The 55837-nt window shown below is 72.0% G+C and carries 55 protein-coding genes (2 of these 55 only partly in view); 21 read left to right on the top strand and 34 right to left on the bottom strand.

Going from position 1 to position 55837, the window contains the following annotated elements; translation table 11 throughout:
* Window positions 1–111 carry the 3' end of a hypothetical protein gene (locus ABZ172_RS10085; protein WP_356882143.1) on the top strand. The gene continues 558 nt to the left of window position 1, outside the view, so 111 of the gene's 669 nt are visible here — the last part of the coding sequence; its start codon lies off the left edge, out of view; it ends in the stop codon at window positions 109–111.
* 291 nt (window positions 112–402) lie between these two features.
* On the opposite strand, the gene ABZ172_RS10080 is transcribed toward ABZ172_RS10085, so the two are convergent.
* From ABZ172_RS10080 to ABZ172_RS10065, 4 genes are all read right to left on the bottom strand, one after another.
* On the bottom strand, window positions 403–1719 hold the full coding sequence (locus ABZ172_RS10080) for a hypothetical protein (RefSeq protein ID WP_356882141.1): 1317 nt from the start codon (window positions 1717–1719) through the stop codon (window positions 403–405).
* On the bottom strand, window positions 1709–2275 hold the full coding sequence (locus ABZ172_RS10075; RefSeq protein ID WP_356882139.1) for a DUF6114 domain-containing protein: 567 nt from the start codon (window positions 2273–2275) through the stop codon (window positions 1709–1711). Before ABZ172_RS10075 ends, ABZ172_RS10080 begins: the two co-directional genes overlap by 11 nt.
* A gap of 95 nt (window positions 2276–2370) precedes the next feature.
* The gene (locus ABZ172_RS10070) at window positions 2371–3012 is read right to left on the bottom strand and encodes a DUF6230 family protein (RefSeq protein ID WP_356882137.1); all 642 of its coding nucleotides are present in this window, start codon (window positions 3010–3012) and stop codon (window positions 2371–2373) included.
* A gap of 600 nt (window positions 3013–3612) precedes the next feature.
* On the bottom strand, window positions 3613–4590 hold the full coding sequence (locus ABZ172_RS10065; protein ID WP_356882135.1) for a tetratricopeptide repeat protein: 978 nt from the start codon (window positions 4588–4590) through the stop codon (window positions 3613–3615).
* 316 nt (window positions 4591–4906) lie between these two features.
* On the opposite strand from ABZ172_RS10065, the gene ABZ172_RS10060 reads away from it, so the two are divergent.
* On the top strand, window positions 4907–5548 hold the full coding sequence (locus ABZ172_RS10060; protein WP_356882133.1) for a TetR/AcrR family transcriptional regulator: 642 nt from the start codon (window positions 4907–4909) through the stop codon (window positions 5546–5548).
* 108 nt (window positions 5549–5656) lie between these two features.
* Here ABZ172_RS10060 and ABZ172_RS10055 read toward each other — a convergent pair whose 3' ends face one another.
* From ABZ172_RS10055 to ABZ172_RS10040, 4 genes are all read right to left on the bottom strand, one after another.
* A complete protein-coding gene (locus ABZ172_RS10055) occupies window positions 5657–7357 on the bottom strand; it encodes a methylmalonyl-CoA mutase family protein (RefSeq protein WP_356882131.1) in 1701 nt (566 codons plus the stop codon).
* An 84-nt stretch (window positions 7358–7441) separates the two neighbouring features.
* Window positions 7442–7774 carry a DUF3817 domain-containing protein gene (locus ABZ172_RS10050; protein WP_356882129.1) on the bottom strand — a complete coding sequence of 111 codons (333 nt, stop codon included), beginning with the start codon at window positions 7772–7774 and terminating at the stop codon, window positions 7442–7444.
* An 88-nt stretch (window positions 7775–7862) separates the two neighbouring features.
* Entirely contained in the window at window positions 7863–8372 is a 510-nt protein-coding gene (locus ABZ172_RS10045) for a MarR family transcriptional regulator (protein WP_356882127.1), read from the bottom strand.
* Between the two features lie 32 nt (window positions 8373–8404).
* Window positions 8405–9742, bottom strand: coding sequence for an MFS transporter (locus tag ABZ172_RS10040; RefSeq protein WP_356882125.1), 1338 nt, complete (start codon window positions 9740–9742; stop codon window positions 8405–8407).
* Window positions 9743–9816: 74 nt separating this feature from the next.
* Between ABZ172_RS10040 and ABZ172_RS10035 the strand changes: the two genes are divergently transcribed.
* A complete protein-coding gene (locus ABZ172_RS10035) occupies window positions 9817–10803 on the top strand; it encodes a DUF5937 family protein (protein ID WP_356882123.1) in 987 nt (328 codons plus the stop codon).
* Window positions 10804–10861: 58 nt separating this feature from the next.
* Here the strand turns inward: ABZ172_RS10035 and ABZ172_RS10030 are convergent, their stop codons facing one another.
* From ABZ172_RS10030 to ABZ172_RS10020, 3 genes are all read right to left on the bottom strand, one after another.
* A complete protein-coding gene (locus ABZ172_RS10030) occupies window positions 10862–12205 on the bottom strand; it encodes a glycosyl transferase (protein WP_356882121.1) in 1344 nt (447 codons plus the stop codon).
* Window positions 12206–12412: 207 nt separating this feature from the next.
* Window positions 12413–12706, bottom strand: coding sequence for an MTH1187 family thiamine-binding protein (locus ABZ172_RS10025; protein ID WP_356882119.1), 294 nt, complete (start codon window positions 12704–12706; stop codon window positions 12413–12415).
* Window positions 12703–13053, bottom strand: a complete 351-nt coding sequence (locus tag ABZ172_RS10020) for a DUF3817 domain-containing protein (RefSeq protein WP_356882117.1) — start codon at window positions 13051–13053, stop codon at window positions 12703–12705. Before ABZ172_RS10020 ends, ABZ172_RS10025 begins: the two co-directional genes overlap by 4 nt.
* Window positions 13054–13261: 208 nt before the next feature.
* Here ABZ172_RS10020 and ABZ172_RS10015 point away from each other — a divergent pair, with 208 nt between their 5' ends.
* From ABZ172_RS10015 to ABZ172_RS10000, 4 genes are all read left to right on the top strand, one after another.
* Complete coding sequence (locus ABZ172_RS10015; RefSeq protein ID WP_356882163.1) at window positions 13262–13894, top strand: AIM24 family protein; 633 nt, start codon at window positions 13262–13264, stop codon at window positions 13892–13894.
* Window positions 13894–14544, top strand: a complete 651-nt coding sequence (locus tag ABZ172_RS10010; RefSeq protein WP_356882115.1) for an AIM24 family protein — start codon at window positions 13894–13896, stop codon at window positions 14542–14544. The genes ABZ172_RS10015 and ABZ172_RS10010 overlap by 1 nt, the downstream gene beginning before the upstream one ends.
* Window positions 14541–15314: an AIM24 family protein gene (locus ABZ172_RS10005; protein WP_356882113.1), complete on the top strand. Its 774-nt coding sequence runs from the start codon at window positions 14541–14543 to the stop codon at window positions 15312–15314. The genes ABZ172_RS10010 and ABZ172_RS10005 overlap by 4 nt, the downstream gene beginning before the upstream one ends.
* 114 nt (window positions 15315–15428) lie before the next feature.
* Window positions 15429–15908: a MarR family transcriptional regulator gene (locus tag ABZ172_RS10000; protein ID WP_356882111.1), complete on the top strand. Its 480-nt coding sequence runs from the start codon at window positions 15429–15431 to the stop codon at window positions 15906–15908.
* A 9-nt stretch (window positions 15909–15917) separates the two neighbouring features.
* Here ABZ172_RS10000 and ABZ172_RS09995 read toward each other — a convergent pair whose 3' ends face one another.
* Together ABZ172_RS09995 and ABZ172_RS09990 are read right to left on the bottom strand one after the other, a co-directional pair.
* A complete protein-coding gene (locus ABZ172_RS09995; RefSeq protein WP_356882109.1) occupies window positions 15918–17402 on the bottom strand; it encodes a HAMP domain-containing sensor histidine kinase in 1485 nt (494 codons plus the stop codon).
* The gene (locus ABZ172_RS09990; RefSeq protein WP_356882107.1) at window positions 17399–18058 is read right to left on the bottom strand and encodes a response regulator transcription factor; all 660 of its coding nucleotides are present in this window, start codon (window positions 18056–18058) and stop codon (window positions 17399–17401) included. The genes ABZ172_RS09995 and ABZ172_RS09990 overlap by 4 nt, the downstream gene beginning before the upstream one ends.
* A 118-nt stretch (window positions 18059–18176) precedes the next feature.
* Between ABZ172_RS09990 and ABZ172_RS09985 the strand changes: the two genes are divergently transcribed.
* Window positions 18177–18815: a PepSY domain-containing protein gene (locus ABZ172_RS09985; RefSeq protein WP_356882105.1), complete on the top strand. Its 639-nt coding sequence runs from the start codon at window positions 18177–18179 to the stop codon at window positions 18813–18815.
* Between the two features lie 437 nt (window positions 18816–19252).
* On the opposite strand, the gene meaB is transcribed toward ABZ172_RS09985, so the two are convergent.
* Both meaB and ABZ172_RS09975 read right to left on the bottom strand, forming a co-directional pair.
* Window positions 19253–20215, bottom strand: coding sequence for a methylmalonyl Co-A mutase-associated GTPase MeaB (gene meaB, locus ABZ172_RS09980; protein ID WP_356882103.1), 963 nt, complete (start codon window positions 20213–20215; stop codon window positions 19253–19255).
* A 28-nt stretch (window positions 20216–20243) separates the two neighbouring features.
* Window positions 20244–21446: an acetyl-CoA C-acetyltransferase gene (locus ABZ172_RS09975; RefSeq protein WP_356882101.1), complete on the bottom strand. Its 1203-nt coding sequence runs from the start codon at window positions 21444–21446 to the stop codon at window positions 20244–20246.
* 134 nt (window positions 21447–21580) lie between these two features.
* Between ABZ172_RS09975 and mce the strand changes: the two genes are divergently transcribed.
* From mce to ABZ172_RS09940, 7 genes are all read left to right on the top strand, one after another.
* Window positions 21581–22009: a methylmalonyl-CoA epimerase gene (mce, locus tag ABZ172_RS09970; RefSeq protein ID WP_356882099.1), complete on the top strand. Its 429-nt coding sequence runs from the start codon at window positions 21581–21583 to the stop codon at window positions 22007–22009.
* A gap of 244 nt (window positions 22010–22253) precedes the next feature.
* Complete coding sequence (scy, locus tag ABZ172_RS09965; protein WP_356882097.1) at window positions 22254–26048, top strand: polarized growth protein Scy; 3795 nt, start codon at window positions 22254–22256, stop codon at window positions 26046–26048.
* A 175-nt stretch (window positions 26049–26223) separates the two neighbouring features.
* Window positions 26224–27162 (top strand): cellulose-binding protein, encoded by a 939-nt coding sequence (locus ABZ172_RS09960; RefSeq protein WP_356882095.1) that lies wholly within the window; start codon window positions 26224–26226, stop codon window positions 27160–27162.
* A gap of 95 nt (window positions 27163–27257) precedes the next feature.
* A complete protein-coding gene (locus tag ABZ172_RS09955; protein WP_356882093.1) occupies window positions 27258–28265 on the top strand; it encodes an ATP-binding cassette domain-containing protein in 1008 nt (335 codons plus the stop codon).
* A 5-nt stretch (window positions 28266–28270) separates the two neighbouring features.
* Entirely contained in the window at window positions 28271–29050 is a 780-nt protein-coding gene (locus tag ABZ172_RS09950; protein WP_356882091.1) for an ABC transporter permease subunit, read from the top strand.
* A gap of 137 nt (window positions 29051–29187) precedes the next feature.
* A complete protein-coding gene (locus tag ABZ172_RS09945; protein ID WP_356882089.1) occupies window positions 29188–30312 on the top strand; it encodes an ABC transporter ATP-binding protein in 1125 nt (374 codons plus the stop codon).
* The gene (locus tag ABZ172_RS09940) at window positions 30309–31169 is read left to right on the top strand and encodes an ABC transporter permease subunit (protein ID WP_356882087.1); all 861 of its coding nucleotides are present in this window, start codon (window positions 30309–30311) and stop codon (window positions 31167–31169) included. The genes ABZ172_RS09945 and ABZ172_RS09940 overlap by 4 nt, the downstream gene beginning before the upstream one ends.
* A gap of 16 nt (window positions 31170–31185) precedes the next feature.
* Here the strand turns inward: ABZ172_RS09940 and ABZ172_RS09935 are convergent, their stop codons facing one another.
* Complete coding sequence (locus ABZ172_RS09935; protein WP_356882085.1) at window positions 31186–31515, bottom strand: ATP/GTP-binding protein; 330 nt, start codon at window positions 31513–31515, stop codon at window positions 31186–31188.
* 214 nt (window positions 31516–31729) lie between these two features.
* On the opposite strand from ABZ172_RS09935, the gene ABZ172_RS09930 reads away from it, so the two are divergent.
* Window positions 31730–32761: an LLM class flavin-dependent oxidoreductase gene (locus ABZ172_RS09930; RefSeq protein ID WP_356882083.1), complete on the top strand. Its 1032-nt coding sequence runs from the start codon at window positions 31730–31732 to the stop codon at window positions 32759–32761.
* Window positions 32762–32858: 97 nt separating this feature from the next.
* Here ABZ172_RS09930 and ABZ172_RS09925 read toward each other — a convergent pair whose 3' ends face one another.
* Complete coding sequence (locus tag ABZ172_RS09925) at window positions 32859–33251, bottom strand: SCO5389 family protein (protein ID WP_030916014.1); 393 nt, start codon at window positions 33249–33251, stop codon at window positions 32859–32861.
* Window positions 33252–33508: 257 nt separating this feature from the next.
* On the opposite strand from ABZ172_RS09925, the gene nucS reads away from it, so the two are divergent.
* Window positions 33509–34180 carry an endonuclease NucS gene (gene nucS / locus ABZ172_RS09920; protein ID WP_356882081.1) on the top strand — a complete coding sequence of 224 codons (672 nt, stop codon included), beginning with the start codon at window positions 33509–33511 and terminating at the stop codon, window positions 34178–34180.
* Window positions 34181–34276: 96 nt separating this feature from the next.
* Here nucS and ABZ172_RS09915 read toward each other — a convergent pair whose 3' ends face one another.
* From ABZ172_RS09915 to ABZ172_RS09905, 3 genes are all read right to left on the bottom strand, one after another.
* Entirely contained in the window at window positions 34277–36763 is a 2487-nt protein-coding gene (locus ABZ172_RS09915) for an ATP-binding protein (protein WP_356882079.1), read from the bottom strand.
* 292 nt (window positions 36764–37055) lie between these two features.
* Window positions 37056–37379: an STAS domain-containing protein gene (locus ABZ172_RS09910; RefSeq protein ID WP_147959527.1), complete on the bottom strand. Its 324-nt coding sequence runs from the start codon at window positions 37377–37379 to the stop codon at window positions 37056–37058.
* A gap of 247 nt (window positions 37380–37626) precedes the next feature.
* Window positions 37627–38475, bottom strand: a complete 849-nt coding sequence (locus tag ABZ172_RS09905) for a 3-hydroxyacyl-CoA dehydrogenase family protein (RefSeq protein WP_356882076.1) — start codon at window positions 38473–38475, stop codon at window positions 37627–37629.
* Between the two features lie 392 nt (window positions 38476–38867).
* Between ABZ172_RS09905 and ABZ172_RS09900 the strand changes: the two genes are divergently transcribed.
* Window positions 38868–39440, top strand: a complete 573-nt coding sequence (locus tag ABZ172_RS09900; RefSeq protein WP_356882073.1) for a cob(I)yrinic acid a,c-diamide adenosyltransferase — start codon at window positions 38868–38870, stop codon at window positions 39438–39440.
* Here ABZ172_RS09900 and ABZ172_RS09895 read toward each other — a convergent pair whose 3' ends face one another.
* Complete coding sequence (locus ABZ172_RS09895; RefSeq protein WP_356882071.1) at window positions 39441–39998, bottom strand: hypothetical protein; 558 nt, start codon at window positions 39996–39998, stop codon at window positions 39441–39443.
* A 151-nt stretch (window positions 39999–40149) separates the two neighbouring features.
* On the opposite strand from ABZ172_RS09895, the gene ABZ172_RS09890 reads away from it, so the two are divergent.
* The 3 genes from ABZ172_RS09890 (at window position 40150) to ABZ172_RS09880 (ending at window position 44040) form a co-directional block, all read left to right on the top strand.
* Entirely contained in the window at window positions 40150–41346 is a 1197-nt protein-coding gene (locus ABZ172_RS09890) for a histidine kinase (RefSeq protein ID WP_356882069.1), read from the top strand.
* Window positions 41343–41999, top strand: a complete 657-nt coding sequence (locus ABZ172_RS09885; RefSeq protein WP_356882067.1) for a response regulator transcription factor — start codon at window positions 41343–41345, stop codon at window positions 41997–41999. The genes ABZ172_RS09890 and ABZ172_RS09885 overlap by 4 nt, the downstream gene beginning before the upstream one ends.
* Before the next feature lie 157 nt (window positions 42000–42156).
* Complete coding sequence (locus ABZ172_RS09880; RefSeq protein ID WP_356882065.1) at window positions 42157–44040, top strand: glycoside hydrolase family 18 chitinase; 1884 nt, start codon at window positions 42157–42159, stop codon at window positions 44038–44040.
* A 138-nt stretch (window positions 44041–44178) separates the two neighbouring features.
* On the opposite strand, the gene ABZ172_RS09875 is transcribed toward ABZ172_RS09880, so the two are convergent.
* The 13 genes from ABZ172_RS09875 to ABZ172_RS09815 form a co-directional block, all read right to left on the bottom strand.
* On the bottom strand, window positions 44179–44625 hold the full coding sequence (locus ABZ172_RS09875; protein ID WP_356882063.1) for a DUF2550 domain-containing protein: 447 nt from the start codon (window positions 44623–44625) through the stop codon (window positions 44179–44181).
* Between the two features lie 143 nt (window positions 44626–44768).
* Window positions 44769–45143: a F0F1 ATP synthase subunit epsilon gene (locus tag ABZ172_RS09870; protein ID WP_356882061.1), complete on the bottom strand. Its 375-nt coding sequence runs from the start codon at window positions 45141–45143 to the stop codon at window positions 44769–44771.
* Window positions 45144–45252: 109 nt separating this feature from the next.
* Window positions 45253–46695, bottom strand: a complete 1443-nt coding sequence (gene atpD / locus ABZ172_RS09865; protein ID WP_356882059.1) for a F0F1 ATP synthase subunit beta — start codon at window positions 46693–46695, stop codon at window positions 45253–45255.
* Entirely contained in the window at window positions 46695–47612 is a 918-nt protein-coding gene (locus ABZ172_RS09860; protein ID WP_356882057.1) for a F0F1 ATP synthase subunit gamma, read from the bottom strand. Before ABZ172_RS09860 ends, atpD begins: the two co-directional genes overlap by 1 nt.
* Before the next feature lie 3 nt (window positions 47613–47615).
* On the bottom strand, window positions 47616–49187 hold the full coding sequence (gene atpA, locus ABZ172_RS09855; RefSeq protein ID WP_356882055.1) for a F0F1 ATP synthase subunit alpha: 1572 nt from the start codon (window positions 49185–49187) through the stop codon (window positions 47616–47618).
* Between the two features lie 144 nt (window positions 49188–49331).
* Window positions 49332–50147, bottom strand: coding sequence for a F0F1 ATP synthase subunit delta (locus ABZ172_RS09850; RefSeq protein WP_356882053.1), 816 nt, complete (start codon window positions 50145–50147; stop codon window positions 49332–49334).
* Entirely contained in the window at window positions 50144–50689 is a 546-nt protein-coding gene (locus tag ABZ172_RS09845) for a F0F1 ATP synthase subunit B (protein WP_014154051.1), read from the bottom strand. Before ABZ172_RS09845 ends, ABZ172_RS09850 begins: the two co-directional genes overlap by 4 nt.
* Window positions 50690–50728: 39 nt before the next feature.
* A complete protein-coding gene (gene atpE, locus ABZ172_RS09840) occupies window positions 50729–50971 on the bottom strand; it encodes an ATP synthase F0 subunit C (protein ID WP_073727291.1) in 243 nt (80 codons plus the stop codon).
* Window positions 50972–51046: 75 nt separating this feature from the next.
* Window positions 51047–51862: a F0F1 ATP synthase subunit A gene (atpB, locus tag ABZ172_RS09835; protein ID WP_356882050.1), complete on the bottom strand. Its 816-nt coding sequence runs from the start codon at window positions 51860–51862 to the stop codon at window positions 51047–51049.
* Window positions 51863–52084: 222 nt separating this feature from the next.
* Complete coding sequence (locus ABZ172_RS09830; RefSeq protein WP_356882048.1) at window positions 52085–52522, bottom strand: hypothetical protein; 438 nt, start codon at window positions 52520–52522, stop codon at window positions 52085–52087.
* Window positions 52523–52783: 261 nt separating this feature from the next.
* Window positions 52784–54148, bottom strand: coding sequence for an MraY family glycosyltransferase (locus ABZ172_RS09825; RefSeq protein WP_356882046.1), 1365 nt, complete (start codon window positions 54146–54148; stop codon window positions 52784–52786).
* Between the two features lie 96 nt (window positions 54149–54244).
* Entirely contained in the window at window positions 54245–55522 is a 1278-nt protein-coding gene (locus tag ABZ172_RS09820; protein WP_356882044.1) for a serine hydroxymethyltransferase, read from the bottom strand.
* Window positions 55523–55663: 141 nt separating this feature from the next.
* On the bottom strand, window positions 55664–55837 hold the 3' portion of the coding sequence (locus tag ABZ172_RS09815; protein WP_356882042.1) for a protein-tyrosine-phosphatase. It continues 468 nt past the right edge of the window; the window shows 174 of its 642 coding nt (coding positions 469–642); its start codon lies beyond the right edge, outside the window; its stop codon occupies window positions 55664–55666.

Genomic DNA, 55837 nt, shown 5'->3' with positions numbered 1-55837 from the left:
AAGGCGTACGCCGTCGCGGTCGACACGAGCAGCCGCAAGGAGTTCGTGGCGCTCGGCAGACGCTTCGGGTACCCGGACCTGCTGGTGGAGGAAGGCCTCAACCAGCGATGAGAGGGTCCGGGAGGTGCGGCCTCTGCCTCTCCCGACCTGCCCGGACGTGTGCACGCAGCACCACCGGCACGCCGTGAGCATCGATACGGTGCGTTCCCGTCCGTGTGGGCCTGTCCGCATGAAGCGTGACGGCCGACAGCGCGCCTGCCGGGCTGATCGAGGTGTCCAGCAGCCGCTGACTCGGCCGAGGCCGGTTGCCTCACAGCGGCGCACACGCAAACGACTGCGGGCCGTCCCCCTCGGCGAGGGGGACGGCCCGCAGCGCTGTGCGGCTCCCGGACAGGTACGTGACTAGCTCTTGCCACCGGTGAAGTAGTTCTGCAGGCCGGGGACCTTGAGCGATCCGCCGAACTGGCCGGCCTGCTTCACCGTGGCGTCGGTGAAGAAGGCGAAGGGCACGTTCAGCGGCGGCGGGGTCTCCGGGCTGAAGGTGACGGGGATGATGCCGAAGAGGTTGCCCTTCAGCTCCTCCGTGTACATCGTCACCGTGCCGTTGCGGATGGTGGAGGTGGATCCGCTCTCCGCCTTGACGTGACCGGTGGTGCCGGCCGGGCCCTTCGTCAGCTGGTGCAGGTCCTTGATGTCGATGCTGTCGGCGGTGAACTTGAGCGCCTTCTTGACGCTGCCGCCGTACGTCTTCACCTCGACGATGCCCTTGTAGTCGAGCCCGGTGAGCGTGAGCTTCGAGGTCTCCAGCGTCCACGGGTCGTCCGGGAGGAGCGGGACGCCCTGCTCCAGGTCGGCCGCGGCGAGCGCGTCGGGGTCGGCGGTCGGGCAGGGGAAGCGCTCCTTGGCGCCGTCCGGGACGTCCTCGTCCTTCACGGGGTCGAGGCCCTTGACGTCGTCGTCGAGCTCCTCGACGCCCTCCCCGGCCTTCTCGGCCGCGTCACGGATGGCGTCGGTGGTCTTCCCGACCGCGTCCTTCGCGGTCTTCCCGGCCTTGGCGGCCTCCTCAGCGGCCTTCTCCGCCGGCTCGGCGGCCGTGGCGCTCCCGGAGGGCTCGGGCGCCTTCGTGGTGGCGTCGGCGGACGGCTCGGCCGTCTCCTTCGCACCCGGTCCGCCGAGCAGGTCCTTGAGCGCGTCGCCGAGGCCCAGCGGGTCGAGGGGGTTCTTCGACGCGGTGGGGGCGGGGGTGGCCGGGGTGTCGGCCTCGTCCCCCGAGGTGTCCTCGTCGGTGCCGCCGCCGGGCGCGCTCGGACTCGCCGAGGGCGCGGGCGAGGCGTCCCCGTCGTCCGTGCCGGAGTCGTCCTTCCCGGAGTCGTCCTTGCCCGTGTCGTCCTTGCCCTCGCCGGCCTCGTCGGACGGCGTGGCGCTCGGGGTCGGCTTCTCCTCGGGCTTCTGCGACTCGGAGGGCTCGTCGGAGCGCGTCACACAGGGCCCGGGCGCGAAGGGGATGTCCGTGCTGTCGTCGGCCATCGCCAGCCGGGGGGTGAGTCCCATGCCCACGAAGACGGCCGTCGGCATCGCGGCGAGCGCGAACGCCTTCTTGCCGGCGGGCATGTGCAGCTTCGTCAGGAACGACTTCCGGGGAGCCGCGTGGCGGGGCCCTCTTCGCTCCTCCGGGCCCTGCGGCCCGGCGTCGTCGGTCCGGCTGTCGTCACCCTGCACGGTGCCTCCCCCCGTCGGCGTCCGCCGCCGCCTTGAACAGCATCGGCCTCCGCGGGGCCTCAGCGGTGTCGTGGGATTCCCGGCCCTGCTCCGGAATCTCGTGGATCTCGCTCCGGGACGCCTGCGCCTGCTGGTCCTCGGGCGCCGGGGCGCCCTTCGCGTCGCCGGGGGCCCAGGAGATGGACAGGGCTCCGCCGAGGAGCGACAGCAGGAAGCCGACGATGAAGCCGCCTATGTTGGCGACGGGTATGGAGATCAGCGCGAGCAGGATCGCGGCGACGCCGGCGAACACCCGCACGATGTGGTGGAACCACATCGTGAGGCCCAGCGTGACGAGCAGCACCCCGATGATCAGCGACCCCGCGCCCGCGGTGGTGGACATCGCGATCGTCATGTTGCCGAGGTGCATGTTGGCGTACGGGAAGTACGCGATGGGTAGACCACCCAAAATGGTGAACAGGCCCGCCCAGAACGGCCGGTTACCCCGCCAGGTGCGGAATCCCCGCCGGTAGACGGTGAGGTAGTGCTCGTTCTGCCCTGTGGACTCGGGGCTCATGGAAAACAGCTCCCTGGAACCGGTACTGCTGTGAGAAGAGAAGGGGTGGGCAGCCGGAGATCCCCACGGGACGCTCCGGCCGCCCGGGCGAGCGCTTAGAAGCACTCCTTGACGCCCTTGTGCAGCTTCAGGCTCAGATTGCTCAGCTTGAAGGTGCCGGCGGTGGTCGCCCACGCCGTCTGCTCCACGTTGGACAGCGTCGCCGTCTTGGCGCGCTGCGCGAAGCCGTTCGGGTTGACGGCCTTCTCCGTACCGGACTGGATGCCGGGCTTGCCGACCGAACCGGCCGCGACGCCGATGTCGATCTGCTCGAAGTACGCGTCGGCGTCGAGCTGGGCGACGTCGAGGTAGAGGTTGGTCGCCTCGACGGGCTTCTTCGGGTCGGTGCCCGCGCTCAGCTGCAGGCTGACGCTGCCGAGCCCGAAGGGCAGGTCCGGCGTCACGACCGACTGGCACATGTTGGTGATCGTGGCCTTGCTGAAGCCCGACACGGCCACCGGGTGCGCCGCGTCGTTGCCCTTGAGGTCCTTGCCGACAGCGACGCTGCCGTACTGGACGAAGTCCTCACCGACGAGCTTGTCGGTGGAGACCTTGAAGCTCTGGCCGGAGACGCTGAACGACGCGGCGAGCGCGCCCTGCGCGAGGCCGACGCCGACAGCGGCGGTGGCCACGACACTCGGCACCATGACCAGAGCGAACCGCTTCCATCTGGTACCACCGCGAACCTGCGAACTCATATGTTTCCTCCTTCTCGGACGTACATCTCCGGTACGGGCATCGTGCCCGCCCTGGGAGGGGAGAAGTGCTACGTCCTCGGGAAGGAGAGCGCCCGGACCGGAGGCGCGTACCGCATCCGAGTCACCGGCGATCACCCCCGAGCGACAACCACTGGCCGCGCGTCTGCACGGCCGGTTCGGACAGGCCCTGCCCAGGGGCAGGAACCCCCCTGTCCGCGATCGGCGCCACTGCCGCCGACCACCCGGTGGGGACCCGACAGTCCGCCTGCGCCGACTGGCCGTCGGGCAGGCGTGCATCGGACCGAGCGTGGCCGATCGTGGTGCATTCGCGGCCGTGACACAAGGGGGGTCGTTACTGGCTAGTAACGCGGAGATAACCGGGACACGACAGGGCGCCGCCGTACGGCCACACAGGGTGGCACCCCAAGGGCGAACAAATACCGCGATTACGACCCTGATCCGGACAGACCGTCGGAGGTGATTTACTGCGAGTAACAGTAGGTACTTTTATCAAGTTTTGGTAAAGCGCAGGGGTTCCTTGTCGTCCGTCCGCGAAAACGGCCGCGGCACCCACGAGGGTGCCGCGGCCGTGTTGTCACATCAGAACAAGACGCGCGCCAGGGCGGTACGGGCCGCGGTGACACGGGGGTCGTCGGGGCCGATCACCTCGAAGAGTTCGAGGAGCCGCACCCGGACGGCGTCGCGGTCGTCACCGGTGGTGCGGCGGACCGTCTCGACGAGCCGCCCGAAGGCGTCCTCCACGTGACCGCCCACCAGGTCCAGATCGGCGGCGGCCATCTGCGCCGCCGGTGCGGCCGGGTTCTCCGCCGCCTCCTTGCGGACCTGCTGCGGGTCCGTGCCCGCGACGCGGCCCAGCAGCTCGGCCTGCGCGAGGCCCAGCTTGGCCTCGGTGTTGACCGGGTCGTCGGCCAGGACGCCGCGGTACGCCCGGACCGCGCCGTCGAAGTCGTTGGCGTCCAGGGCCTGCGCGGCGGCTTCGAGCTTCGCGTCGTACGGCCCCGCGGGCACCTCGGCGGGGGCGCCGTCCGCGTCCCCGGTGCCGGCGTCCGGGTCGACGGCGATGCCGGTCAGGCCGAAGCGCTCCTCGCCGACCTGGATCAGCTGGTCCAGCGTCTCCCGGATCTGGCTCTCGGGGGCCGCGCCCTGGAAGAGCGGCAGCGCCTGTCCGGCCACCACCGCGAAGACCGCGGGGATGCCCTGGATCCCGAACTGCTGCATCAGCATCGGGTTGGCGTCGACATCGACCTTGGCCAGCAGGAAGCGGCCGTTGTACTCGACGGCGAGACGCTCCAGGAGCGGGCCGAGCTGCTTGCACGGCTCGCACCACTCGGCCCAGAAGTCGATGACGACGGGCACCTCGGTGGAGCGCTGGAGGACGTCGGTCTCGAAGCCCGCCTCGTCGACGTCGATCACGAGGGCGGAGGGTGCGACGGCACCTCCACCCCCCTGGCGGGCCGACTCCTCGCGGGCCTGCTCGGCCTTCGCCTTGGCGTCGCCGGCCGCCTTCACAGCGGCGAGGTCGACGACACCGCTCATGGACATGTTCCTAGGCTGCATACGTACATCCTCCCCCCTGCGCGCACCGTTCCGGAAAGCGATCCGTGAACCGCTCCCGTCCTCGGCCACGCCGGTGTGCGTGACGCCCGGCCGGAAGCGGTTCCGAGGCCCTGAAAACCCCGCGCTCGGTGCCGGGTCCCCACCCGGCGCCTGTGGCTGTCGATCGGTCGTGGCGCAACGGCGGCGGACCGCCGGTTCTTACGCTACGGGTCGTAGCGTAACTGCCGGGCCCCCCTGCGGGGCAAGAGCGCGCGGTGATCTGTCTCACGGGTCCCGGGGCCGGTCAGCTCTCCTTACCGGCCGGTATGGTCACCGCATGCCGAGCCGCAGTCCCACCGAACCCGCCCGGTCCGGCCGTCCCCGCAGCGCCGAGGCGGACGCCGCGATCCTGGAGGCGACCCGTGCGTCGCTGGTCGACCTCGGCTGGTCGAAGCTGACGATGGGGGACGTGGCGACGCGCGCGGGGGTCGCCAAGACGACCCTCTACCGCCGCTGGGCCGGCAAGAACGAGCTGGTGGTGGACGCGGTGGCGGTCCTCTTCGACGAGCTGGAGCTGCCCGACCTCGGCAGTCTGCCGGCCGACGTGGAGGCCGTGGTCCTGCGGTTCGCGGCCCTGCTGGAGCGGCCGGAGACCAAGACGGCGCTGATGGCGGTGGTCGCGGAGTCGACGCGGGACGAGGCGCTGCGGGACCGCATACGGGACTCGATCGTCGCCCGGCAGAAGCACCTGGTGCTGCAGGGGCGGGAGCGCGCGCAGCGGCGCGGCGAACTGCCCGCCGAGCCGGACGCGGTGCTGGCCGCCGGGACCGCCGACCTGATCTTCGACGTGATCGCGGGCGCCGTGGTGCACCGGACCCTGGTGAGCGCCGAACCCGTCGACCCCGACTGGGCCCGGCGCTTCACGGTGCTGCTGCTCTCCGGGCTGGGCGCCGCGGGAGCGGGCCGGCCGGGGGCCTGAGGCCCCGTCCGGGGCCCGGAAGCCCAGGCCGTCCGGGCGGCGCGGTCGCCCGGACAGCCGGGCCGAGCGAGCCGACCGGACGGCCGGGACCGGCCGGGCCGGAGAGGTTCAGAAGCCGGGCGGCTCGGTGTAGACGCCCCACTCCTCGCGCAGCACCCCGCAGATCTCCCCGAGGGTCGCCTCCGCCCGGACGGCGTCCAGCATCGGCCCGATCATGTTCGAGCCGTCGCGCGCGGCGGCCAGCATGGCGTCCAGCGCCGCACGGACCCTGGCGTCCTCACGGCCCTCCTTGCGCCCGGCGAGCACCCGCACCTGCTCGCGCTCGACCTCGTGGCTGACCCGCAGGATCTCCAGGTCGCCGGTGACGGATCCGTGGTGGACGTTGACGCCGACGACGCGCTTCTCCCCCTTCTCCAGCGACTGCTGGTAGCGGAAGGCGGATTCGGCGGTCTCGCCGGTGAACCAGCCGTCCTCGATGCCGCGCAGGATGCCGGAGGTCATCGGCCCGACCGGGTGCCTGCCGTCGGGGTGCGCCCGGGTGCCGCGCTCCCTGATCTGCTCGAAGATCTTCTCGGCGTCCGCCTCGATGCGGTCGGTGAGCTGCTCGACGTACCACGAACCGCCCAGCGGGTCGGCGACGTTGGCGACGCCGGTCTCCTCCATCAGCACCTGCTGGGTGCGCAGCGCGATCTCGGCCGCCTGCGCGGACGGGAGGGCGAGCGTCTCGTCCAGGGCGTTGGTGTGCAGGGAGTTGGTGCCGCCCAGGACCGCGGACAGGGCCTCCACCGCGGTGCGTACGACGTTGTTGTACGGCTGCTGGGCGGTGAGCGAGACGCCCGCGGTCTGGGTGTGGAAGCGGAGCCACTGGGCCTTGTCGGTCCGGGCGCCGTAGGTCTCCTTCATCCAGCGGGCCCAGATCCGGCGGGCGGCGCGGAACTTGGCGATCTCTTCGAAGAAGTCGAGGTGCGCGTCGAAGAAGAAGGACAGCCCCGGTGCGAAGACGTCGACGTCGAGGCCGCGGGAGAGGCCGAGCTCGACGTACCCGAAGCCGTCGGCGAGGGTGTAGGCGAGTTCCTGTGCGGCCGTCGCCCCGGCCTCGCGGATGTGGTAGCCGGACACCGAGAGCGGCTTGTAGGCGGGGATGTCGCGGGCACAGTGCTCCATCAGGTCGCCGATGAGGCGCAGGTGGGGCTCGGGCTGGAAGAGCCACTCCTTCTGCGCGATGTACTCCTTGAAGATGTCGGTCTGGAGCGTGCCGTTCAGCACGGCGGGGTCGACGCCCTGGCGCTCCGCGGCGACGAGGTACATGCAGAACACCGGGACGGCCGGCCCGCTGATGGTCATCGAGGTGGTGACGTCGCCGAGCGGGATGTCCCGGAAGAGGACCTCCATGTCGGCGGCGGAGTCGATGGCGACGCCGCAGTGGCCGACCTCGCCGAGCGAGCGCGCGTCGTCGGAGTCCCGGCCCATCAGGGTCGGCATGTCGAAGGCGACGCTGAGCCCGCCGCCGCCGTTGGCCAGGATGGACTTGTACCGCTCGTTGGTCTGCTCGGCGTTGCCGAAGCCGGCGAACTGGCGGATCGTCCAGGTGCGGCCGCGGTAGCCGGTCGCGTGCAGTCCCCGGGTGAAGGGGTACTCCCCGGGCCAGCCGATCCGCTCGAACCCCTCGTACGTGTCGCCGGGGCGGGGGCCGTACACCGGCTCCACGGGGTCCCCGGAGAGCGTGGTGAAGTCCGCGTCGCGCTTGCGGGCCTTGTCGTAACGGGCCTGCCAGCGGCGGCGGCCTTCCTCGATCGCATGAGCGTCCATACCGTCGAATTTACTAGGACGTCCTACTACCTGTCGACGGCAAACCGCCCGGCGCTTTCGCGCGGGGCGGCCGGATGGTGCCGGTCAGGCCTTGACGGCCTGGGCGGACCCGTCGGCGATCAGCGGCTCGACCTCCCGGACCACCGTGCGCTCGACGAAGAACGCGGCGGTCGGGATCGTGCCGGAGATCAGCACCCACAGGAGCTTGCCGAACGGCCACTTCGCCTTGGAGCCGAGGTCGAAGGCGAAGATCAGATAGATGATGTAGAGGACACCGTGGACCTGCGAGACGACGAGCGTCAGACCCTCACCGGTGTCGAAGCCGTACTTGAAGATCATGCAGACGCACAGGATCAACAGCATGACGGCGGTGACGTAGGCCATCACCCGGTAGCGGGTCAGCACACTGCGTTTCATGGCATCGAGCGTAACCGGACGCCCGGGACGGCCCTCCGGCGCCCCGGGACCGCGCCACGGCCCCGGGCCCCGCCCGCGCCGGGAGCGCTCAGGCGCCGTCGAAGTCCTGCGCGGCCACCCGCAGCGGCCGGAGCATCGCGAAGATCTCGGCGCACTCCTCCTCGTCGTAGACGCCGAGGCCGAAGTCCATCGCCATCAGGTCCCGGCTGGCCGCCTCGACCACCTCGCGGCCCTTGTCGGTGATGGAGGCCAGGGTGCCGCGGCCGTCGTTGGGGTTGGGGCGCTTGTCGACCAGCCCCGAGCGCACCAGCCGGTCGACGGTGTTGGTCACCGAGGTCGGGTGCACCATCAGCCGCTCGCCGATCTTGGACATCGGCAGCTCGCCCGCCTGCGAGAAGGTCAGCAGGACCAGGGCCTCGTAGCGCGCGAAGGTCAGTCCGTACGGTTTGACCACCGCGTCCACCTCGGCGAGCAGGATCTGCTGCGCACGCATGATCGAGGTGATCGCCCCCATGGAGGGGACCGGGCCCCAGCGCCGGTGCCAGAGTTCCTCGGCGCGGGCGATGGGGTCGAAGGGGAGGCTGAGCGGCTTCGGCACGGCCACGACCCTACCCACTGGTCACGTGGTGGTCAGCTCCGTCTCGCACTTCGGTACCGGACACGTGTTCTCCGCACCTCCACGACCAGCAGGAGCGTGACGACCGTGCCCACGGCGCCCGAACAGGCGATCACCAGGTGCACCGGGAAGAACTCCGCGGCCAGTCCGGCGAGCGCCATGCCGAGCCCCTGGAGGGTCATCAGGCCGGCGGTGAGCAGGGTCATGGCCCGGCCCCGCAGGGCCTCGGGGACCGCCTCCACGAACCACTGGTCGAGTCCGATGATGTACGCGGCGCCCGCCCCGGCCAGCACGAGGGCCCCCGCGGTGAGGACCGCGCCCGGGCGCAGGACGTACAGCACGAGGGGCAGCAGGCCGAGGGCGGCGACCGGCAGGACGATCCGGGAGCGCGTCCGGGGGCCGAGGGCGGCGCCCACGTACAGCTCGGCACCGATGTGGCCGACGGCCATCGCGCACATCAGCAGCCCGAGGGCGGCGGGTCCGGCGCCGATCGCGTCCACGTAGGGCGCGGCCAGCGCCTCCGGGGCCACCACGAAGGAGGCGGGCACCCAGAAGAGCAGCAGGAGGCCCCGGATCTCGCGGTCGCCGAGCAGCGCCCGGGCCCCCGCGAGCGACTCCGCGAGCAGCGCGCCGCCGGCGCCCTTCCCCGTCCGGGCCGGCCGGTCCAGGGTGCCGAGGCGCAGCAGCGCGGCGGAGCAGAGGAACGTCACGACGGTGACCGTGATCGCCCCGCGCGGGGACAGCACGACGAGCAGCATCCCGCCCGCGCCGTAGCCGACGAGCATGGCGCTCTGCGAGACGAGGCGCAGCAGTGAGCGCCCGAGCACGTAGAGGTCGCCCTCGCCGAGGATGTCGGTGAGGGCGGCCGTCCGCGTCCCGGTGAAGACCGGGGCGACCGCCGCCACGGCGCAGCGCAGGGCGAGGAGCACGCCGACGGGGGTGCCGGGGAGCACCATCACGGCGACGCAGCCCGCGCAGACCAGGTCGCAGGTGACGAGGACACGGCGCGCGGGGTACCGGTCGGCGACCCCGGCGAAGAGCGTGCCGCCGACGACGTACGGGAGGAACCCCAGGGCGAACGTGAGGGCCGACAGCAGGGGTGAGCCGGTGAGGTCGTAGACGAGGACGGTCAGCGCCAGCTCGCTGACGACCACGCCGAGCAGGGAGAGCAGGTGCGCGGCGAAGACCGCCCGGAACTCCCGCACGGCGAACACGGCCCGGTAGCCCCCGGGCCCGGGGACCGCCCCCGGCGCGTGAGGCGGACCCTGCGAGGGGGAGGAGGCCGGGAGCGGCGCCTCGGCGGCGTCGCCTTCACGGGGTGTTCCCGCCGGGGTGGTGCTGTCGTTCGGCATGCGGGCAGCCTGGGGCAGGAACGCGGATCCCCGTAGACTTTCGGGCCAGGCCGAATCTTCGAGAGGGGCCGTCGGTGGCGTTCCATCTGCACTTCGACGAGAACGACCTGCTCCGCTGCCGCTTCGCGCTGTCACCGCTCTGGGAGACGCAGGAGGCCGTGCGGACGCTGAACCGCCGGTCGCGGCACGGCTACCACCTCCCGTGGCTCCGTCTGATCGGCGAGGGGGCCGCGGGCCTGGACCTCACACCGCTGTGGCTGCTGATGCCCGAGGGCGGCTTCAACCCGGACTTCATCTGTCCGCCGCCGCTCGGGCCGCTCGCCACCTTCGCCGAGGAGCTGGCCGCCGTGCGGGCGACGGACCCGGCGGCCGCCCGCGCCGACATGGCGCTCGCGCTCGCCGACACCCCCGGCGGACTCCGGTCCCCCGCGGGGCGGCGGATGCTGGCCGACCCGGCGCGGGCCGTCCAGGAGCTGGCGGACCTGCTGGAGCAGGCGTGGCGGGTGATGGTCGAGCCGCACTGGCCCCGGCTTCGCGCCCTGCTGGAGGCGGACGTCGCCTACCACTCGCGGCGGCAGGCGGAGATCGGCTTCGAGGGGCTGCTGGGCGAGATCAGTCCGCAGCTCCGCTGGTCCGGCTCGACGCTGACCGTGGTCGGCACCCGGGGCGACCACAGCCGCGTCCTGGGCGGGCAGGGGCTCGTCCTGATGCCCAGCGTCTTCGTGTGGCCGGAGGTCGTCGGCGGCCACGAGCCGCCCTGGCAGCCCGCCGTGATCTATCCGGCGCGCGGCATCGGGGGCCTGTGGACGGAGCCCGCCGGGCGGACGCCCGACTCGCTGGCCCGGCTACTGGGACGGGCCCGTGCCGACGTGCTCTGCGCCCTCACCGAGCCGGCAGGCACGAGCGCCCTGGCACACCGGCTCGCTCTCGCCCCGTCCTCCGTGTCGGCGCACCTGTCGGTGCTGCGCGCGGCGGGTCTGCTCACCTCGCGGCGCCACGGGCACCAGGTGCTGTACGCGCGCACCCCGCTGGGCATCACACTGTCGGCGCCGGAGGCCTGAGCGGGCCCGCCGGCCCGGTCGGCCGCGTCCGGCGGGGACGGCGGCCCGGGCGCACGGGTCAGTCCCGTCCCGCCGGGGAGCCCGCGGCGGCCGGTGTGCCGCCCGGCTGCGGGGCGGGGGAGGCGGCGCGGGTCCGGCCGGGCGCGGGACGTGCGGCGCGCCCGCGCAGCAGGGCGGTGGACCGCGGCACGAGCGGGGCGAGGGCGGCCAGCAGGGCGAGGACCGCCCAGATCCGCTGGTGCGCGTGGGTGAGGGCCGCCAGGCAGCCGACGGCGCCGAGGAAGCACATCGCGCCGGTCACCGGGCCCCGGGCGAGCGTCAGCGTGTAGCCGACGAGCCGTCCGGGCGGCACCCGGAACAGCGCCTTGCCGTACTGCCGCAGCAGCGTCCCGTACGCGCGCCGCGACCGGCGGGCGGCGGGGTCCGTCCAGGGGGCCGAGGCCTCTTCGTCGCCCCGGGCGTCCGCGGCGCGTACGGAGCGCCAGTAGCGACCGGTCCGCGGGTTGCGCAGCCGGTGGATCTCGAAGCCGGTGGCCGTGGCGCCGGTGACGGAGTCCCGGAAGCCGCCGGCCTGACGCAGGGCGGCCACCCGTAGGACCGGGTCGCCGTCGTCGAGCAGGGGTGCCCCGTGGCGGTTGCCGGCCCGCTGGACCAGCGGGCCGGACAGCGGCCCCGGCGCCCCGGGGGCCCCGTCCGCGCAGCTCCGCGGGCCCACCACGAAGGCGACGTCCGGGTCACGGAACCAGCCGGTCCTGCGCTCCAGGGCGTCCGGCCCGGGACGCCGGCCGGCCGCGGCGCACGCGACGAGGTCGTAGGCGTCGCCGTGCTTGGCGAGCCAGGCGTTGACGTTCCCGCGCTCGGTCCCCGCCCGGTGCGGCCCGGTCCCGCGGTTCCACTCGGGCACCCCGCGGCGGGTGAAGTGGTGCACGCCGAGCTCCGCGCAGAGCATCCGCGCCTCGGGGTCGTCGCCCTCGTCGAGCAGCCAGACGTCCAGCGGTCCGGGGTGCCGCACCCGCACGGCGGCCGCCAGGGTGGCCCGCACCGCGGGGAGGGCGTCCCGGCCCGGCACGTACGCGACGAGGAGGGCGAGCCCGGTGCCGGGCTCCGGCGCCACCGGGACCGGGTCCCTGGCCACCGCCAGGGCGTACGCCACGGCGACGGCGTGGGCCAGCACGAACAGCTCGACCAGGCCGACGGCGACCAGGGCCGGCGAGTCGGCGAGCACCAGCCATCTGCACCCGCCCCCCTCACGGACCCAGTGCGTCGGCCACAGCACGTGGAGCAGCAGCGCCCCGGCGACCGCGGGGAGGACCGCCGCAAGGAGCACGGCGGCCGTCCGGTACCGCGCGGTGCGCGCCGGGCGGCGGTACCGCAGCCGGTGCCCCCGCGTGGACGGCTCCACGAGCGGGGCCGCGGTACAGCTGTCGCGATCGTGACCCTCCGACGGCATCACGCCTCCCATGGTCGGATGTGCCGGTGTCCCCACCCAAAGGGCAGGCGCGGCGCCCTGTCGACCCGGCAGGTCCGGCCGAGGGGGTTTCTTCGCCCGAACGGAAAGAGCCCCCGGATCCGGGGGCTCTTCGGGCGGGCGGCGGGTGCGGACGGGGCGTCAGCCCGCGAGGTGCCGTTCCACCGTCTCGACCTTGGAGGTCAGGCCGTCGGTGACACCCGGCCGGATGTCGGCCTTGAGCACCAGGGAGACGCGGCCCGCGCGGGCCTCGACGGCGGCGACGGCACGCTTGACCACGTCCATGACCTCGTCCCACTCCCCCTCGATCGAGGTGAACATGGCGTCCGTGCGGTTGGGCAGCCCGGACTCGCGGACGACGCGGACGGCGTCGGCGACGTACGCGCCGACGTCCTCGCCGGCACCCAGCGGGCTGACGGAGAAGGCGACGATCATGCGTTCACCGTGCCCTCGGCGCGGGCGCGGGCGGCGATGACGCCGTCGGCCTCGTACTTCTTGAGCAGCTTCTCGCCGTAGAGGCCGCCGAAGGGCACGACCGCGAGCAGGAAGAACAGGGCGACACGCTTGAGCGGCCACTTCGCCTTGACCCACACGTCCAGCAGGAACACCACGTAGATCGTGAAGAGGATGCCGTGCAGCGCTCCGAGGGGCGGCATCAGGAAGTCGATGTCCGAGACCCGCATGAGCAGCGAGCCGAAGATGAGCAGCGCCGGGAAGGACAGCGCCTCGGGAAGCGAGATGAGGCGCAGCCGGTGCAGGGCGGAAGCGGTCTTGATGTCCACGAGGGCACCTTCGGTGGGAGGGGCGTGTCGGCTTGTGAACGCAGGCACAAGCACAGCCATTGTGGCATCGGTCCCGGCCCGCGGGAGCGGGGGGTCCGGGTCCGGCCGCCGCGGCGCGTACCGGCGCACATCGGGGTGGTCCGGACGCGGGAGGGGCCGCCGGGCCCTGTCCGCCGGACCGTCCGGCGGCTAACGTCGCACCGTGGCGATGTTCCGACTCCAAGGCAGCAAGACGCTCGCCGTCGACCTCACGGGCGACGCCGTCAAGGCGAAGAACGGCTCGATGGTCGCGTACGACGGCAGGATGGCGTTCAAGAAGATGACGGGCGGCGGTGAGGGTCTGCGCGGCATGGTGACCCGCCGGCTGACCGGCGAGCAGATGGACGTGATGGAGGTGAAGGGGCAGGGCACCTGCTATTTCGCCGACCGGGCGAGCGAGATCAACCTCGTCTCGCTGCACGGTGACACCCTGTACGTCGAGGCGAGCAATCTGCTGGTCACGGACGCCGGCCTGCGCACCGGCACCTCGTTCACCGGCCTGCGCGGCGGGGCGAGCGGCAACGGCCTGTTCACCACGACCGTCGAGGGGACGGGGCAGGCGGCGATCATGTCGGACGGCTCCGCCGTGGTGCTGCGGGTGACGCCCCAGTACCCGCTGCACGTCGACCCGGGTGCCTACATCGCCCATCAGGGCAGGCTCCAGCAGCACCTCCAGTCCGGGGTGAACTTCCGGACGCTCATGGGCGAGGGCTCCGGGGAGTCCTTCCAGATCCGCTTCGAGGGCGACGGGCTGGTCTATGTGCAGCCCAGCGAGCGCAACACCGTCGGGGGCGATGTCTGATGCCGTTCCGTGAGATCAACTCGAAGATGGTCGAGGCCGAGGTGGGGCCCGGCCGGACGGTGTACAGCCAGCGCGGCGCGATGCTCGCGTACCGCGGCGACGTGTCGTTCACCCCGGACGTCCGGGGCGGGCGGGGCGGCCTGGGGTCGATGATCGGCCGGCGGGTGGCCGACGAGGCGACCCCCCTGATGACGGTCGAAGGCAGCGGCACGGTGATGTTCGGCCACGGGGGCCACCACGTCCAGGTGATCGACCTGGCGGGCGACACCCTCTACGTGGAGGCGGACCGGCTGCTCGCGTTCGACGGGACGCTCCGACAGGGCACCATGTTCATGGGCTCGCAGGGCGGGGTGATGGGCATGGTCCGCGGCCAGGTGACCGGGCAGGGGCTGTTCACGACGACGCTGGAGGGCCACGGCTCGGTGGCCGTGATGGCGCACGGCGGGGTCGTCGAGCTGCCGATCGCCCCCGGGAGGCCGGTGCACGTGGACCCGCAGGCGTACGTCGCCCACCACGGGAACGTGACCAACAAGCTGTCGACCGCGCTCGGCTGGCGCGACATGGTGGGGCGCGGTTCCGGCGAGGCGTTCCAGCTGGAGCTCAGCGGCGACGGAGCGGTGTACGTCCAGGCGTCGGAGGAGAAGCTGTGAGCACGCCGGTGGTATTCGATCCGACGACGCTGCCGTCGGACGACAACGTCAACGCGTACACCTTCTGTGTGGAGCTCACCGGGAGCCGGTGGTTCCTGCAGAAGGGCAAGATGATCGCCTACTACGGGCAGATCGCCTTCGACGGGATCGGGCACGGCCGCTTCGAGCGGCTGGTCCGCACGAGCTTCCACTCCCCGCTGCACGCGAGCGACTGGGTGGTCGCCGAGGGCAGCGGCAAGATGCTGCTCGCCGACCGGGCCTTCGACGTGAACTCCTTCGACCTGGAGGACGGCAACCTGACGATCCGGTCCGGCAATCTGCTGGCGTACCAGCCCACCCTGGCGCTCAAGCAGTCGATCGTGCCGGGCTTCCTGACCCTGATCGGCACGGGGAAGTTCGTCGCCGCGTCCAACGGCCCGGTGGTCTTCATGGAGCCGCCGCTGCGGGTGGACCCGCAGGCCCTGGTGGGCTGGGCGGACTGCCCCTCACCGTGCCACCACTACGACCACGGCTACCTGACCGGCGTGCTGGGCGGGCTGCGCTCGCTGACCGGGCTCGGCGGCGCCTCCGGCGAGGAGCACCAGTTCGAGTTCGTCGGCGCCGGGACCGTGCTGCTCCAGTCGACCGAGGTGCTGATGGCCGAACAGGCGACCGGCCGCGTTCCGCACGAGCCGGGTGTGCCGGGCGGTGGTCCGGGGGCCGGTCAACACGGCGCCTCACCCCGCACGCCCGGCCAGCTGGGGGACCTCCAGCGTCGCTTCGGTCGGTGAGCGGTACTCTGCGGAGCGTGATGTCCAGGGGGGGCACGTAGGAGGGCTCACGCGTGCCGGGATTCACACGACCATGATTCGTCCGGCTTTCAACATCTTAGGTAGAATCCGTATATGGAGAAGACCGAGACGGCCACGCGCTGGCTGACCGACACGGAGCAGTGCGCCTGGCGCACCCACCTCGACGTCAGCAGGCTGCTGACGCATCAGCTGGAGAGGGACCTCCAGCCGTTCGGCCTGACCATGAACGACTACGAGATCCTGGTCAACCTGTCCGAGTCGGACGAACAGCGGATGCGGATGAGCGATCTCGCCGCCGCCACCCTGCAGTCCAAGAGCAGGCTGTCGCACCAGGTCACCCGGATGGAGAGCGCCGGCCTGGTGCGGCGTGAGCACTGCGAGTCGGACCGGCGCGGACTCTTCGCCGTCCTCACGGAGCTCGGCGGGGAGACGATGCGGAAGGTCGCACCGCACCATGTGGATTCGGTGCGCAGGCACTTCATGGACCTGCTCTCCCCCGACGCGCTCTCCGAGCTGCACGCGGCGCTGACCCCCATCGCGGAGCACCTGCGCGGCCGGCGCGGCAAGCCGTAGCCCGTCCGTTCACCCGCCGTCGTCCGCCGGCGCCCGTCCCGTTCCGGACGGGCCCGGCAGACGCAGGGTGAACCGCGCGCCGCCGCCCGGCGCCGCGCCCACCGTGAGGATGCCTCCGTGCCGGGCGGCCACGTCACGGGCGATGGCCAGGCCGAGCCCGGCCCCGCCGTCGTCGCGGCTGCGGGCGTCGTCCAGCCGGACGAAGCGCTCGAAGATCCGGTCCCGCTCCGCCTCGGGCACGCCCGCGCCGTCGTCGGTGACCTCGATGAGCACCTCGCCCCGGGCGGCCCGTACCGAGACGGCCACCGCGGCCTCCGCGTGACGCTCGGCGTTGTCCAGCAGATTGCCCACGACCCGGGCCAACTGCCCGCGCGATCCGGTCACTTCCAGCCGTCCCTGGTCCGCCACGGACACTTCGGGCGGGATCCGGTCGGCCGCACGCCGGGAGACCTCCGCACGGACCAGCGCGCCCAGGTCGACGACCGCGCGCCCCGGCCGCTCCCCCGCGTCCAGCCGGGCGAGCAGCAGCAGGTCCGCGGCCAGGGCCTGGAGCCGTACGGTGTCGGCGACCGCCCCGGGCACGTCCAGCAGCTCCGGGTGGGCCGCCCCGACCTCAAGCTGGGTGCGGAGCGAGGCGATCGGACTGCGCAGCTCGTGCGAGGCGTCGGCGACGAAGCGCCGCTGCCGGTCGACCGAGGCCTCCAGCACGGTCAGGGTCGCGTTGGTCGTGCGGGCCAGCCGCGCGACCTCGTCCCGGGAGTCCGGCTCGGGGACCCGGCGGGCCAGGTCCTCGGACGCGGTGATCGCGGCCAGCTCCCGGCGGATGCCCTCGACCGGCCGCAGGGCGCGCCGGGTGACCAGCCAGGTCACCCCGGCGACGACGAGCAGCATGACGGGCAGCCCGGTCAGCATGGAGTTGCGCACCGTGTCGACGGCCTCCTGCTCGGCCGCGAGCGGGGCACCCGCGTGGACGGTCAGGGTGACGTCCCGGTCCGTGGTCAACTCGACCGCGGCGAAACGGTAGTCGGCCGTCTCCCCGTCCACGGTGGCGGTGCCGTTGGAGAAGTCCGGCTGGTCCGAGGACAGCTCCCCGCGAGCCGGGACGCTCCCGTCGTCGTCCCCGTCGCCGTCGTCGCCGTGGTCGCCGCCGTGGTCGTCGCCCGGCTCCGCGACGGGCGCGGACGGTGCCGGGTCGACCTGTGCCGTGCGGGTCCCCGAGATCGCCTCCAGGTCCGTGGAGACGGCCACCACCCGCCCCTCCTCGTCGGTCACCTGGACGGGGTGGACCTCCTCGTCGCCCAGCTCCAGCTCCGGGTACGCCGTCCCCAGGGCCAGCTGCCCGGCCACCTCGCGCGCGGCCACCTCGGCCTCCAGACCGGCCCGGTCCGTCAGATTGCCCCGCAGCACCAGGAGGACCGCCAGCCCGGCGACCGTGAGGGCGACGGCCACGACCAGGGTCGCGCCCAGCGCGGCCCTGGCGCGTACGGACCTCACGGTGTCTCCAGCCGGTAGCCCGCGCCCCGTACCGTGCGGATCGACGCGGCGCCGAGCTTGCGGCGCAGGGTGCTGATGTAGACCTCGACGATGTTCGGGTCGCCGTCGTACGCGAAGTCCCAGACGTGCTCCAGGATCTCCGCCTTGCTGACCACCTCGCCGGCCCGCACCACGAGCTGCTCCAGCACGGCGAACTCCTTGGCCGTGAGCACGACTTCGTCCTGACCCCGGTGGACCCGGCGGGCGGCGGTGTCCATCCGCAGCCCTCCGGCGGTCAGCACGGGCGAGGCGGAGCCGCCGCGACGGCGCAGCAGCGCCCTGATCCGGGCGACGAGCACGACGTACGAGAACGGCTTGGTCAGGTAGTCGTCGGCGCCCGTGTCGAGGCCCTCCGCCTCGTCGTACTCCCCGTCCTTCGCGGTCAGCATGAGGATCGGCGTCTCGTGCCCGGCCGCGCGCAGGGCGGCGCAGATCCGGTAGCCGTTCATCCCGGGCAGCATGATGTCGAGGACCACGAGGTCGTGGACGCCCTGGCCGGCCAGGTGCAGGCCCTCCAGGCCGTCGTGCACGACGTCGACGGCGAAGCCCTCGGCGGTGAGTCCCCGGGCGAGGGACGTGGCGAGACGCTTCTCGTCCTCCACGATCAACAGGCGCATGGGGAAAGCTTCGCAAACCCGGCCTGAAGACGGCTTCAGGTGGCTTCAGGCTGGGTTCAGCCTCCCCCGGCCAGGGTGGTTCCCGTCGCAGCACACCACCCATCGGGGAGGAACCACCATGAAGCGCAACATCGCCGTCGCCACCCTCACCGCGGCCGTACTCGTCGGCGGCGGACTCGTCACGACCGCCGCCTTCGCCGACTCCGACGACGCCGCGAAGGGCGCGAAGGACGACCGGACGGCGTCCGCGGACCGCTCCGCCGGGGACGGCGCAGCCGCCGGGAAGCCGGCGACGGCCGGCCGGGCCGGTCTCGACGAGGCCGTCGCCGCCGCGCTGAAGGCCGCCCCGGGCACCGTCACCGAGGCCGAGCGGGACGACGAGGACGGCCGTGCCGTCTGGGAGCTCGACGTGTACGGCTCCGACCGGGTCCGGCACGAGGTGACGGTGGACGCGGCGGACGGGAAGGTGCTGTCCGACCGCAAGGACGACACCACCGACGAGGGCGACGACCACGAGGGGCGCGCGGCCCGCTCCGCCGCGGTCTCCCTGGACGCGGCCGTCCGGGCGGCCCTCGACGCACGGCCGGGCACGGTGACGTCCGTGGACCTGGACGACGACCACGAGGACGACGGCCGCGCCGGGCGGACGCCGCACTGGGAGGTCGAGGTGACGGGCGGGAACGGCGAACGGCACGAGCTGCACGTGGACGCGCGGACCGGCAAGGTCACCGCGGACCGCGCCGAGTCCGACGACTGACCGTCAGCCGGCCGGGCCGGCTCGGGCCGAGCTGTCCGGTCGGCCTGCACGGCTCGGGCCGAGCCGCGGCCGAGCTGTCCGGACGGGCCGTCCGATCGGTCCTGCCGGTCGGTCCTGCCGGTCGGTCCTGCCGGTCGGTCCTGCCGTCCCGTCCAGCCTGTCGGTCCGGCCCGCCCGGTGGGTCAGGCCGGTCGGTCCTGCCGGTGGGTCGGGCCGGACCCGGCCGTCCCCACCGGTGGGCCTGTCCGCCCGCCGCCCGTCCGGACAGGCGGCGGGCAGTGACGGCGTCGCGGGATCTCCCCGCGCCGCCGGAAGCCACGCGCAGGGCGGCACGAGGAACGGGGCGGCACCGAAGAGACGGGAGCGGGCGGCACGGGGAGCGGGCGCAGGTCGTCCGCGGACCCGGGCGGGCCCCCGGACGGCCGCCCCGGGGGCCGTCAGTTTCCGCCGGTGAGCCCCGCGACCAGCTCGTCCGCCGCCGCGTACGGGTCGAGCACCCCGGCCACGATCCGTTCCGCGAGCGCCTCCAGCCGGCGGTCGCCGTGCAGATCGGCGATCCGCTCGCGGAGGGCGGTGACGGCGATCGTCTCGACCTCGCGGGCCGCACGGGCGGTGCGCCGTCCGGCCAGGACGCCGTGCTCCTCCATCCACGCCCGGTGCTTCTCCAGGGCCTCGACCACCTCGTCGAGGCCCTCGCCGCGGGCGGCGACGGTCTTCACGATCGGCGGCCGCCAGTCGCCGGGCGCACGGGTCTCCCCCAGGCCCAGCATGTGGTTGAGCTCGCGGGCGGTGGCGTCCGCCCCGTCCCGGTCGGCCTTGTTGACGACGTACACGTCGCCGATCTCCAGGATCCCGGCCTTGGCCGCCTGGATCCCGTCGCCCATGCCGGGCGCGAGGAGGACGACGGAGGTGTCGGCCTGGGAGGCGATCTCCACCTCCGACTGGCCGACCCCCACGGTCTCCACGAGGATCACGTCGCAGCCCGCCGCGTCCAGCACCCGGATCGCCTGCGGCGCCGACCACGCGAGGCCCCCCAGATGGCCCCGGGTGGCCATGGAGCGGATGTAGACGCCCGGGTCGGACGCGTGCTCCGACATCCGGACCCGGTCGCCGAGCAGCGCCCCGCCGGAGAACGGTGACGAGGGGTCGACGGCGAGGACCCCGACCCGTCTGCCCGCCTTGCGGTAGGCGGAGACCAGCGCCGAGGTCGAGGTGGACTTCCCGACACCCGGCGATCCGGTCAGGCCGACGACGTAGGCGTGGCCCGCGAGCGGTGCCATCGCCGCCATCACCTCCCGCAGCTGCGGTGAGGCCCCCTCCACCAGGGAGATGAGCCGGGCCACCGCACGCGGCCTGCCCTCACGTGCCTGCTCGACCAGGGTGGGGACGTCCACCTTCACGCGGCCTCCTCGCTCGCTCGTACGGTGTCTACTTGCCCGGTACGCGGATGATCAACGCGTCGCCCTGGCCGCCGCCGCCGCACAGCGCCGCCGCCCCGGTGCCGCCGCCGCGCCGCTGCAGCTCCAGCGCGAGGTGGAGGACCACCCGGGCGCCGGACATGCCGATGGGGTGGCCGAGCGCGATCGCGCCGCCGTTCACGTTGACCTTGTCGGAGGTGACGCCGAGGTCCTTCATGGACTGGACCGCGACGGCCGCGAAGGCCTCGTTGATCTCGATGAGGTCGAGGTCCTCGACGCCGATGCCCTCCTTCTTCAGGGCGTGCCGGATGGCGTTGGACGGCTGCGACTGGAGCGAGTTGTCCGGGCCGGCGACGTTGCCGTGGGCGCCGATCTCGGCGATCCACTCCAGGCCCAGCTCCTCGGCCTTGGCCCGGCTCATCACCACGACGGCGGCGGCGCCGTCGGAGATCTGCGAGGAGGTGCCCGCCGTGATTGTGCCGTCCCGGGTGAAGGCGGGCCGCAGCTTCCCGAGGGACTCGGCCGTCGTCTCGGGGCGGATGCCCTCGTCCTGCGCGAACAGCACCGGGTCGCCCTTGCGCTGCGGGATCTCGACCGGGGTGATCTCGGCCTCGAAGACACCGTTCTCCCGGGCGGCGGCGGCCCGCTGGTGGGACAGGGCGCCGATCTCGTCCTGCTCGGCGCGGCCCAGGCCCAGGCGGGTGTTGTGCTTCTCGGTGGACTCGCCCATCGGGATGTTCTCGTAGGCGTCCGTCAGCCCGTCGTAGGCCATCGAGTCGAGCACCTCGACCGCGCCGTACTTGTATCCCCCGCGGGACTTCGGCAGCAGGTGCGGGGCGTTGGTCATGGACTCCTGGCCGCCGGCCACCACGACGTCGAACTCGCCGGCGCGGATCAGCTGGTCCGCCAGGGCGATCGCGTCGAGACCCGACAGGCACACCTTGTTCACCGTGAGCGCGGGCACGTCCAGCGGGATCCCGGCCTTGACCGCAGCCTGGCGTGCCGGGATCTGCCCGGCCCCGGCCTGGAGCACCTGGCCCATGATCACGTACTCGACCTGGTCGCCGCCGATCCCGGCACGGTCCAGCGCCGCCTTGATGGCGACGCCTCCGAGGTCGGCCCCGGAGAAGTTCTTCAGGGATCCGAGGAGACGGCCCATGGGCGTACGGGCGCCCGCGACGATCACTGAGGTGGTTCCGGTCGTTCCTGACATGGGCGCGGCCCCTTGGGATCGGTGGTGAACGAGGGTTTACCCGAATGTACTGAGCGGTACGGCGCCCGTCATCCGGCTGTCGGTGTGATCGCGCGCACGTTGCGTAACCATCGCCGGAGCGCTGCACTGGTCCCATGCTGACGCGAATCGACCACATCGGAATCGCCTGTTTCGATCTCGACAGGACGGTGGAGTTCTACCGCGCGACCTACGGCTTCGAGGTGCACCACACCGAGGTCAACGAGGAGCAGGGCGTCCGGGAGGCCATGCTGAGGATCAACGGCACCTCGGACGGCGGGGCGTCCTACCTCCAGCTGCTGGAGCCGACCCGGGAGGACTCGGCCGTCGGCAAGTGGCTGGCGAAGAACGGCGAGGGCGTGCACCACATCGCCTTCGGTACGGCGGACGTCGACGGGGAGGCCGCGGACATCCGCGGGAAGGGCGTCCGGGTGCTGTACGACGAGCCCAGGACCGGGTCCATGGGCTCCCGGATCACCTTCCTCCACCCCAAGGACTGCCACGGCGTCCTGACCGAACTGGTCACCTCGGCCGCGGAGCACTGACCCGACCCATACCCGGCCCGGTAGAGTGGGCGGTTCCGGGCCGGGGCCGGGTCGGGGCCGCGACGCGTCCTCACCGTTGATCTGTCACCATTCCCCGGGGGACCGCTCGCCGGCGGGCGGTCCTCGTACGGAGGATTGCGACCAGGGCCGGGGTCTCCCCCTGCTCAGTGGGGCATCCCCTGCTCGAACCAAGTGGAGAGCTCGGGGAAGAAGTTGAGAGCTCGGGGAAGGATGGGACCGCGCAGTGCGGGGCTACGAGAGCCAGCAGAGCCACCGGGCTGACGACGACCATCTCTCGCGGTTCGAAGCCGAGATGGACCGGCTGAAGACCGACCGGGAGAAGGCCGTCCAGCACGCCGAGGACCTCGGTTACCAGGTCGAGGTCCTGCGCGCCAAGCTGCACGAGGCACGGCGCGCTCTGGCGATCCGTCCCGCGCACGACGGCGCGGACATCGGCTACCAGGCCGAACAGATGCTCCGCAACGCCCAGGCCCAGGCGGACCAGCTGCGCACGGACGCCGAGCGCGAGCTGCGCGAGGCCCGGGCGCAGACGCAGCGGATCCTTCAGGAGCACGCGGAGCACCAGGCCCGCCTCCAGGCCGAGTTGCACACCGAGGCGGTCCAGCGGCGCCAGCGTCTCGACCAGGAGCTGGCGGAACGCCGGCAGACCGTCGAGTCGCACGTCAACGAGAACGTCGCCTGGGCCGAGCAGCTGCGGGCCAGGACCGAGGCCCAGGCCCGCCGTCTGCTGGACGAGTCGCGCACGGAGGCCGAGCAGTCGCTGTCCGCCGCCCGCTCCGAGGCGGCCCGGCTCGCCGACGAGACCCGCCAGCGGCTCGGCTCCGAGGCGGAGTCGGCCCGCGGCGAGGCGGAGGCCACGCTGCTGCGGGCCCGCAGGGACGCCGAGCGGCTGCTGGAGGCCGCCTCCTCGCAGGCGCAGGAGGCCACCGGTCACGCCGAGCGGCTCCGCGCGACGGCCACCGCCGAGACCCAGCAGACGCGGCAGCAGACCGCGGAGCTGAACCGCACCGCCGAACAGCGCGCCCAGGAGGCCGAGACCCGGCTGCGCGAGGCCCGGCTGGAGGCCGAGAAGGTCCTCGCGGAGGCGAAGGAGGCCGCGGCCAAGCGGCTGAGCGCCGCGGAGTCGCAGAACGAGCAGCGCACCCGTACGGCCAAGTCCGAGATCGCCCGGCTGGTGGGCGAGGCCACCAAGCAGTCCGAGACGCTCAAGGAAGAGGCCGAGCAGGCCCTCGTCGACGCCCGCGCGGAGGCCGAGCGGGTGGTCGCCGAGGCCGCCGAGAAGGCCCGCACCGTGGCCGCCGAGGACGCCGCCGCACAGCTCGCGAAGGCGGCCCGGAGCGCCGAGGAGGTCCTGACCAAGGCCTCCGAGGACGCCAGGTCGACCACCAGGGCGGCCGGCGAGGAGGCCGACCGGATCCGCCGTGAGGCCGAGGCCGAGGCCGACCGGCTGCGCGGCGAGGCCGCCGAGCAGGCCGACCAGCTCAAGGGCGCGGCCAAGGACGACACCAAGGAGTACCGGGCCAAGACCGTCGAGCTGCAGGAGGAGGCGCGCCGGCTCCGCGGCGAGGCCGAGCAGCTCCGCTCCGAGGCCGTGGCCGAGGGCGAGCGGATCCGGGGCGAGGCCCGCCGCGAGGCCGTCCAGCAGCTGGAGGAGGGTGCCCGCACCGCCGAGGAGCTGCTCACCGAGGCCAAGTCCGACGCCGAGGAGCTGCGGACCTCCGCGGGCACCGAGAGCGAGCGGGTCAGGGCCGAGGCGGCCGAGCGTGCCGCGACGCTGCGCAAGCAGGCCGAGGAAGGGCTGGAACGCAGCCGCGCCGAGGCGGAGAAGCTGCGCGCCGAGGCGGAGGAGCAGGCCGCCGCCCTGACCGCCGCGGCGGAGAAGGCGGCCGGCGAGCTGCGCGAGGAGACCGAGCGCGGGGTCGAGGCCCGCAAGGCCGAGGCGGCCGAGGAGCTGACCCGGCTGCACACCGAGGCCGAGTCCCGGGTGACCGCCGCCGAGGAGGCGCTCGGCGAGGCGCGCACCGAGGCCGAGCGGATCCGCCGGGAGACGGGCGAGGAGTCCGAGCGGCTCCGCGCCGAGGCGGCCGAACGGCTGCGTACGCTCCAGGAGCAGGCCGCCGCCGAGGTGGAGCGGCTGCGTACCGAGGCGGCCGCCGACGCCGCGCGGTCCCGCGCCGAGGGCGAGACCGTGGCCGTACGGCTGCGCAGCGAGGCCGCCGCCGAGGCGGAGCGGCTGAAGACCGAGGCGCAGGAGAAGGCCGACCGGGTGCGCTCCGAGGCCGCCGCCGCCGCCGAGCGGGTCGGCACGGAGGCCGCCGAGGCACTGGCCGCCGCGCAGGAGGAGGCCAACCGCAGGCGGCGCTCCGCCGAGGAGGCGCTCGACTCCGCCCGCGCGGAGGCGGAGCAGGAGCGCGAGCGGGCCCGCGAGCAGAGCGAGGAGCTCCTCGCCTCGGCCCGCAAGCGCGTCGAGGAGGCGCAGGCCGAGGCCACCCGGCTGGTCGAGGAGGCCGAGAGCCGGGCCGCCGAGCTGGTCTCCGCCGCCGAGCAGAGCGCCCAGCAGGTGCGGGACTCCGTCTCCGGACTGCAGGAGCAGGCCGAGGAGGAGATCACCGGGCTGCGGTCGGCCGCCGAGGAAGCGGCGGAACGGACGCGGACCGAGGCCCAGGAGGAGGCGGACCGGGTCAGGTCCGACGCCTACGCCGAGCGCGAGCGGGCCACCGAGGACGCCAACCGCGTCCGCCGGGTCGCGCACGAGGAGTCGGAGGCCGCGAAGGCCCTGGCCGAGCGGACCGTGTCCGAGGCCATCACCGAGTCGGAGAAGGTGCGCTCGGACAGCTCCGAGTACAGCCAGCGGGTCCGTACGGAGGCCTCCGACGCCCTCGCGTCGGCCGAGCAGGACGCCTCGCGTGCCCGTGCCGAGGCCCGGGAGGACGCCAACCGCATCCGGTCCGAGGCCGCGACCCAGGCCGACCGGCTCATGGCGGAGGCGACGACCGAGAGCGAGCGGGTCCGCACCGAGGCCGCCGAGCAGTCCGAGCGCTTCGTCGGCGAGGCGTCCGACGAGGCGGAGCGGCTGCGGGCGGAGGCGGCGCAGACCGTCGGTTCGGCGCAGGAGCACGCGGCACGCACCCGCGAGGAGTCGGAGCGGCTGCGGGCCGACGCGGAGTCCGCCGCGGAGCAACTGCGCACGGAGGCCCGCGAGGAGGCGGACCGGCTGCTGGACGAGGCGCGGAAGGCCGCGGCGAAGCGTCGTGCGGACGCCGCCGAACAGGCCGACCAGCTCGTCGAGAAGGCCCGGGAGGAAGCGCTGCGCGCCGCCACCGAGGCGGAGGAGCAGGCCGACCGGATGGTCGGCGCCGCGCGCAACGAGGCCGTCCGGATCACCTCCGAGGCCACCGTCGAGGGCAACTCCCTGGTGGAGCGGGCCCGTACGGACGCGGACGAGCTGCTCGTCGGCGCCCGCCGGGACGCCACCGCCAACCGGGAGCGGGCGGAGGAGCTCAGGACCCGTATCGAGGGCGAGATCGAGGCCCTGCACGAGCGCGCCCGGCGCGAGACCTCCGAGCAGATGAAGACGGCGGGCGAGCGCGTCGACAAGCTGATGAAGGCCGCGACGGAACAGCGCGCGGAGGCCGAGGCCAAGGCCAAGGAGCTGCTGGCGGAAGCGAATTCGGAGGCGAGCAAGGTCCGTATCGCCGCCGTGAAGCGCGCCGAGTCGCTCCTCAAGGAGGCCGAGACCAAGAAGGCCGAACTGACCCGGGTCGCCGAGAAGTTGCGCGCCGACGCGGAGGCCGAGGCGAAGCAGACGGTCGACGAGGGACGCAAGGAGCTGGACCTGCTGGTCCGCAGGCGCGAGGACATCAATACGGAGATCTCCCGTGTCCAGGACGTCCTCGAAGCGTTGGAATCTTTCGAGGCTCCGGGCGGGGCGGGCAAGGCGTCGGGCGGCGGTGCCGCGAGCGTCAAGGCCGGTGCGGCGGCCGGTACCAGATCGGGCGGCAAGGCGTCGGACGGGTAGCGCCCCATGAGTTTCGCCATGAACATTCAACCCTTCGGATCACAAGCGCTCCGGGGGTCAGCCACTCAAAAGGGGTGTCATTCTCCATATCAAAGCGGCATCTTCACGTTGACACGCCGCTCCGGCCCCTAGGATTCCCTCTAACACCTCACCGGTCTCATTCGACAGGAACCCCATGAGCGACCCTTCCTCCCCCTTCGGCTTCGAGCTCGTGCGACGTGGATACGACCGCGGTCAGGTGGACGACCGCATCAACAAACTCGTCGCCGACCGTGACAGCGCGCTCGCCCGCATCACCTCTCTGGAAAAGCGCATCGAGGAGCTCCACCTCGAGACGCAGAACGCCCAGGCCCAGGTCAACGACGCCGAGCCGTCGTACGCCGGGCTCGGCGCCCGCGTCGAGAAGATCCTCCGCCTCGCCGAGGAGGAGGCGAAGGACCTCCGCGAGGAGGCCCGCCGCGCCGCCGAGCAGCACCGCGAGCTGGCCGAGTCGGCCGCCCAGCAGGTGCGCAACGACGCGGAGACCTTCGCCGCGGAGCGCAAGGCGAAGGCCGAGGACGAGGGCGTCCGCATCGTCGAGAAGGCCAAGGGCGAAGCGACCACGCTCCGCTCCGACGCCCAGAAGGACGCCCAGCAGAAGCGCGAGGAGGCGGACGCCCTCTTCGAGGAGACCCGCGCCAAGGCCGCCCAGGCCGCCGCGGACTTCGAGACGAACCTCGCCAAGCGCCGCGAGCAGTCGGAGCGCGACCTCGCGTCCCGTCAGGCCAAGGCCGAGAAGCGCCTCGCCGAGATCGAGCACCGCGCCGAGCAGCTCCGCCTGGAGGCCGAGAAGCTCCGCACGGACGCCGAGCGCCGGGCCCGCCAGACGGTGGAGACCGCGCAGCGCCAGGCCGAGGACATCGTGGCCGACGCGAACGCCAAGGCCGACCGGATCCGCAGCGAGTCGGAGCGCGAGCTGGCGGCGCTCACCAACCGCCGCGACTCGATCAACGCCCAGCTCACCAACGTCCGCGAGATGCTGGCGACGCTGACGGGTGCCGCGGTCGCCGCCGCCGGTGCCCCGGTGGAGGACGAGTCCGCCACCCGCGGGGTCCCCGCCCAGCAGACCCGCTGAGCGAGAGCGACAGCGCCTACAGCAGCTGTACCCCTTGCGCGCCCGGTTCCGCCCGTGTGGTGGCGCCGGGCGCGCGGCCGTTCTAGCGTGAGCCCATGATCGAGCTCGACGGCCTCACCAAACGCTTCGGCAACAAGATTGCCGTCGACCACCTGTCATGCCGGGTCAGACCGGGGATGGTCACGGGATTCCTCGGCCCGAACGGGGCGGGCAAGTCCACGACCATGCGGATGATGCTCGACCTCGACAACCCGACCAGCGGCACGGTGCGGATCGACGGCCGGCCCTACCGCCGGCTCCACGAGCCCCTCAAGCACATCGGGGCCCTGCTGGACGCCAAGTCGATGCACGGCGGGCGCAGCGCGTACAACAACCTCCTGTGCCTCGCCCAGAGCAACAACATCCCGGCCGACCGGGTCACACAGGTGCTGGACACGGTCGGCCTGAGCGCCGTGGCGCGGAAGAAGTCCAAGGGCTTCTCCCTCGGCATGGGCCAGCGGCTGGGCATCGCGGCGGCGCTCCTCGGCGACCCCGAGATCCTGATGTTCGACGAGCCCGTCAACGGACTGGATCCGGAGGGGATCCACTGGATCAGGAACCTGATGAAGACCCTCGCGGCGGAAGGCCGGACGATCTTCGTCTCCTCGCACCTGATGAGCGAGATGGCGCTGACCGCGGACCACCTGATCGTGATCGGCCAGGGCAGGCTGCTCGCGGACACCTCGATGGCCGACTTCATCCGGGAGAACTCGCGGAGCTTCGTGCGGCTGCGCTCCCCCGAGCACGAGCGGCTGCGCGACCTGCTGCACGCGGAGGGCGTCGTCGCGGTCGAGGCGGGCAACGGGACCCTGGAGATCGACGGCGAGGCCCCGGAGCGGCTCGGGGAGCTGGCCGGACGGCACGGGATCGTGCTGCACGAGCTCAGCGCCCAGCGGGCCTCCCTGGAGGAGGCCTTCATGCAGATGACGGCGGGATCCGTGGAGTACCACGCCCATTCCGACCGCACCGGCGCCCCGCCGCCCCCGGCGGGCCCGCAGTGGGGCGAGCAGTGGGACCAGCAGCAGCCCGGCGACACGGCCGGCGACCGTACGACGGGGGTGTGACAGCGATGGCATCGGTACCCGCGGTCCTGAATTCCGAGTGGACCAAGATCCGTACGGTCTCCTCGACGACCTGGACGCTGATCAGCGCCTTCCTCGTGACCGTCGCCATGGGTGCGGCTCTGAGCGCGCTGCTGAACAGCCAGTTCGACGACCTCTCCGCCGCCGAGCGGGCCACCTTCGACCCGACGTTCGTGAGCTTCTCCGGGATGGTCCTCGGGCAGCTGGCGATGGTCGTCTTCGGAGTCCTCGTGGTGGGCACCGAGTACAGCTCGGGCATGATCCGCACCTCGCTGGCGGCCGTCCCCGGGCGCGGGACGTTCCTCTTCAGCAAGATCGCGGTCGCCGGGGTCCTGGCCCTGGTCGTCGGCCTGGCCACCAGCTTCGTGACCTTCTTCCTGAGCCAGGCCCTGCTCGGGGACCGCGGCACGGACCTCGGCGCGGACAACGTGCTGCGCGCGGTCGTCGGCGGCGGCATCTACATGGGCCTGATCGCGGTCTTCTCGATGGGCGTGGCCACGATGCTGCGCAGCTCCATGCTGTCCCTGGGCATCCTGATGCCGTTCTTCTTCCTCGTCTCGCAGATCCTGTCCGCGGTCCCGGTGGCCAAGAACGTGGCCCGGTACTTCCCCGACCGGGCGGGCTCCAAGATCATGCAGGTGGTGCCGGACGCGATGAACAGCGACCCGGCGCCGTACGGGCCGTGGGCCGGGCTCGGGATCATGGCGCTGTGGGTGGTGGCGGCACTGATCGGCGGCTACCTCGTGCTGCGGAAGCGGGACGCCTGAGCGGCGCCGGGGGCGCCGGCGCTCCGCGCGACGACTTGGCCGGAACCGCCCGCGGCTGGTTATCCTCCTAACTCTTGACGGGGGCGCGCGGCAGGAGGCCTGGGCCCCGACGACGGACAAGCCGATGGGGCTGCAGAATGATCGAGGCAGTCGGCCTGACCAAGCGCTACGGCGCGAAGACGGCCGTGTACGACCTTTCCTTCCAGGTGCGGCCCGGGGCCGTGACGGGGTTCCTCGGTCCCAACGGGTCGGGCAAGTCCACCACCATGCGCATGATGCTGGGCCTGGACCGGCCGACGTCCGGGCACGTGACGATCGGCGGGCACGCCTTCCGCAGTCTGCCCAACGCCCCGCGCCAGGTGGGCGCGCTGCTCGACGCCAAAGCCGTGCACGGCGGGCGCAGCGCGCGCAACCACCTGCTGAGCCTGGCCCAGCTGGCGGGCATCCCGGCGGCGCGGGTGGACGAGGTCCTCGGCGTCGTCGGCCTGCAGGACGTGGCGAAGAAGCGCTCCCGCGGCTTCTCGCTGGGCATGGGCCAGCGGCTCGGGATCGCGGCGGCGCTGCTGGGCGACCCGCAGGTGCTGCTCTTCGACGAGCCGGTCAACGGGCTGGACCCGGAGGGCATCCTCTGGGTCAGGAACCTGATGAAGCGGCTCGCCTCGGAGGGCCGCACGGTCTTCGTGTCCAGCCATCTGATGAGCGAGATGGCCCTCACCGCCGACCACCTGATCGTGATCGGCCGCGGCCGGCTCCTCTCCGACATGAGCGTCAGCGACTTCATCTCGGCGAACTCCGCCGACTTCGCCCGGGTCCGCGTCCCGGACGGTCCGCCGGAGCACCGGGAGAAGCTGACGGCCTCGCTCACCGAGGCGGGCGGCCGGGTCATGCCGGAGCCGGACGGCGCGCTGCGGGTCACCGGTCTCCCGCTGCCCCGGATCAGCGAGCTGGCCCACGGGGCGGACGTCCGGCTGTGGGAGCTCTCCCCGCACCAGGCCTCGCTGGAGGAGGCGTACATGCGGATGACGCAGGGCGCCGTGGACTACCGCTCGACGGAGGACGCCAAGGAGGGCCTGCAGCCCCCGCCGCCCCCCTACGGCCACCCCGGTCCCGGACAGCCCTACCCGGCGCAGCAGCCCCCGCCGGAGGTCCCGCAGCAGGGCTGGTACGCCCCGCCGCCCCCGGGACAGAACCCGTACGCCGCACCGGCACCCGCACCCGCCGCGGAGCAGCCCGCGCCCACCACCGACGAGGACCCCCGATGACGATGCCTCCGCCGCAGGCGCACCAGGCCCCCGAGCAGCAGCCGGCGGGCCCGGGCGGTACCGCCGGCCTCTACTCCTCGCCGATCCCCGTGCGGACCCCGGGTCTCGGTGACGCGATCGCGTCCGAGTGGACGAAGATCCGCTCGGTGCGCTCCACGATGTGGACCCTCGGCGTGATGATCGTGCTGCTGATCGGCATCGGGCTGCTCACCGCGCTCGTGGTGAGCCTGTCGGACGCCCCCATGGACGACACCCCCGTGCTCACGCTCGGCTTCTTCGGTGTGCTGCTCGGCTCGATCTGTGTGATCACTCTCGGAGTGCTGACCATCGCGTCGGAGTACAGCACCGGCATGATCCGTACGACGCTGACCGCCTGCCCCAGCCGGGCGCGGATCCTGGTCGCGAAGTCGGTCGTCTTCTTCCTGCTCACCTTCACGATCACCACGGTGACCACCGGGATCGTCGGCGTGCTCCAGACGGCCATGCTGGACGGCGCCACCCCCGACACCGGGTTCTGGCTGCGCTCCACGGTGGGGATCGGGCTCTACGTCGCCACCCTCGGGCTGCTGTCGCTCGCCGTCGGAGCGATCGTCCGGCACTCGGCGGGGGCCATCACGATCATGATCGCGGTGGTGCTGCTCCCGCTGGTCCTGGCGATGTTCATGTTCTCGCCGTCCCTGGCCTCGGTGCGGAAGGCGCTGTTCGAGTACTCCATCCCCAACCAGATCGGCGCGATGTACAACGTGTCGGTCGCGGCGTCGGGTCCGTCGGGCTGGGATCCGCTGTGGATCGTCGTCGGCGTGACGGCGGTGGCCATGGCCGGCGCCTTCGCGGCGCTGAACGGCCGGGACGTCTGACGCGACGGCGTCCCGCTCAGTGGCGCGGGGCGTTCCTGGACCGCTGCACCCGGGTGGTGCGGCGGTCCTTCGCGTTCCAGCAGGCCTTGTGCCAGTGCCTGCGGTCGTCGACCCCGCCGTACTCGGACCAGGCGACGAGGTGCGGGACCCCGGACGGGATCTCCTGGTCGCAGCCGGGGCAGCGGTAGCGCTTGCCCGCGGCGCTCGCGCCGCTCACCGGGCGCACCGACCACTCCTCGCCCTGCCAGCTCTCGGTGAGGCCGCCCCCGCCGTACCGTTCACCCGCACCCGCTGCGTTGCCGGTGGGACTCTCGCCGCCTCGGGGGCGGTTGCGGCGCGGGGACACGGGACACCTCACGGGGCCGGAACGGGCATAACGTCCCGTCCAGCCTAGAGGCATCGGCTGTGGACAGAGGGGCGTGCGGGGCCGGTGAGCACTGGAGGGGCGGGTGGGTTACCGGAAAATCGCAACAACTTCGCCGTGGACCGTGCCTTTGGCACGTGTCAGACGTTGTTGCCGGTAGGGGGAAGCCGCGTCAGCCGTAAGGAGGCAGTAGGCGATGCGCGTAGGAACATTCGTACTGGCGGCCCAGTTCCCGGGCCAGGGACAGGGCGAGGCCCTGCACCGGGCCGTCCGGTCCGCCGAGGTCGCGGAGGAGTCGGGACTCGACTCCGTCTGGCTGGCGGAGCACCACTTCGTGCCGTACGGGGTGTGTCCCTCGGCCACGACGCTGGCCGCCCTGCTGCTCGGCCGCACCCGCAGGATCCGGGTGGGCACGGCGGTGAGCGTCCTGCCCAACCAGCACCCGGTGATGCTCGGCGAACAGGCCGCCCTGCTGCACCTGACCAGCGGCGGACGGTTCTCCCTCGGGGTCGGGCGCGGCGGCCCGTGGGTCGATCTGGAGGTGTTCGGCGGCGGTCTCGACGCGTACGAGACGGGCTTCCCCGAGGCGTTGGACCTGCTGCTGGAGTGGCTGGCCTCGCCGCGGGTGGCGGGCGGCGGGGAGCGGTACGGCTTCCGCGAGGTCGCGGTGGTCCCCCGGGCAGACGAGCTCCTCGGGGACGGCCCGCCGGGGCCCGAGGTGGTCGTCGCGTGCACCTCGCCGAAAAGCGTGAAACTCGCCGCCGAGAAGGGTTTGCCGATGCTCCTGGGGATGCATTGCGGCGACGAGGAGAAGGCCGGCATGGTCGCGCTGTGGCGTTCGGCCGCCCGTGAGGCCGGCCAGCCGGCGGAGGTCGTGGAGCGGGTAGCACATGTGTCCGCAGGGGTGGCCGAGATCGCCGACCGTCCCGCCGACGCCGTGGAGACGCTCGTGAAGGCGATGCCGGGGTGGCTGAGGCAGGGGCTCGGCGCCCATGTGACGGTCGACGGCCGCCATCGGGTGATGCGCGACCCCGTCGCGTACACGGAGTTCCTGTGCGGGATGCATCCGGTGGGCCCGCCCCGTTTCGCCGCGGACCGGCTGGCGGCCACGGCGGAGCGCACGGGCATCACCCGCTTCGCCCTCATGGTGGAGGGCTCGGGCGATCTCGCGGCGACGGAGACGAATGTGCAGCGGCTGGGCACGGAAGTGCTGCCGTTGCTGAAGTGACCCGTTCACGCTGGTCGTCCTGGTGGTGCGGTGGTACGGGAGCTGCCGCTCCGGAGCCAGTTGCACCTCCCGCGGCCCGAAGCGGCAGCAGAAGCGTTCAGCAGTCCCGTAGTTCGGGCGACTGGTTGAGCAACTGGCCCCTCACCGAGGTGAATCGGGCAAGGCGCTCGTCGACCGAGGCGTCCAGCGGGAACACCGCGACGCGGTGGCAGTTCTGGAATGCGAGGCGCACTCCGAAGTGCCGCTGCAGTGCGCCGCGTATCGCATCACTCGCGAGCGCGCGCAGCAGCTGACCACGTGCCTGCTCGTCCGGCGGCGGCGTCTGGTTGTCGGCGAACTCTCCGCCGTCGACCTTCAGCTGTGCCACCAGAGAGCTGATCATCTCCCATGCGAAGGGCAGGGAGGTCCGGACGCAGTCGACGAAGTCGGCTTCGTCGACCTCGCCTCGCTCGGCCTGTTCCAACAGCGCCGGTGAGACGTCGAGCGACATGGGTTCTCCTCTCGCGACCCCGACGGGTGACCGGGGTCTTACGGGCAGGGCGGGGCGGCGACGCTGCGTACACAGACGGCGACCTCCTGCTTACACGGTAAGGGCGCAGTCCGGGCCGCACCAGGAGATTGGGACCACAACCGGCCACCAACGAACGGTCGCAAAGAGGGGCAAGCCCGATCGGCGTCCGTCAGGGGGGTGCCGGGGCGGGTGCGGGAATCGCGTGGACCACCGGTCGTCGAGTAGCGTTGCCGACCATGCGTCTCGTCATCGCCCGTTGCTCCGTCGACTACGCGGGCCGGCTCACTGCCCACCTGCCCTCCGCCCCCCGTCTGATCCTGGTGAAGGCGGACGGCAGCGTCTCGATCCACGCCGACGACCGGGCGTACAAACCTCTCAACTGGATGTCCCCTCCGTGCACCCTGAAGGAGGGCGCCGACGACAGCGAGGGCGTCTGGACCGTGGTGAACAAAGCGGGCGAGAAACTGATCATCACGATGGAGGAGGTCCTCCACGACTCGTCCCACGAGCTGGGTGTCGACCCGGGGCTCATCAAGGACGGGGTGGAGGCGCACCTCCAGGAGCTGCTCGCCGACCGCATCGAGACGATGGGCGAGGGCTACACCCTCATCCGCCGCGAGTACCCGACGGCGATCGGCCCGGTCGACATCCTGTGCCGGGACGCGGACGGCGCGACGGTGGCCGTGGAGCTGAAGCGGCGGGGCGACATCGACGGGGTGGAACAGCTGACCCGTTATCTGGAGCTGCTCAACCGCGATCCGCATCTGGCCCCGGTGCGGGGGGTGTTCGCGGCGCAGGAGATCAAGCCGCAGGCGCGGGTGCTGGCGACGGACCGCGGGATCGGGTGTCTGGTCCTCGACTACGACGCGATGCGCGGCATCGAGGACGACAAGCTGCGGCTGTTCTGACCCGGGGCGGGTGCGGGGGCCTCCCCCGGTGCTCCGCGTACGGCAGCTGCCCCCCGGCGGCCCGGATCTCCGGGCCGCCGGGGGGTTTTCGCTCTCTCAGGCGGTCGGCGTGGTGCCGGAGGTCTCCCCGCCGGGCGCGTCGACGGTCGCCGATGCGGTGGCCGACTCGGCCGGTCCGCTCGCCGAGTTGGAGGTCTCCGGCTCCGTGGTGGGGTCCGGGGAGGTCGGGTCCGGCGGTGTCGGGTCGGTGGTGGGGTCCGTGGGCGTCGGTTCCGTGGGGGGCGGGGTGGTCGTCGGCTTCGGCGGACCGCTCGTCGGCGACGGGTCCTTGGTGGTCGGCCCGCTGCTGGGGCTGTCGCCGGACGGAGACTCCGAGGTCGGGCTCGCCCCGGGCTCGGACGTCCCCGGCGACGGGGACGTGCCGGCGGACGGGGTGGACCGGTCCGATGCGCTGGGAGCGGGCGCGCCGCCGGTCGTGCCGCCCTCGGTGGCCGGGCCGTCGACCGGGTCGTCCGCGGAGGGGCCGGCCTCGCCGTCGTCCTCGTTCACGGACTGCTCGGTCGTGGAGTTCCGTCCTTCGGGGTCCTCGTTCCCGGAGGTGGCCCCCAGGGTCACGACCGTGCCGAGCACGGCCGCCAGCAGCGCTCCCGCGCCGACCGCGACCAGGTTGCGCCGGGCGCCGCCGAGGATTCCGCCGCGCCCGGCGGGCGGGCCGGGCGGCGGTCCGTGCGGGGCGATCACGGTCGCCGAGGTGTCGGTCAGCCGGGGGAAGAGCGGCTTCACCGCCGGGGTGCCGCGGGGCGGTGTGGCCCGCTCGTCGTGGTGCGGCACCATCGGCACCTCGTCGGCCGCGAGGGTGCTGAGCACGGGTTCGCCCGAACGGTCCGCGACGAGGGCGAGCGCCCGGCGCCCGACCACCGCGCCGGGCTTGTCGGCGAGGGCGCCGCGCATGCCGACCGACGTCTCCAGCTCTGCGCGGGCCCGGTCCAGATGGCCGGTGCAGAGGGCGAGGATCCCCAGCTCGTGGTGGAAGTACGCCTCCTCGGCGACCTCGCCGGCGATCCGGGCGGCCTCCTGGCCCGCTCGGAGGGCCTTCTCCCAGGCGCCCCACTGCATCCCCGCGGCGAACGCGGGGGCGGCGCTGCGGGCCAGCAGGACGGCCACACTGGCCTGTCCGGGGGCCTCCCCCGGGACGAGGCGGGCCATCGAGGCGAGGAGGGCGTCCGATTCGGCGATCGCGCGTTCCGGGGTGACCGAGGGGTGTCCCGCCCACCAGGCGTAGTGCTGGGCGGCGCTGCGGGCGTGGCTGTCGGCGTCCTCGCCGTAGCCGCTCGCCTCCAGCTGGTTCAGGACCCCGGCGGCCAGCCGGTAGCGGGATCCCGCCGGGGAGAGCAGGCCGCACAGGGCGAGTTCGCCCAGCGCGGCGTCGGCGTGGGTGTCGCCCACGAGCGCCGGCAGATGGGCCTGGTGCGGCACCTCGCCGCCGAGCGCGACGGCGAAGCCCAGGGTGGCGCGGGCGGCCTCGCTCAGCCGTGAGGCGAGCAGGGCGGCGGGCGCCGCTCCCTCGCCGAGGCTGGGCAGCGGGAGGGTGCGCCCGGTCCGGCCGAAGGGCGCGTCGTCCGGTTCGTCCGCGTCACCGTCGCCGCCGGCGCCGTCGGAGGACGCGTCCCGGCCGGCGCGCAGGTCGTCGCGCTGCCGCAGCAGGGCGCCCGCCTGGACGAAGCGCAGCGGCAGCCCCTCGGACTCGAACCAGAGGTCTCCCGCCCAGTTCGCCTCCTCGTCGGTGAGCGGGCGTTCCACGACGTGTTCCATGAGCTCGATGGAGGCGCTGCGGCCGAGACCGGTGAGGAAGACCTCTTCGAGGTTCGCCTCGGCCGCGGGGGACGGCACGTCGGGGGTCGTGGCGAACAGGAACGCGCATTCGGGGGTGGCGTCCAGCAGCTCCTGGAGCGGGGCGCCGCCCAGCTCCAGGTCGTCGACGACGACGACGGCGCCGACGCCGTGGAGGAGCGCGAGGAGTCGTTCACGGTCGGGGCGGTGCAGCGGGGCGCGGAAGACGGCGTCGAACAGCCCGTACAGCAGGTCCGTGACGGTCCGCCTGTGTCCGGAGAGGCGCACGACGCCGTCGGGGGCCAGGGCCGCGCAGTCGGCGGCCACCGCGTCCAGCAGGGCCGTGCGGCCGGATCCGGCGGGTCCGGTGAGGCACACCGAGCGCCCCCGGGCCAGCAGGCGTTGCAGCCGGTCGCGCTCGTCCCGGCGTTCCAGCAGGGGCGTCTGCGGCGCGGGCGGCCCCGGCGGGACCGGCGGCGCTGCGGCACGCTCGCGCTCCACGCGCCGGGCGGCGGTGTGCCGGACGGGCGCGTCGGGCTGTTCGCCCGGCCTGCACGGCTCGATCTCGCTGCCGTCGACCGGGTTGACGGTGAGCAGGAAGTCGCCCGATATCAGCTGCACCGTCCGCGCCTGCTGCGGCGCGGGGTGCCCGAAGTCGGGTGTCAGCGGGTCACGGGACTGCCGTCGCCGCGCCCCGTCGTCACCGGAGTGGCCGTCGCCGTTCTCTTCCGGTCCACGGTTGGTCGGGTCCATCGTCCAAGTCCCCCAGACGCGCAGCGCGCTGTTGCCCCTTCCGGCCTCACACGCCCCGCTGTCGCTTCCGGTCCGGTGTCCGCCAGTGGGTTCCCGTCGATCGGCAGACGGCCGAACCCTAAACCTTCGCACAGTATCTACGACTCGGCGGGGGGCCGGACCGCCCCGGACATCACGTTCTCGTGAGGATTGTGCGCGTATCACCCCTCGGGAGGGGGACGTCCGCACCGGTGGACCGGGGACCCGGGCGCGGCCACCGGCTCAGGCCGGCCGCGGGTCTCCGCGCCGCGCCTCAGACGCGGGGCAGCGAGTCCACGGCGAGTCCGCCCTCGATGGCAAGGATCCGGTGCAGCCGCGTCGCCACGAGCAGGCGCTGCATCTGCGGCGGGACCCCGCGCAGCACCAGCCGCCGGCCGGCCCGGCCGGCTCTGCGGTGTGCGCCCATGATGACGCCGAGCCCGGTGGCGTCCCAGGAGTCGAGCTCGGTGAGGTTCAGGACGAGATCGCCGGCCCCGTCGTCGACGGCCGAGTGCAGGACCGTACGGGCGTCCGCCGCGCTTCGGACGTCGAGGCGGCCCCCGACGACCAGCTCGGCGTGGTCGCCCCTGATATGCATATGCGCTCCCCGGAAGTGCTCTTCGGCTGGGTCCGTCTGCCTGTCTTGTCGCCTTCTGTCTCTGCCACAACTGACTGCCGCAGCGACAGGTAAGTTGCCGTCTGTAAGCGAACCGGTACCGAATTCACCCCGAAGAGTGAAGCGGGTCCGGCGGCTCCCCGTCGGATCCGGGCGCGTGCGGCACCGGATCCCGGGGCCCCCGGGTCTGACTGACGGCGTATCAGGCCTCCGGAGGCCCCGTTCGTGATCAGTAGGTGTAGAAGCCCTGCCCGCTCTTGCGCCCGATGTCACCTGCGTCGACCATCCGGCGCATCAGCTCCGGGGCGGCGAACTTCTCGTCCTGGGACTCGGTGTAGATGTTGCCGGTGGCGTGCAGCAGGATGTCGACGCCGGTCATGTCGGCCGTGGCCAGCGGCCCCATGGCGTGGCCGAAGCCCAGCTTGCAGGCGGTGTCGATGTCCTCGGCCGAGGCGACGCCCGACTCGTACAGCTTCGCCGCCTCGACGACCAGCGCGGAGATCAGCCGGGTGGTGACGAAGCCTGCGACGTCCCGGTTGACGACGATGCAGGTCTTGCCGACCGACTCGGCGAACTCCCGTGCCGTGGCCAGGGTTTCGTCGCTCGTCTTGTAGCCGCGGACCAGCTCGCAGAGCTGCATCATCGGGACCGGCGAGAAGAAGTGCACGCCGACGACCCGCTCCGGGCGCCCGGTCACCGCGGCGATCTTGGTGATCGGGATGGCGGAGGTGTTGGAGGCGAGGACCGCGTCCTCCCGCACGATGGTGTCGAGCGTGCGGAAGATGTCGTGCTTGACCTCCAGCTTCTCGAAGACGGCCTCGACGACGACGTCCGCGTCGGCCACGGCGTCGAGGTCGGTGGTCGTGGTGATCCGGGCGAGCGAGGCCTCCGCGTCGGCCGCCTCCAGCTTGCCCTTGGCGACGAACTTGCCGTAGCTGGCCTCGATGCCTGCGCGTCCGCGGGCCAGGGCCTCGTCGGTGACATCACGCAGGACGACGTCCCAGCCCGCCTGGGCGGAGACCTGCGCGATACCGGACCCCATGAGTCCGGCGCCGATGACGGCGAGCTTCCTGGCCACGTTCCGCACCCCATTCTTCTCGGTTCTCCACATGCTCTCCGGCGGAGATTAGTACCCGTGAGGGGCCGTGGGGCCCCGAAGAGATGCGCGTCACGTCTCACATGACGGACATCACACCGCTCGGCGCCACCCGGCGGCGTGCCGCCCGCAGTTGAGGACCGGCCGGCCGGGAGGGCCTCTGCGCGGCACCGGACGGGACGGTGCGTCATGTGCGTCCGCGCCCGGGGCGGGGACCCGCACGGCGAGCCCGCGCCGGGTCCTTCCGCGCGGGCGGACCGGCGCCCGGGACCGTCCGCCGGAGCCGGTCCGGCCCTCCGGCCCGTCCGGCCGTCCGGCTGTGACGCCCGGCACGCGCGTCCCCCGCGGGGCCGCGCGATAACTACGCTGGCCCCATGGTCAATCTGACGCGCATCTACACCCGTACCGGCGACCAGGGCACCACCGCCCTCGGCGACATGAGCCGGACCGCCAAGACCGATCTGCGGATCGCGGCCTACGCCGACGCCAACGAGGCCAACGCCGTGATCGGCACGGCCGTCGCGCTCGGCAACCTCGCGGAGGACGTCGTGAAGGTGCTCGTCCGGGTGCAGAACGACCTCTTCGACGTGGGCGCGGACCTGTGCACGCCGGTGGTCGAGAACCCGGAGTACCCGCCGCTGCGGGTCGAGCAGTCGTACGTCGACAAGCTGGAGGCCGACTGCGACACCTTCCTGGAGGAGCTGGAGAAGCTCCGCAGCTTCATCCTTCCGGGCGGCACGCCCGGGGCGGCGCTGCTGCACCAGGCCTGCACGGTCGTCCGGCGGGCCGAGCGGTCCACCTGGGCGGCGCTGGAGGTGCACGGCGAGGTGATGAACGCCCTGACGGCGACCTATCTGAACCGCCTCTCCGACCTCCTGTTCATCCTCGCCAGGACAGCGAACAAGGAGGTCGGGGACGTGCTGTGGGTGCCGGGCGGCGAGCGCTGATCACGGTCCCGCCCCGGTCCGGACCTCGGGCTCCCGCTTGGGGAAGACCGTGTAGCTGCCGGCGATGAGCAGGTTGATCCCGATCACCAGGAGCATCTTCTGCTGCCACATGCGCAGCGAGCCGGTGTCGCCGTCCCCGCCGACGTACCAGGCCGCCGCCTGGAGAAGGACGATGGCCGTCACCGCTGACACGCACCAGCGGGCCGCGATGCGCCACTCGTGGGCGGCGCGTGCCCTGCCGTACTTCGGGGGCTTCGGCGGGGGCGGACCGCCGGCGAAGCGATGCGCGACCCGTGCGTCGACCCAGGTGACGGTGGAGTGGCCGAGTCCGACGGTGAAGCCGATGTAGACGGCGGCGAGGCCGTGCCTCAGGCCCGGCTCGGCGCCGTTCTTCAGGTCGACGGCCGTCACGACGAGCAGGACGACCTCCAGCAGGGGCTCGCACAGCAGCACGGCCGCGCCGAGCCGGGGCTTCCGCGCGACGTACCGCAGCGCGAGTCCGGCTGCCAGCAGCACCCAGAACCCCACCTCGCAGAGCACGATCAGCGTGACGATCACGGTCCTTCTCCTTCCGGTCCTCCCCAGGCTCCCGTTCCCGAGCCCCGCGGTCGTCGTCGGCAGTGAGGAATCGTGACTGCATACTTCGATGCAGCGGGACCTCACCCCGCGTACGGACGTGCCGTGGCGCACCGCCGTGTTGAATGGGAGCGTGCTCCCCGTCGCGCGCCCGCACCGTCACGACGTCCTGCTCGCCATCCTCGGACTGTCGGGCGGTGTCGTCCTGTGGCTGGTCGGCATCCACATCCAGAACGGCCCCCTCTTCGACGCCCCCTGGGTGTCCCTGCTGCCCCTCGTCGCCGTGTCGGCCCTGGAGTTGCTGCGCCGCAGCGTCCCGTGCACCGCGCTGGCGGTGGGCACGCTCGCACTGGTCGCCGACCAGTTCACCGTGGGCAGCCTGGCCACCCTGCTGATGTACACCGACCTCGTGTACGCGGCGGTGCTGTACGGCTCCCCCGCCGCGTCCCGCCGCATTCCGGTGGTCACCCTGCTCGCCACGGTCGCCGCGACGGCGGGCTTCGCGGCCTGGGTCCCCTCGCCGGACGCCCTGCTCATCGGCATCGTCATCGGGATGGTCCTCGTCGGGCCCGCGCTCACCGGCGCCGCGGTGCGCAACCACCGGGACGCCGCCGAGGCGGCCCGGCTGCGCGCCGACCAGACCGCACTGCTCGCCGAGATGGACCGGGTGCAGGCGGTGGCCGCGGAGCGGTCACGGATGGCGCGCGAACTGCACGACATGGTCGCCAACCACCTCTCGGCGATCGCCATCCACTCCACCGCAGCGCTCTCCATCGACGATCCGGGTACGTCCCGGGAGGCTCTCGGGGTGATCCGGCGGAACAGTGTCGACGGGCTGACGGAGATGCGGCGGCTGATCGGGCTCCTGCGGGACGGCGACACGTCCGGTCCGCCGAGCGCCGCACCGACCCTCGGCTCCCTGGACGCCCTCGTGGAGCAGGCCGGCGCCAACTCCGCGTCCAGCGGGCTCACCGTCACCCTGGACGACGGCCGCGAGGAGCCGGAGCCGCTCCCGGCGCCGGTGGAGCTGGCGGCGTACCGCATCGTCCAGGAGTCGCTGACGAACGCGCTGAAGCACGCGGTGCCCGGCCCGGTGACCGTGCGGCTGGGACGGTCCGGCACGGCGCTCACGGTGGAGGTGAGCAGTGTGTTCGGCGACCGCCCGGGGCCGCGCGCGCCCGGTTCGGGAGCAGGCCTGGTGGGGATGCGGGAACGGGTGGCCCTGCTGGGCGGGACGATCGGGGCGGGGCCCGGTCTCCGGGGTGACGGCGAGACGATCTGGCTGGTGCGGGCCGAACTGCCCGTCGAGGAGAGGACACGACGGTCATGACGATCCGGGTGCTGGTCGCGGAGGACCAGTCGGCGGTGCGTGCGGGGCTGGTACTGATCCTGAGGAGCGCGCCGGACATCGAGGTGGCGGGCGAGGCCGCGGACGGGGAGGCGGCCGTGCGCCTGACCCGTGAACTGCGCCCGGATCTGGTCCTGATGGACGTGCAGATGCCACGGCTCGACGGGGTCTCGGCCACCCGGCAGATCGTGGCGGAACGGCTGGCGGACGTGCTGGTGCTGACGACCTTCGACCTGGACGAGTACGTCTTCGGCGCACTGCGCGCGGGAGCGTCGGGCTTCCTGCTGAAGAACACGGAGGCCAGGGACCTCCTCGACGCCGTACGTACGGTGGCACGCGGCGAGGGCCTGATCGCCCCGGCCGTGACGCGGCGGCTGATCGAGGAGTTCGCCTCGGCCTCCCCCGCGCACCGGCCGGCCGCACCCGAGGCCCTCGGCACCCTGACGCGGCGGGAGCGCGAGGTGCTGGGATGCCTCGGCCTGGGACTGTCCAACCTGGAGGTCGCCGGGCGGCTCTCGATGGCCGAAGCGACAGTGAAGACACACGTCAGCAGGCTCCTCGGAAAGCTGGGGCTGCGCAGCAGGGCCCAAGCCGCGGTACTCGCGCAGCAGTGGGGTGTGCGGCCCGGAGCGTGAATCTTTGGTCTGGACCTCTTGACGATTGGTCCAGACCTTCCTAATCTCACCGGACACGCTGCGGTGAGTGAGCCATGACAAGGCAAGCTCAGGGCGACGCAGGGTTCGCAGGTTACGGATCATCCCCCGTTTGCCGGACCTCACCCGAGGAGCACCGTTGAGCACTGACACCCCCGTACGCCTCAGCCGACTCAGATGGAGACGCGGCGCAGGCACAGCCACCCGGTCCAAGGCGGTAGCGGGCCTCACCGCGCTGCTGCTCCCCCTCGCCGCGATGGTCGGCCTGGCCTCCCCCGCCGAGGCCGCCACCTCCGCCACCGCCTCCTACGTCAAGAAGTCCGACTGGGGCACCGGCTTCGAGGGCCAGTGGACCGTCAAGAACACCGGCACCACCGCTCTCTCCTCCTGGACCATCGAGTGGGACTTCCCCTCCGGCACCGCGGTCGGCTCCGCCTGGGACGCCGCCGTCACGAGCTCCGGAACCCACTGGACCGCCAAGAACCTCGGCTGGAACGGAACGGTCGCCCCGGGCGCCAGCGTCAGCTTCGGCTTCAACGGCACCGGCTCCGGCTCCCCCTCCGGCTGCAAGCTGAACGGCGCCTCCTGTGACGGCGGCAGCGTGCCCGGCGACAACCCCCCGTCCAAGCCCGGCACCCCGACCGCGAGCAACGTGACGGACACCTCGGCGAAGATCAGCTGGACCGCCGCCACGGACGACAAGGGCGTCAAGAACTACGACGTCCTGCGCGACGGCGCCAAGGTCGCGACGGTCACCACGACGACGTACACCGACAGCGGGCTCACCAAGGGCACCGACTACTCGTACACCGTGCGGGCCCGTGACACCGCCGACCAGACCGGTCCGGTCAGCGCCGCGGTCGCCGTCCGCACCACCGGGACCACCGACCCGGGCAACCCCGGTACCGGCGACAAGATCAACCTGGGCTACTTCACCGAGTGGGGCGTCTACGGGCGCAACTACCACGTCAAGAACCTCGTGACCTCCGGCTCCGCCGCGAAGATCACGCACATCAACTACGCCTTCGGCAACGTCCAGAACGGCAAGTGCACCATCGGTGACGCCTACGCCGACTACGACAAGGCCTACACCGCCGACCAGTCGGTCGACGGGGTCGCCGACACCTGGGACCAGCCGCTGCGCGGCAGCTTCAACCAGCTGCGCAAGCTGAAGGCCAAGTACCCGCACATCAAGGTCCTCTGGTCGTTCGGCGGCTGGACCTGGTCCGGCGGCTTCCCGCAGGCCGCCCAGAACCCGGCCGCCTTCGCCCAGTCCTGCTACGACCTGGTCGAGGACCCCCGCTGGGCCGACGTCTTCGACGGCATCGACATCGACTGGGAGTACCCGAACGCCTGCGGTCTCACCTGCGACACGAGCGGCCCGGCGGCACTGAAGAACGTCGCCTCCGCCCTGCGGGCGAAGTTCGGCACCGGCAACCTGGTCACCGCCGCGATCACCGCGGACGGCTCGACGGGCGGCAAGATCGACGCGGCCGACTACGCCGGCGCCGCCCAGTCCATGAACTGGTACAACGTGATGACCTACGACTTCTTCGGCGCCTTCGCACCGAAGGGCCCGACGGCCCCGCACTCCCCGCTGACCTCGTACAGCGGCATCCCGCAGGAGGGCTTCAACTCCGCCGCGGCCATCGCCAAGCTGAAGGCCCAGGGCGTCCCGGCCTCCAAGCTGCTCCTCGGCATCGGCTTCTACGGACGCGGCTGGACCGGCGTGACCCAGGCGGCCCCCGGAGGCTCGGCGACCGGGGCGGCCCCGGGGACGTACGAGCCGGGCATCGAGGACTACAAGGTCCTGAAGAACAGCTGCCCCGCCACCGGCACGATCGCCGGCACCGCCTACGCCCACTGCGGCACCAACTGGTGGAGCTACGACACCCCGGCCACCATCGCCTCCAAGATGGCCTGGGCGAACGGCCAGGGGCTGGGCGGGGCCTTCTTCTGGGAGTTCAGCGGTGACACCGCGAACGGCGAGCTCGTGACCGCGATGGACAACGGCCTCAACTGACGGCCGAGAGCAGTCACACCCCCGAAAAGCGCCGGGGAGACGGGTCCGCCCCCCGTCTCCCCGGCTTTCGCACGTCCTGCGGCCCTCAGGCCACTTTCACCCTCCCCCGGACTCCGTCCGGGGGAGAGACGGCTTTGATCAGGCGACGTTGACTCGCTGGCCGGGCGGTGCTGCCTCCAGCCAGGCGAGGAAGCCGGTCAGGGCGTCCTCGCTCATCGCCAGCTCCAGGCGCGTCCCGCGGTGGAGACAGCCGAGCACGACGGAGTCGGAGAGGAGCGCCAGCTCCTCCTCGCCCTCGGGCAGCCGGCGGGCGACGACCTCGATGGCGGCACGCTCCAGCCCGCGACGGGGGCGGGGCGAGTAGGAGAAGACCCGGAACCAGTCGACGCGGTCGCCGCTGTACCGGGCGACGCCGTACACCCAGCCCTTGCCCGAGGAGTCCGGCTCCTCGGAGACGTCCCAGCGCAGGCTGCAGTCGAAGGTCCCGCCCGACCGCTGGATCAGGCGCCTGCGGAGGCCGAAGACGAACAGCCCCACCGCGACCAGTACGACGACCAGACCGCCCACCCACAAAGCGAGGACCATCTCCACCGACCTCCTCGCATCGTCGAGTAAACGGATACCGCACCGAGCCGAACCGCACTGCACCTGCATCGCCTCAGCCGCGACACGGTCTGGATCGCTCCAGTTCGGGCCGCGGCTGAGTCAGAAACTCCTCGTGGGGACGCTCAGCGCGCCGCCACCGCACGCAGTCGCACGTCCGCGCGGCGCTCGGCGCCCGCGTCCGTGTCCGACTTCGCACGCTCCAGCGCACGCTCGGCGCGCTGGACGTCGATCTCGTCGGCAAGCTCGGCGATCTCCGCAAGCAACGAGAGCTTGTTGTCCGCGAACGAGATGAAACCGCCGTGAACAGCGGCGACAACCGTCCCGCCGTCGCTCGTACGGATCGTCACGGGGCCCGATTCCAGCACACCCAGGAGCGGCTGGTGACCGGGCATGACGCCGATGTCGCCGGACGTGGTACGTGCGACAACGAGGGTGGCCTCGCCGGACCAGACACTGCGGTCCGCGGCGACCAGCTCGACATGCAGCTCAGCAGCCAAGGGTGGCTCCTCGGGTCACCACCCGGCGGTCGTGCCGGGTGTCGTTTCAATTCTACGGGGCGTGGTGAGGGGGGCGGGACACACCCACCCCCCTCGGTGAGCCGGAGGCTCAGGAGACGCCGAGCTCCTTGGCGTTGGACTTCAGGTCCTCGATGCCACCGCACATGAAGAACGCCTGCTCGGGGAAGTGGTCGTACTCCCCGTCACAGATCGCGTTGAACGCGGCGATCGACTCGTCGAGCGGGACGTCCGAACCGTCCAGGCCGGTGAACTGCTTGGCGGCGTGGGTGTTCTGCGACAGGAAGCGCTCGACGCGACGGGCACGGTGGACGACGAGCTTGTCCTCCTCGCCCAGCTCGTCGATACCGAGGATCGCGATGATGTCCTGGAGGTCCTTGTACTTCTGCAGGATCCCCTTGACACGGCTGGCCGTGTCGTAGTGGTCCTGCGCGATGTAGCGCGGGTCCAGGATGCGGGACGTGGAGTCCAGCGGGTCCACGGCCGGGTAGATGCCCTTCTCGGAGATCGGACGGGAGAGCACCGTCGTCGCGTCGAGGTGGGCGAACGTGGTGGCCGGGGCCGGGTCGGTCAGGTCGTCCGCGGGGACGTAGATCGCCTGCATCGAGGTGATCGAGTGACCACGCGTCGAGGTGATGCGCTCCTGGAGCACACCCATCTCGTCGGCCAGGGTCGGCTGGTAACCCACCGCGGACGGCATGCGGCCGAGCAGCGTGGAGACCTCGGAGCCGGCCTGCGTGAAGCGGAAGATGTTGTCGATGAAGAGCAGCACGTCCTGCTTCTGCACATCGCGGAAGTACTCCGCCATGGTCAGGGCGGACAGCGCGACCCGCAGACGGGTGCCCGGCGGCTCGTCCATCTGGCCGAAGACCAGCGCGGTCTTGTCCAGGACGCCCGAGTCGGTCATCTCGTCGATGAGGTCGTTGCCCTCACGGGTGCGCTCGCCGACACCGGCGAACACCGACACACCGTCGTGCAGCTTCGCCACACGCATGATCATTTCCTGGATGAGGACCGTCTTGCCGACGCCCGCACCACCGAACAGACCGATCTTGCCGCCCTTGACGTACGGGGTCAGCAGGTCGACGACCTTCAGGCCGGTCTCGAACATCTCGGTCTTGGACTCGAGCTGGTCGAAGGCCGGGGCCTTGCGGTGGATCGGCCAGCGCTCGGTGATCTGCGCCTCGGCCTCCGGCTCGTTCAGGATCTGACCGAGGGTGTTGAACACCTTGCCCTTGGTCACGTCACCGACGGGGACGGTGATGCCCGTGCCCGTGTTGGTCACCGGGGCCTGGCGGACCAGGCCGTCGGTGGGCTGCATCGAGATCGCGCGGACCACGCCGTCACCCAGGTGCTGGGCGACCTCGAGGGTCAGCGTCTTACGAGCACCGGCCTGGGCCGGGTCGTCGACCTCGACGTGCAGGGCGTTGTAGATCTCCGGCATCGCGTCGACGGGGAACTCCACGTCGACGACCGGGCCGATGACCCGGGCGACGCGGCCCGTGGCAGCGGCCGTCTCAACTGTCGTCGTCATTACTTGTCACTCCCCGCGGACGCGTCGGCCAGCGCACCTGCACCGCCGACGATCTCGCTGATTTCCTGGGTGATTTCGGCCTGGCGGGCCGCGTTGGCAAGCCGGGAGAGGCTCTTGATCAGATCCCCGGCGTTGTCGGTCGCCGACTTCATCGCACGACGGCGGGCGGCGTGCTCGGAAGCGGCGGCCTGCAGCAGTGCGTTGTAGATACGGCTCTCGACGTAGCGCGGCAGCAGGGCGTCGAGGACGTCCTCCGCCGACGGCTCGAACTCGAACAGCGGAAGGATCTCGCCCTTCTCGGTGCTCGCCTCCTCCGCCTTGTCGAGCGACAGCGGCAGCATCCGGCCGTCGACCGCGTTCTGCGTCATCATCGACACGAACTCGGTGAAGACGATGTGCAGCTCGTCGACGCCGCCCTCGGCCGTGTCCTTCTGGATGGACGCGATCAGGGGCTCGGCGATCTTCTTGGCATCCGAGTACTCGGGGCTGTCGGTGAAGCCCGTCCAGGCGTCCGAGACCTTGCGCTCGCGGAAGCCGTAGTAGGCGACACCCTTGCGGCCGACGATGTAGGTGTCGACCTCCTTGCCCTCGGCCGCCAGCCGCTCCCTCAGCCGCTCCGCCGCCTTGATGGCGTTGGAGGAGTAGCCGCCGGCCAGACCGCGGTCGCTCGTGAGGAGCAGGACCGCCGCCCGGGCCGGGGACTCGGCCTCGGTGGTGAGCGGATGGTTGGTGTTCGAGCCGGTCGCGACCGCGGTCACCGCGCGGGTGAGCTCGGTCGCGTACGGCATCGACGCCGCCACCTTGCGCTGCGCCTTGACGATGCGCGAGGCGGCGATCATCTCCATCGCCTTGGTGATCTTCTTGGTCGCGGTGACGGCTTGGATGCGGCGCTTGTAAACGCGAAGCTGAGCGCCCATCGATCAGCCCTCGCCCAGGAGCTTGCCGTCCGAGGTCTCGAACTGCTGCTTGAAGGCGGCGATCGCGTCGGCGATCGACTGCAGCGTGTCGTCGGACATCTTGCCGCCCTCGGCGATGCCGGTCAGGAGGTCCTTGCGCTCACGGCGCAGGTACTCCAGCAGCTCGCTCTCGAAGCGGCGGATGTCCTCGACCGGGACGTCGTCCATCTTGCCCGTGGTGCCGGCCCAGACCGAGACGACCTGCTCCTCCATCGGGAACGGGGCGTACTGCGGCTGCTTCAGCAGCTCGACCATGCGCTTGCCGCGCTCCAGCGACGCCTTCGAGGCCGCGTCCAGGTCGGAACCGAAGGCGGCGAACGCCTCCAGCTCGCGGTACTGGGCGAGGTCCACGCGCAGTCGGCCGGAGACCTGCTTCATGGCCTTGTGCTGGGCGGAGCCACCGACGCGGGAGACCGAGATACCGACGTTGAGCGCCGGACGCTGACCCGCGTTGAACAGGTCGGACTCCAGGAAGCACTGGCCGTCGGTGATGGAGATGACGTTGGTCGGGATGAACGCCGACACGTCGTTCGCCTTGGTCTCGACGATCGGGAGGCCCGTCATCGAACCGGCGCCCATGTCGTCGGAGAGCTTGGCGCAGCGCTCCAGCAGACGCGAGTGCAGGTAGAAGACGTCGCCCGGGTAGGCCTCGCGGCCCGGCGGACGGCGCAGCAGAAGCGACACGGCGCGGTAGGCGTCGGCCTGCTTCGAGAGGTCGTCGAAGATGATGAGGACGTGCTTGCCGTCGTACATCCAGTGCTGGCCGATGGCCGAACCGGTGTACGGCGCCAGGTACTTGAAGCCGGCCGGGTCGGACGCCGGGGCGGCGACGATGGTCGTGTACTCCAGCGCGCCGGCCTCTTCGAGGGCACCGCGCACGGAGGCGATGGTGGAGCCCTTCTGACCGATGGCGACGTAGATGCAGCGCACCTGCTTGTTCACGTCGCCCGAGCGCCAGTTGTCGCGCTGGTTGATGATCGTGTCGACGGCCAGAGCGGTCTTGCCGGTCTGGCGGTCGCCGATGATCAGCTGACGCTGGCCGCGGCCGATCGGCACCATCGCGTCGACGGCCTTGTAGCCGGTCTGCATCGGCTCGTGGACCGACTTGCGGACCATGACGCCGGGGGCCTGCAGCTCGAGGGCGCGACGGCCTTCGGTCGCGATCTCGCCGAGACCGTCGATCGGGTTGCCGAGCGGGTCGACGACACGGCCGAGGTAGCCCTCGCCGACGCCGACGGAGAGCACCTCACCGGTGCGCTGCACCGGCTGGCCCTCCTCGATTCCGCTGAACTCGCCGAGGACGATCGCACCGATCTCGCGCTCCTCGAGGTTGAGGGCGAGACCGAGGGTGCCGTCCTCGAACTTCAGCAGCTCGTTCGCCTGGGCCGAAGGAAGACCCTCGACCTTCGCGATGCCGTCACCGGCAACGCTGACCGTTCCGACCTCCTCGCGCGAGGCCGCGTCCGGCTGGTACGACTGGACAAAGTTATCCAGTGCGTCCCGGATCTCCTCCGGCCGGATCGTGAGCTCCGCCATCTGGGTTCCCTGCTCTCCTTGTTGGGCCCGAAGTTCTCAAAGGGGTCTGGGGGCGACCCCCAGGAATCTTCTGCAATTTCTGCACGGCCCAACCGGGCCGCTGTTCTTGCTCGTTCAGTTGGTGCGGTGGGGCGCTGCGCGCTGTCAGCCGGCCATCCTGCGGGTGACCTCTTCAAGGCGCTCCGCGATCGTGCCGTTGATGACCTCGTCACCGACGCGCACCGAGATCCCGCCGAGGACCTCGGGGTCCACGTCCAGGTTCAGGTGCATCTGCCGGCCGTAGATCTTCGCCAGGGCGGCGCCGAGGCGCTGCTTCTGGCGATCGGACAGCGGCACCGCCGAGGTGACGACGGCGACCGTGCGGTCCCGGCGCTCCGCGGCGAGCCCGGACAGGGAGTCGAGTCCCGCTTCCAGGCTACGTCCTCGGGGCTGCGTCACGAGGCGCGTGATCACGCGCTCGGTGACGGGCTGCGCCTTGCCGCCGAGCAGGCTGCGGAGCAGCTCGCCCTTGGCGGCGGCGGTGGCCCTCCGGTCGGTCAGCGCGGAGCGCAGCGCGACGTCGGAGCCGACGATCCGGCCGAACCGGAACAGCTCGTCCTCGACGTCGTCGAGCACACCGGCGCGCTGGGCCGCGGTGAGGTCGGCGGTGCTCGCCAGCTCCTCGACCGAGTCCACCAGGTCGCGCGACTGCGACCAGCGCGAACGGACCATGCCCGAGACCAGGTCCACGGCTTCGCCGCCCACCTGGCCGCGCAGCAGCCGTCCGGCCAGCTCGGCCTTGGCCTCGCCGCCCTGCGACGGGTCGGTGAGGACCCGGCGCAGCGATACCTCGCGGTGGAGCAGCGCGGTGACGGCTGCCAGCTCCTCGGCGAGCTTCGCCGCGTCGACCGACGTGGAGTCGGTCAGTGCGTCGAGGCGCTCGCGTGCGGCGGCCAGCGCCTCACGGCTCGCTCCGTTCATCGGACGGCCTCGGCCTTCGCCTCGAGCTCGTCGAGGAACCGGTCGACGGTGCCGCTCTGCCGGGCGTGGTCCTCGAGGGACTCGCCGACGAGCTTGCCGGCCAGGGCGGTGGCGAGGCTGCCCACGTCCTGGCGCAGCGCGGACGCCGCGGCCTTGCGGTCGGCCTCGATCTGGGCGTGGCCGGCCGCGATGATCTCCTCGCGCTGCCGCTGACCTTCCGCCCTCATCTCCTGGATGATGACGGCACCCTGCTCCTGCGCCTCCTGGCGCAGACGGGCGGCCTCGTGGCGGGCCTCGGCGAGCTGAGCCTTGTACTGCTCAAGAACGCTCTGGGCCTCGGTCTGGGCCGCATCGGCCTTCTCGATACCGCCTTCGATGGCCTCGCGGCGCTCTTCCAGAACCTTGTTGATGTTCGGGAGGAGCTTCTTGGCGAGGAAACCGAAGACGATGGCGAAGGCGATGAGGCCGATGACGATCTCGGGAACCGCCGGGAGCAGCGGGTTCTGGATCTCTCCCTCGGACGCCAGCTGTAGGGCGTTCACATCAATGCCTTTCGTCGCTTCGGGCTGGAAATGCCGCGACTAGAACGGGTAGACGAAGGGCATGACGAGACCGATCAGGGCGAGCGCCTCACAGAGCACGAAGCCGAGGATCTGGTTCGAGCGGATCAGGCCGGCGGCCTCGGGCTGACGGGCCAGCGCCTGGGTGCCGTTACCGAAGATGATGCCGACGCCGACGCCGGGGCCGATCGCGGCGAGGCCGTAGCCGATGGAACCGAGGTTGCCCGAGATGTTGACGGCGGCGAGGGTCTCAAGAGCGGACATGCCGTTTCTTCCTTCTCTTTCAGAACCGGTGGGGGTTGGCCACCGGACGACTATCGGGGGTGGAGCTGGGCTGCGTCAGTGGTGCTCGGCGAGAGCGCCCTGAATGTAGTTGCAGGCCAGGAGGACGAACACGTAGGCCTGCAGCGCCTGGATGAACAGTTCGAAGGCGGTCATCAGGATGACCATCACGAAGGACACACCGGCGTAGGCGATGCCGATGCCGTTCAGCAGGTACCAGCTGGCGATCGTGAAGATCAGCAGCAGCACGTGACCGGCGAACATGTTGGCGAAGAGTCGCACGGCGTGGGTGAACGGCCGGATCAGCAGGTTCGACATGACCTCGATGACCATGACGAAGGGCAGGGCCGGACCGATCGAGGGGTCGTAGCCGGAGATGTTCTTCCAGCCGCCGACGAAGCCGTGCCGCTTGAAGGTCAGGCTGACCCACAGGACGTACACGATCGCGGCCAGCGCCACCGGGAACCCGATGACCGAGACCACCGGGAACTGGGCGAAGGGAATGATCGCCCAGAGGTTCATGATCCAGATGAAGAAGAACAGCGAGACCATGAGGGGCACGTACTTCTTGCCCTCGCGCTTGCCGAGCGACTCGTACACCACACCGGTGCGGATGAAGTCGTATCCCGCCTCGGCGACCATCTGGAGCTTTCCGGGCACCAGCTTCGGCTTGTTGAAAGCCGCCCAGAAGAAGCCGACGACGACGACGGTGCTCAGGACCGCCAGCAGCATCGGCTTGTTGATCTCGATGCCGCCGACGGTGAACATCGGCTCGAAAACAAAGGAGTGCAGGCCAGGAGCCGGGAAGCCACATCCGTCGAAGATGTGGCAGTCGGTCTCGAAGGCGAGCACCGTCGTCGGGTCAGCACTCACCGCGGGCTCCTTCAGCGTGGCGCATAGGTACGGCAACCTCGTTGTGTCGGCGCGGCAAGCAGCCGCTGGTCGGCACTGGACTGGTGTTACGGATGGGGGGCGGCTCAGGCATTGCGCCTCGCGATGGAACAGGCGCCGATTGTGATGCCCGCGCCCGCAGTGCCGCAGTTGGCACCGGACGATAGCAGGGTCTCGAACGAGCGCTTATCCCGGCCCTACCCCTCACGTCGAGGACCCCGTGTTCTCGGGCTTCCTGCCCGCGGACGGTTCCGGCTCGACGTAGAGGATCTTGGTCTTCATGTGCACGCGGATCTGCGCCGCGACCCAGACGAGGGTGGCGACCATCACCGCGGCGGCGAAGGCCCGGGGGTTGAACAGCGTCGTGTTCTTGAACGCGGCCACGAAGACGAACAGCAGCAGCAGTTCGGTCGTGTAGAGCAGCAGCCCCATGGACTGGAACAGGTGCGGCAGCGACCTGGCCGTCCGCTGCAGGACGCCGAGTCCGATCCCCATGAAGAGGATCACCACCAGCGTCCCGGCCGCCGCCCCGATCGCTCCCTTGCCGCCGGCGAGCGCAGCGCTGACGGCGACGGTGACGACACCGGCGGCGGCAGTGGGCACGGCGGTGTGGAGGAGGGTCCGGGCGTCGTTGGACGGCATGGCGGTGGCTCCGCGTTGCAGGGGTGGTCAGTGGTCGTCAGGGACGAGCGTAGGCCCGGTCCGAGTCGATGGTTCGGGCCAAAGGACCGTGCTACTCAGGTCCTTCGGCTTCCTCGCCGGGCTTCGTGAACGGTATCACAAACTATTTGATGAGGTCTTTACTCAGAAAGTGTGCCAGCTGTCACACATGAGGGTTAACCCGCGCGTGTGTGCAGAACATCACGACGCATTGTCTGGTATGGGGATTTCTGTACGGCGTCTTCAGCGCGGGGAATCGGCGCGGTCCCGATCCGTGAAGCGCGAACGGGGGCCGATCGCGGTCGCCCCGTTGACGCCGGAGACTCCCACGGCCACGGAGGCCGGTTCCGGCGCCGGAGAGGCCATGTGCGCGTCCTCGGAGCGCTGTTGGCCCCGGGAGGCGACGGCGTCGGCCTCCGCCGGCTCGGCGTGGGCGGCCCGCCGCCGCCGGTAGCGCGGCGGCACGAACGCCTCGGCCCAGCGCGGGGCGCGCGGGGTGAAGCGCGGCATCAGCAGCAGGACCAGGCCCAGGGCGCTGAGCCCCACGATCACCAGCACGATCCACAGCGACGCCGAGTGCACGGAGTAGCCGACGGCCCCGAAGGCGATCAGGGCGGACCAGAAGTACATGATCAGCACGGACCTGCTGTGCGAGTGCCCGATCTCCAGCAGCCGGTGGTGCAGGTGGCCGCGGTCGGCGGCGAACGGCGACTGGCCGTTCCACGTACGGCGCACGATGGCCAGCACCAGGTCGGCGGCGGGGATCGCGATGATCGTCAGCGGCAGCAGCAGCGGGATGAAGACCGGGAGCATCGCGTGGGTCGCCCCGCGCTCGCCGCCCTCGAAGAGCTTCATCGTGTCGGGGTCGACCTGGCCGGTGACCGAGATCGCTCCGGCGGCCAGGACGAGGCCGATCAGCATCGATCCGGAGTCGCCCATGAAGATGCGGGCGGGGTGCATGTTGTGCGGCAGGAAGCCCAGGCACATGCCCATCAGGATCGCGGCGAAGAGCGTCGCGGGGGCCGCCGCCTCGATCCCGTACCCGTACCAGAGCCGGTAGGTGTAGAGGAAGAACGCCGCGGACGCGATGCAGACCATGCCCGCCGCGAGGCCGTCCAGGCCGTCGACGAAGTTCACCGCGTTGATGGTGATCACCACCAGCGCGACGGTGAGCAGTGTGCCCTGCCACTGGGTGAGCGCCACGGTGCCGAGACCGGGGATGGGCAGCCACAGGATCGTCAGACCCTGGATGACCATGACCGCGGCGGCGATCATCTGTCCGCCGAGCTTGATCAGCGCGTCGATCTCGAACTTGTCGTCCAGGACCCCGATGAGCCAGATCAGGGCGGCGCCGGAGAGCAGCGCCCTGGGCTCGTTGGAGAGGTCGAACACGCCGTTCAGGTTGAACAGGTGGTCCGCGACGATCAGCCCCGCGCACAGTCCGCCGAACATGGCGATGCCACCGAGCCGAGGTGTCGGTTCCCGGTGTACGTCACGCGCACGGATCGCGGGCATGGCCCCGATCGCGATGGCGAACTTCCGCACCGGTCCGGTCAGCAGATAGGTCACTGCGGCCGTGACACAGAGCGTCAGCAGGTAATCACGCACGGGCTGCCCCACAGAATTCGCCGGCCATCTCAGCCCCACACCCTAGTCTCCTGTGCAAGGACAACGATCCACGGGTGATGGTTCCACACGGCTCGGCTACCCCGGATACGGCGGATTGCGCTCGGCCAGCGCACGCGCCTCGGCGCGCAGCCGGCCCGCGTCGCCCTCCTCCCGCACCGCCGCGCCGAACAGCGAGGCGATCCGCGCCATGTCGTCCTCGTCCATGCCCTGCGTGGTGACGGCGGCGGTACCGAGCCGGAGGCCGCGGGCGTCCCCGTACGGCAGGGCGCACGTGTCCAGGACCATACCGGCGGCCGTCAGCCGGGCGCGGGCGGTACGGCCGTCCACACCCAGCGGGGCGGGGTCCGCCACGACGATGTGGGTGTCGGTGCCGCCCGTGGTGATCTCGAAGCCCTCGGACTCCAGCGCGGCGGCCAGGACCCTGGCGTGCGCGACGACCCGGTGGGCGTAGACCGCGAAGGCCGGGGCGGCGGCCTCGCCGAAGGCGACGGCCTTCGCCGCGACGGTGTGCATCTGGGCGCCGCCCTGGGTGAAGGGGAACACCGCACGGTCGATCCGCTCCGCCAGCTCGACGCCGCAGAGCAGCATGCCGCCGCGCGGGCCGCGCAGGACCTTGTGCGTCGTCGCGCACACCACGTCGGCGTACGGGACCGGGCTGGGCGCCGCTCCCCCGGCGATCAGCCCCATCGGGTGGGCGGCGTCCACGATCAGGTACGCGCCGGTCTCGTCGGCGATCGCCCGGAACTGCTCGTAGTCCGGGTGCCGCGGGTACGAGATCGAGCCGCAGACGATCGCCTTGGGCCGCCTGGCCCTCGCCAGGGCCCGCACCTGCGCGTAGTCGATCAGCCCGCTGTCGGGGTCGACGCCGTACCCGGCGAACTCGAACCAGCGCCCGGAGAAGTTCCCCGGGGCGCCGTGGGTGAGGTGGCCGCCGTACGGGAGCCCCATGGCCAGCACCGTGTCGCCCGGGCGCAGCAGCGCGGCGTAGGCGGCGAGGACGGCCGAGGAGCCGGAGTGCGGCTGGACGTTGGCGTGCTCGGCGCCGAACAGCGACACGGCCCGCCGGACCGCGGCGCGTTCCGCGGCGTCGGCCTGCTCGCAGCCGCCGTGGTGCCGGGCCCCGGGGTAGCCCTCGGCGTACTTGTTGGCGAGCGGGGAGCCGAGGGCGGCGAGGACCGCGGGCGAGGTGAAGTTCTCGGCGGCGATGAGCTGGAGGGTGCTCGCCTGGCGCCCGGCCTCGGCCAGCAGGATCCCGCTGATCTCCGGGTCCTGGCGGGCCAGGGCGTCGAAGTCCCGGTGCAGGGCGGAGGAGGGTGGCGCGGCTTCGCGTGCGGCGGGCGTGGTGACCGGCATCTGACGGCTCCGGGCCTGGAGGAGGGGTGCGTGGCGTCAGATCCAATGTAGGTCCGCCCCGGGCCGCCTGCCCGCTGCCGGAGGCCCCTCTACGCCGGTCGGCGCACCCTCGTGCGCACGCGGGGGGGGACGGCGGCGGGTTCAGCGCGGGGCGTGCACCCCGGTCAGCGCCGTCATGACGGGATCGAGCGCCTGGCTGATCTCGTCACCGACGGAGCGGAAGAAGGTGATCGGCGCGCCGTACGGGTCGTAGACCTCGTCCGCCTCCGCGGTGGGGGCCAGCAGCCAGCCGCGCAGGGCGGCCGCGGCGCGCAC

Source organism: Streptomyces sp. NPDC006296, assembly GCF_040613235.1.
Classification (GTDB): domain Bacteria; phylum Actinomycetota; class Actinomycetes; order Streptomycetales; family Streptomycetaceae; genus Streptomyces.
The sequence above is the reverse complement of the archived record's forward strand: the minus strand, read 5'-3'. Positions and strand labels throughout refer to the sequence as shown.

Bases quoted from the DNA above. Each gene is read 5' to 3' on its own strand.
- ABZ172_RS09885 (WP_356882067.1), top strand. From the start codon at position 41,343: ATGACGATCCGGGTGCTGGTCGCGGAGGACCAGTCGGCGGTGCGTGCG.
- ABZ172_RS10060 (WP_356882133.1), top strand. From the start codon at position 4,907: ATGCCGAGCCGCAGTCCCACCGAACCCGCCCGGTCCGGCCGTCCCCGC.
- ABZ172_RS09940 (WP_356882087.1), top strand. From the start codon at position 30,309: ATGACGATGCCTCCGCCGCAGGCGCACCAGGCCCCCGAGCAGCAGCCG.
- ABZ172_RS09820 (WP_356882044.1), bottom strand. From the start codon at position 55,522: ATGCCGGTCACCACGCCCGCCGCACGCGAAGCCGCGCCACCCTCCTCC.
- ABZ172_RS09990 (WP_356882107.1), bottom strand. From the start codon at position 18,058: ATGCGCCTGTTGATCGTGGAGGACGAGAAGCGTCTCGCCACGTCCCTC.
- ABZ172_RS09945 (WP_356882089.1), top strand. From the start codon at position 29,188: ATGATCGAGGCAGTCGGCCTGACCAAGCGCTACGGCGCGAAGACGGCC.
- ABZ172_RS10050 (WP_356882129.1), bottom strand. From the start codon at position 7,774: ATGAAACGCAGTGTGCTGACCCGCTACCGGGTGATGGCCTACGTCACC.
- ABZ172_RS09930 (WP_356882083.1), top strand. From the start codon at position 31,730: ATGCGCGTAGGAACATTCGTACTGGCGGCCCAGTTCCCGGGCCAGGGA.
- ABZ172_RS10065 (WP_356882135.1), bottom strand. From the start codon at position 4,590: ATGCAGCCTAGGAACATGTCCATGAGCGGTGTCGTCGACCTCGCCGCT.
- atpA (WP_356882055.1), bottom strand. From the start codon at position 49,187: ATGGCGGAGCTCACGATCCGGCCGGAGGAGATCCGGGACGCACTGGAT.
- ABZ172_RS09975 (WP_356882101.1), bottom strand. From the start codon at position 21,446: ATGTCAGGAACGACCGGAACCACCTCAGTGATCGTCGCGGGCGCCCGT.
- ABZ172_RS09955 (WP_356882093.1), top strand. From the start codon at position 27,258: ATGATCGAGCTCGACGGCCTCACCAAACGCTTCGGCAACAAGATTGCC.
- ABZ172_RS09900 (WP_356882073.1), top strand. From the start codon at position 38,868: ATGGTCAATCTGACGCGCATCTACACCCGTACCGGCGACCAGGGCACC.
- ABZ172_RS09985 (WP_356882105.1), top strand. From the start codon at position 18,177: ATGAAGCGCAACATCGCCGTCGCCACCCTCACCGCGGCCGTACTCGTC.
- ABZ172_RS10070 (WP_356882137.1), bottom strand. From the start codon at position 3,012: ATGAGTTCGCAGGTTCGCGGTGGTACCAGATGGAAGCGGTTCGCTCTG.
- nucS (WP_356882081.1), top strand. From the start codon at position 33,509: ATGCGTCTCGTCATCGCCCGTTGCTCCGTCGACTACGCGGGCCGGCTC.
- ABZ172_RS09875 (WP_356882063.1), bottom strand. From the start codon at position 44,625: ATGGTCCTCGCTTTGTGGGTGGGCGGTCTGGTCGTCGTACTGGTCGCG.
- ABZ172_RS09960 (WP_356882095.1), top strand. From the start codon at position 26,224: ATGAGCGACCCTTCCTCCCCCTTCGGCTTCGAGCTCGTGCGACGTGGA.
- mce (WP_356882099.1), top strand. From the start codon at position 21,581: ATGCTGACGCGAATCGACCACATCGGAATCGCCTGTTTCGATCTCGAC.
- ABZ172_RS10040 (WP_356882125.1), bottom strand. From the start codon at position 9,742: ATGCCGAACGACAGCACCACCCCGGCGGGAACACCCCGTGAAGGCGAC.
- ABZ172_RS09850 (WP_356882053.1), bottom strand. From the start codon at position 50,147: ATGAACGGAGCGAGCCGTGAGGCGCTGGCCGCCGCACGCGAGCGCCTC.
- ABZ172_RS10055 (WP_356882131.1), bottom strand. From the start codon at position 7,357: ATGGACGCTCATGCGATCGAGGAAGGCCGCCGCCGCTGGCAGGCCCGT.
- ABZ172_RS10000 (WP_356882111.1), top strand. From the start codon at position 15,429: ATGGAGAAGACCGAGACGGCCACGCGCTGGCTGACCGACACGGAGCAG.
- ABZ172_RS10075 (WP_356882139.1), bottom strand. From the start codon at position 2,275: ATGAGCCCCGAGTCCACAGGGCAGAACGAGCACTACCTCACCGTCTAC.
- ABZ172_RS10015 (WP_356882163.1), top strand. From the start codon at position 13,262: ATGTTCCGACTCCAAGGCAGCAAGACGCTCGCCGTCGACCTCACGGGC.
- atpD (WP_356882059.1), bottom strand. From the start codon at position 46,695: ATGACGACGACAGTTGAGACGGCCGCTGCCACGGGCCGCGTCGCCCGG.
- ABZ172_RS10010 (WP_356882115.1), top strand. From the start codon at position 13,894: ATGCCGTTCCGTGAGATCAACTCGAAGATGGTCGAGGCCGAGGTGGGG.
- ABZ172_RS09860 (WP_356882057.1), bottom strand. From the start codon at position 47,612: ATGGGCGCTCAGCTTCGCGTTTACAAGCGCCGCATCCAAGCCGTCACC.
- ABZ172_RS10025 (WP_356882119.1), bottom strand. From the start codon at position 12,706: ATGATCGTCGCCTTCTCCGTCAGCCCGCTGGGTGCCGGCGAGGACGTC.
- ABZ172_RS09950 (WP_356882091.1), top strand. From the start codon at position 28,271: ATGGCATCGGTACCCGCGGTCCTGAATTCCGAGTGGACCAAGATCCGT.
- ABZ172_RS09910 (WP_147959527.1), bottom strand. From the start codon at position 37,379: ATGCATATCAGGGGCGACCACGCCGAGCTGGTCGTCGGGGGCCGCCTC.
- ABZ172_RS09915 (WP_356882079.1), bottom strand. From the start codon at position 36,763: ATGGACCCGACCAACCGTGGACCGGAAGAGAACGGCGACGGCCACTCC.
- atpE (WP_073727291.1), bottom strand. From the start codon at position 50,971: ATGTCCGCTCTTGAGACCCTCGCCGCCGTCAACATCTCGGGCAACCTC.
- ABZ172_RS09830 (WP_356882048.1), bottom strand. From the start codon at position 52,522: ATGCCGTCCAACGACGCCCGGACCCTCCTCCACACCGCCGTGCCCACT.
- ABZ172_RS09925 (WP_030916014.1), bottom strand. From the start codon at position 33,251: ATGTCGCTCGACGTCTCACCGGCGCTGTTGGAACAGGCCGAGCGAGGC.